Annotated in this window: 34 protein-coding genes (1 of these 34 cut by a window edge); 19 read left to right on the top strand and 15 right to left on the bottom strand. The window is 71.2% G+C overall.

The features are described from left to right. Window positions 1-85: 85 nt before the first annotated feature. The 8 genes from KHC27_RS07095 (at window position 86) to KHC27_RS07060 (ending at window position 11,575) form a co-directional block, all read left to right on the top strand. Window positions 86-2,248, top strand: a complete 2,163-nt coding sequence (locus KHC27_RS07095) for a peptidase domain-containing ABC transporter (RefSeq protein ID WP_213336822.1) — start codon at window positions 86-88, stop codon at window positions 2,246-2,248. After that, on the top strand, window positions 2,245-3,834 hold the full coding sequence (locus tag KHC27_RS07090) for an HlyD family type I secretion periplasmic adaptor subunit (RefSeq protein WP_213336819.1): 1,590 nt from the start codon (window positions 2,245-2,247) through the stop codon (window positions 3,832-3,834). The genes KHC27_RS07095 and KHC27_RS07090 overlap by 4 nt, the downstream gene beginning before the upstream one ends. Before the next feature lie 318 nt (window positions 3,835-4,152). Continuing rightward, window positions 4,153-5,385, top strand: coding sequence for a calcium-binding protein (locus tag KHC27_RS07085; protein WP_213336817.1), 1,233 nt, complete (start codon window positions 4,153-4,155; stop codon window positions 5,383-5,385). 281 nt (window positions 5,386-5,666) lie between these two features. Continuing rightward, window positions 5,667-7,091: a calcium-binding protein gene (locus KHC27_RS07080; protein ID WP_213336815.1), complete on the top strand. Its 1,425-nt coding sequence runs from the start codon at window positions 5,667-5,669 to the stop codon at window positions 7,089-7,091. A 201-nt stretch (window positions 7,092-7,292) separates the two neighbouring features. Then, a complete protein-coding gene (locus tag KHC27_RS07075) occupies window positions 7,293-8,795 on the top strand; it encodes a calcium-binding protein (RefSeq protein WP_213336813.1) in 1,503 nt (500 codons plus the stop codon). 356 nt (window positions 8,796-9,151) lie between these two features. Then, on the top strand, window positions 9,152-9,325 hold the full coding sequence (locus KHC27_RS07070) for a hypothetical protein (protein ID WP_213336811.1): 174 nt from the start codon (window positions 9,152-9,154) through the stop codon (window positions 9,323-9,325). 55 nt (window positions 9,326-9,380) lie between these two features. Further along, window positions 9,381-10,448 carry a phosphoenolpyruvate carboxykinase (ATP) gene (locus KHC27_RS07065; RefSeq protein WP_213336809.1) on the top strand — a complete coding sequence of 356 codons (1,068 nt, stop codon included), beginning with the start codon at window positions 9,381-9,383 and terminating at the stop codon, window positions 10,446-10,448. Further along, window positions 10,445-11,575 (top strand): nucleotidyltransferase family protein, encoded by a 1,131-nt coding sequence (locus KHC27_RS07060; RefSeq protein ID WP_213336806.1) that lies wholly within the window; start codon window positions 10,445-10,447, stop codon window positions 11,573-11,575. Before KHC27_RS07065 ends, KHC27_RS07060 begins: the two co-directional genes overlap by 4 nt. A gap of 111 nt (window positions 11,576-11,686) precedes the next feature. Here the strand turns inward: KHC27_RS07060 and KHC27_RS07055 are convergent, their stop codons facing one another. The 7 genes from KHC27_RS07055 to KHC27_RS07025 all read right to left on the bottom strand — a co-directional run bounded on the left by KHC27_RS07055 (window position 11,687) and on the right by KHC27_RS07025 (window position 16,840). Continuing rightward, window positions 11,687-12,259 (bottom strand): MarR family winged helix-turn-helix transcriptional regulator, encoded by a 573-nt coding sequence (locus KHC27_RS07055; protein WP_246519716.1) that lies wholly within the window; start codon window positions 12,257-12,259, stop codon window positions 11,687-11,689. Window positions 12,260-12,573: 314 nt separating this feature from the next. Next, the gene (dps, locus tag KHC27_RS07050; RefSeq protein ID WP_213336804.1) at window positions 12,574-13,062 is read right to left on the bottom strand and encodes a DNA starvation/stationary phase protection protein Dps; all 489 of its coding nucleotides are present in this window, start codon (window positions 13,060-13,062) and stop codon (window positions 12,574-12,576) included. Window positions 13,063-13,225: 163 nt separating this feature from the next. Continuing rightward, window positions 13,226-14,497 carry an RNA polymerase sigma factor gene (locus tag KHC27_RS07045; protein ID WP_213336801.1) on the bottom strand — a complete coding sequence of 424 codons (1,272 nt, stop codon included), beginning with the start codon at window positions 14,495-14,497 and terminating at the stop codon, window positions 13,226-13,228. Next, on the bottom strand, window positions 14,494-14,877 hold the full coding sequence (locus KHC27_RS07040) for a YciI family protein (RefSeq protein ID WP_213336798.1): 384 nt from the start codon (window positions 14,875-14,877) through the stop codon (window positions 14,494-14,496). The genes KHC27_RS07045 and KHC27_RS07040 overlap by 4 nt, the downstream gene beginning before the upstream one ends. 36 nt (window positions 14,878-14,913) lie before the next feature. Further along, window positions 14,914-15,168: a MoaD/ThiS family protein gene (locus tag KHC27_RS07035; RefSeq protein WP_343210853.1), complete on the bottom strand. Its 255-nt coding sequence runs from the start codon at window positions 15,166-15,168 to the stop codon at window positions 14,914-14,916. Between the two features lie 107 nt (window positions 15,169-15,275). Next, window positions 15,276-16,367, bottom strand: coding sequence for a WD40/YVTN/BNR-like repeat-containing protein (locus tag KHC27_RS07030; protein ID WP_213336796.1), 1,092 nt, complete (start codon window positions 16,365-16,367; stop codon window positions 15,276-15,278). Further along, complete coding sequence (locus KHC27_RS07025; protein WP_246519715.1) at window positions 16,367-16,840, bottom strand: VOC family protein; 474 nt, start codon at window positions 16,838-16,840, stop codon at window positions 16,367-16,369. Before KHC27_RS07025 ends, KHC27_RS07030 begins: the two co-directional genes overlap by 1 nt. Before the next feature lie 155 nt (window positions 16,841-16,995). Between KHC27_RS07025 and gltS the strand changes: the two genes are divergently transcribed. Continuing rightward, window positions 16,996-18,219, top strand: coding sequence for a sodium/glutamate symporter (gene gltS, locus KHC27_RS07020; protein WP_213336857.1), 1,224 nt, complete (start codon window positions 16,996-16,998; stop codon window positions 18,217-18,219). 42 nt (window positions 18,220-18,261) lie between these two features. On the opposite strand, the gene KHC27_RS07015 is transcribed toward gltS, so the two are convergent. Together KHC27_RS07015 and KHC27_RS07010 are read right to left on the bottom strand one after the other, a co-directional pair. After that, on the bottom strand, window positions 18,262-19,743 hold the full coding sequence (locus KHC27_RS07015) for an alpha/beta hydrolase (RefSeq protein ID WP_213336794.1): 1,482 nt from the start codon (window positions 19,741-19,743) through the stop codon (window positions 18,262-18,264). Window positions 19,744-19,754: 11 nt separating this feature from the next. Beyond that, window positions 19,755-20,774, bottom strand: a complete 1,020-nt coding sequence (locus KHC27_RS07010; RefSeq protein ID WP_213336792.1) for an AI-2E family transporter — start codon at window positions 20,772-20,774, stop codon at window positions 19,755-19,757. A 263-nt stretch (window positions 20,775-21,037) separates the two neighbouring features. Here KHC27_RS07010 and KHC27_RS07005 point away from each other — a divergent pair, with 263 nt between their 5' ends. The 5 genes from KHC27_RS07005 to KHC27_RS06985 all read left to right on the top strand — a co-directional run bounded on the left by KHC27_RS07005 (window position 21,038) and on the right by KHC27_RS06985 (window position 26,731). After that, window positions 21,038-21,808 carry an SDR family NAD(P)-dependent oxidoreductase gene (locus tag KHC27_RS07005; protein WP_213336789.1) on the top strand — a complete coding sequence of 257 codons (771 nt, stop codon included), beginning with the start codon at window positions 21,038-21,040 and terminating at the stop codon, window positions 21,806-21,808. Between the two features lie 118 nt (window positions 21,809-21,926). After that, window positions 21,927-23,255, top strand: a complete 1,329-nt coding sequence (gene hisD, locus KHC27_RS07000) for a histidinol dehydrogenase (RefSeq protein ID WP_213336785.1) — start codon at window positions 21,927-21,929, stop codon at window positions 23,253-23,255. Between the two features lie 10 nt (window positions 23,256-23,265). Then, window positions 23,266-24,288 carry a zinc-dependent alcohol dehydrogenase gene (locus KHC27_RS06995; RefSeq protein ID WP_213336855.1) on the top strand — a complete coding sequence of 341 codons (1,023 nt, stop codon included), beginning with the start codon at window positions 23,266-23,268 and terminating at the stop codon, window positions 24,286-24,288. Next, window positions 24,285-25,592: a hypothetical protein gene (locus KHC27_RS06990; RefSeq protein ID WP_246519713.1), complete on the top strand. Its 1,308-nt coding sequence runs from the start codon at window positions 24,285-24,287 to the stop codon at window positions 25,590-25,592. The genes KHC27_RS06995 and KHC27_RS06990 overlap by 4 nt, the downstream gene beginning before the upstream one ends. Further along, the gene (locus tag KHC27_RS06985; RefSeq protein WP_213336782.1) at window positions 25,586-26,731 is read left to right on the top strand and encodes an alpha-hydroxy acid oxidase; all 1,146 of its coding nucleotides are present in this window, start codon (window positions 25,586-25,588) and stop codon (window positions 26,729-26,731) included. The genes KHC27_RS06990 and KHC27_RS06985 overlap by 7 nt, the downstream gene beginning before the upstream one ends. A 59-nt stretch (window positions 26,732-26,790) precedes the next feature. On the opposite strand, the gene KHC27_RS06980 is transcribed toward KHC27_RS06985, so the two are convergent. The 4 genes from KHC27_RS06980 to KHC27_RS06965 all read right to left on the bottom strand — a co-directional run bounded on the left by KHC27_RS06980 (window position 26,791) and on the right by KHC27_RS06965 (window position 33,535). Further along, window positions 26,791-28,419 carry an alpha-D-glucose phosphate-specific phosphoglucomutase gene (locus tag KHC27_RS06980; protein ID WP_213336779.1) on the bottom strand — a complete coding sequence of 543 codons (1,629 nt, stop codon included), beginning with the start codon at window positions 28,417-28,419 and terminating at the stop codon, window positions 26,791-26,793. A gap of 71 nt (window positions 28,420-28,490) precedes the next feature. Then, window positions 28,491-30,137 carry a glucose-6-phosphate isomerase gene (gene pgi / locus KHC27_RS06975; protein WP_213336775.1) on the bottom strand — a complete coding sequence of 549 codons (1,647 nt, stop codon included), beginning with the start codon at window positions 30,135-30,137 and terminating at the stop codon, window positions 28,491-28,493. 34 nt (window positions 30,138-30,171) lie between these two features. After that, the gene (gene cckA, locus KHC27_RS06970) at window positions 30,172-32,733 is read right to left on the bottom strand and encodes a cell cycle histidine kinase CckA (protein WP_213336771.1); all 2,562 of its coding nucleotides are present in this window, start codon (window positions 32,731-32,733) and stop codon (window positions 30,172-30,174) included. A 199-nt stretch (window positions 32,734-32,932) separates the two neighbouring features. Continuing rightward, complete coding sequence (locus KHC27_RS06965) at window positions 32,933-33,535, bottom strand: cation transporter (RefSeq protein ID WP_343210852.1); 603 nt, start codon at window positions 33,533-33,535, stop codon at window positions 32,933-32,935. A gap of 272 nt (window positions 33,536-33,807) precedes the next feature. Between KHC27_RS06965 and KHC27_RS06960 the strand changes: the two genes are divergently transcribed. Then, window positions 33,808-34,872 carry a flagellar biosynthetic protein FliO gene (locus KHC27_RS06960; protein ID WP_213336768.1) on the top strand — a complete coding sequence of 355 codons (1,065 nt, stop codon included), beginning with the start codon at window positions 33,808-33,810 and terminating at the stop codon, window positions 34,870-34,872. A 193-nt stretch (window positions 34,873-35,065) separates the two neighbouring features. Here KHC27_RS06960 and dksA read toward each other — a convergent pair whose 3' ends face one another. Together dksA and KHC27_RS06950 are read right to left on the bottom strand one after the other, a co-directional pair. Further along, window positions 35,066-35,482: an RNA polymerase-binding protein DksA gene (gene dksA / locus KHC27_RS06955; RefSeq protein WP_213336764.1), complete on the bottom strand. Its 417-nt coding sequence runs from the start codon at window positions 35,480-35,482 to the stop codon at window positions 35,066-35,068. Window positions 35,483-36,168: 686 nt separating this feature from the next. Further along, window positions 36,169-37,056, bottom strand: a complete 888-nt coding sequence (locus KHC27_RS06950; RefSeq protein ID WP_213336760.1) for a MipA/OmpV family protein — start codon at window positions 37,054-37,056, stop codon at window positions 36,169-36,171. A 265-nt stretch (window positions 37,057-37,321) separates the two neighbouring features. Here KHC27_RS06950 and KHC27_RS06945 point away from each other — a divergent pair, with 265 nt between their 5' ends. The 4 genes from KHC27_RS06945 to KHC27_RS06930 all read left to right on the top strand — a co-directional run. Continuing rightward, a complete protein-coding gene (locus tag KHC27_RS06945; protein ID WP_213336756.1) occupies window positions 37,322-37,837 on the top strand; it encodes a SixA phosphatase family protein in 516 nt (171 codons plus the stop codon). Between the two features lie 20 nt (window positions 37,838-37,857). Beyond that, window positions 37,858-39,324 (top strand): YcjX family GTP-binding protein, encoded by a 1,467-nt coding sequence (locus KHC27_RS06940; protein WP_213336846.1) that lies wholly within the window; start codon window positions 37,858-37,860, stop codon window positions 39,322-39,324. A gap of 2 nt (window positions 39,325-39,326) precedes the next feature. Then, window positions 39,327-40,424, top strand: coding sequence for a YcjF family protein (locus KHC27_RS06935; protein ID WP_213336753.1), 1,098 nt, complete (start codon window positions 39,327-39,329; stop codon window positions 40,422-40,424). Between the two features lie 74 nt (window positions 40,425-40,498). Then, a protein-coding gene (locus KHC27_RS06930) for a GlpM family protein (protein ID WP_213336750.1) crosses the window boundary here: on the top strand, window positions 40,499-40,591 show its beginning. It continues 237 nt past the right edge of the window; 93 of the gene's 330 nt are visible here — the first part of the coding sequence; it begins with the start codon at window positions 40,499-40,501; its stop codon lies off the right edge, out of view.

The raw sequence follows: 40,591 nt of genomic DNA, 5'->3' as shown, positions 1-40,591 counted from the left end.
GACTTCCATATCATCGACCCGCGAAATTTCCGGGTTTTGATGTAGGCCGAGTATACATTAACAATCAGCCAGAAAGTGGACGTGCATGTTGAACGGCGCGTTGCCGGCCGATGCCCCGCTCGTCGATAGCGGGATTGCCGGACTTTGCGGCATCGCTGCCTTTTTCCGCATCCCCGCCGACGCCGGCACGCTGAGACGGGACATCGCGCTGCCGGAGGGCACGACCGCCAGCCCCGGCGATGTGGTGCGCGCCGCCCGCCGGATCGGCCTCAGGGCCGCGGTCGGCGAGCTCGCCAGCGACGCGGCGCTGCGGACCCTGCCGGCCCCTTCCCTGCTGCGCCGGCGCGACGGCCACTACATCGTCTTCGGCGGCGTGCTGCCCTCGGGCCTGTGCCGCACGGTGGACCCCATCAGCCGGATCGAAAGCGCGGTGGCGGCCGAGGACCTCTTCCCCGCGCTGGAACCGCTGGTGGTGCGGGTCACCCGCCGGTTTCTCGGCGCCGGCATGGAGCCGGCGGTGCTGGGGCTGCGCTGGTTCCTCCCCTCGATCTGGCGCTACCGCAAGCCGTTCGCCCATGTGATGATCGCGTCGCTGTTCGTGCAGATATTCGCGCTCATCACGCCGCTGTTCTTCCAGGTCGTGGTCGACAAGGTGCTGGCGCATAACGGCCTGTCGACCCTCTATGTGCTGGTGATCGGGCTCGTCGCGATCGGCGCGTTCGACGTGGCGCTGCAGTATCTGCGCAGCTATGCCCTCAACCACACCACCAGCCGGCTCGACGTGGAGCTGGGGCAGCGGCTGTTCACCCAGTTGCTGCGCCTGCCCATCAGCTATTTCGAGACCCGGCCGGCGGGACAGACCGTCGCCCGCGTGCGCGAGCTGGAGACGATCCGCACCTTCCTCACCGGTTCGGCCCTGTTCTCGCTGATCGACTTCCTCTTCGTCTTCATCTTCTTCGCCGTGCTGTTCGCCTACAGCGTGCCGCTGGCGCTGATCGTGGCGGCCACCATCCCGATCTATCTCACCATCAGCATGCTGATCCGCCCCCTGCTGCGCGAGCGGGTGGAGGAGCGCTTCGAGAAGGGCGCCCAGTCGCAGCAGTTCCTGGTGGAAACCGTCATCGGCATCCAGACCCTGAAGGCCGCGGCCGTCGAGCACATCGCGCTGCGGGAGTGGGAGGAGCGGCTGGCGGCCTATGTCCGCACCTCCTTCGACGCCACCATGCTCGGCACGCTGGGCCAGAACATCGTGCAGTACGTCTCCAAGCTCTGCACCGCGGCGATCCTGTTCATCGGCGCCCGCGCGGTGATGAACGGGGAGATGTCGGTCGGCCAGCTCGTCGCCTTCAACATGATCGCCGGCCAGGTGGCGCAGCCGATCCTGCGGCTGTCGCAGATCTTCCAGGACCTCCAGCAGGTGCAGGTGTCGATCGAGCGGCTCGGCGACATCCTCAAGGCGCCGGCCGAGCGCTCGCCCCGGCTGCGCCAGCAGCTGCCGCCGCCGCGCGGCCATATCGAGCTGCGCAACGTCACCTTCCGCTACCAGCCCGGCAAGCCGGACGTGCTGAAGCAGGTAAGCCTGCGGGTGCGGCCCGGCGAGGTGATCGGCATCGTCGGCCCCTCGGGGTCGGGCAAGTCGACCCTCACCAAGCTGATCCAGCGCTTCCACCTCGCCAGCGAAGGGCAGGTGCTGCTGGACGGCAACGACCTCGCCAATGTCGATCCCGGCTGGCTGCGGCGGCATATCGGCGTGGTGCTGCAGGAAAACCTGCTCTTCAACCGCTCGATCCACGAGAACATCGCGCTCGCCAACCCCGCCATGACACGCCTGCAGGTGATGGCGGCGGCCCGGCTGGCGGGCGCCGACGAGTTCATCTCCTCCATGCCGGAGGGCTACGACACCATGATCGAGGAGCGCGGCGCCAATCTCTCCGGCGGGCAGCGCCAGCGCATCGCCATAGCGCGCGCTTTGGCGACAAGCCCGCCGCTGCTCATCCTCGACGAGGCGACCAGCGCGCTCGACTATGAGAGCGAGCGCATCGTGCAGGCCAACATGCGGGAGATCGTGCGCGGCCGCACCGTCATCATCATCGCGCACCGGCTGGCCGCGGTGCGGCACTGCTCGCGCATCATCGGCATGCGGGACGGCCGTATCGTCGAAGCCGGCACCCACGAGGAACTGCTCGCCCGACCCGGCGGGCTCTACGCCCATCTCTGGGCGCTGCAGACGGACAGGGCGTCGGCATGAACCAGCTCACCCACCTCCCCCAGCCCAGCCCGTCCGATCCGGTCGCCAATGCGCCGACGGCGCCCTCCGCCCCGGTCCGCGCCGAGGCCGCCCCGACCCCGATCGAAGGCGGCGCCAGTCCCGGTGGCGACACCGCCGGGGGCGGACGCCCCGGCGGGCCCTCCCGCACGGCACGGCGGCGCACGCCGACGCCGAGCGCGGCCGACCGCGCCTTCCTGCCCGCCGCGCTGGAGCTGCTGGAAACACCGCCCTCGCCCATCCGCATCCAGCTGCTGGTGACGATCTGCGTCCTCGTGGTCGCCTCGCTCATGTGGGGCTGGTTCGGCAAGATCGAGATCGTGGCGACCGGCACCGGCCGCATCCAGCCCACCGCGCGGGTCAAGGTGGTGCAGCCGGTGGAGGCGGGCCGGGTCGATGCCGTGCTGGTCGCCAATGGCGACGAGGTGAAGGCCGGCGATGCGCTGATCCGGCTCGACCCGCGCGACGCGCAGGCCGATGTGAGCTCGCTGTCGGCGACGCTCGGCTCGCTGGTGGCGGAGGCGCAGCGCCGCCGCGCCGTGCTGGCCCAGCTCCGGGCCGACCGGCTCGACGTGCCCACGGTCGACTGGGCGGCCGAGGTGCCGGCGCCCATCCGCGAGCGCGAGGGCCTGGTGATGCAGGCCGACCTCGCCTCGCTGTCGGCGGACCTCGCCGGGCTGGACGCCTCCCGCATCCAGAAGCAGGCCGACGTGATGCGGCTCGAAGCGATGATCGTGGCGCAGCAGGACCTGCTCTCCACCCAGGATCAGCGCGTGGTGATGCGGCAGAAGCTGGTCGAGATGGCGGTGGGCTCCAAGGCCCAGCTCATCGACGCCCAGGAAACCCGGCAGGTGCAGCGGGTGACGCTGGCCCGGCTGGTGGGCGAGCAGACCCAGGCCCGGGCCGAGCTTCAGGTGGCCGCCACCGAGCGCAAGAGCACGCTGGACCGCTTCGTCGCCGATTACGGCCAGAAGCTGGCCGACGCCGAGCGGCAGATCGACGACTACCGCGAGCGGCTGAACAAGGCGCGCACCCAGCTTGAGCGCACGACCCTCACCGCGCCGATCGACGGCACCGTGACCTCGCTTTCCGTGCACGGCGTGGGGCAGGTGCTGGCCGCCGGCGAGGACCTGATGCGCATCGTGCCGGCGGGCTCCCGCTTCGAGCTGGAAGTGTACATGCCCAACAGCGACATCGGCTTCGTCCGTGTGGGACAGCCGGTCACCGTGAAGATCGACAGCTTCCCCTACACCCGCTACGGCGGCATCGAGGGCAAGGTCACGCGGATCGCCCGCGACGCCATCTCGGAGAACGACGTGCGCCAGCAGATTTCCTCGCCGGCCAGCGGCGCCTCCGCCTCCAGCGGCAAGGCCGAGCCGGTGCAGAACCTCGTCTATCCCGTCACGGTGGAGCTTGCCCGCCAGTCCATGGTGATCGACGGCGAGGAGGTGCCGCTCTCCGCCGGCATGACCGCACAGGCCGAGATCGAGACCGGCCGGCGCCGCATCCTCGAATATCTGATGTCACCGATGGTCGAGGTCGGCTCGCGGGCGTTGCGGGAGCGGTGAGGCCACGGGCTCACCGCTCCTCCACCCCGCCCGCGCTTCTCTCTACCGCCTTCGACGCCCGCCCTGCACCACGCCCGCCTCATGGCGGGCGGGGCAGCCGGCCCATGGCATCGAGGCCGCCAGGCCGCGCGGCGCGTTCACGGGCATCCCGGACACAGGATCCGGCCCCAATCGGCGGGGGAGCACGGTCCGCGGCCGATGGCACCAAACTTCGCCACCCCGAACGGGCGCTCCGGACTTGCGGTACCCCGCTGCTTGGGGAACTTGTTTAGGCAAGTCGCGGACGATTTGGATACGTGCTCCAAAGGGATAACGAAGATGGTGCAGTTCACGCGCAGCGGCAAATTCAGCAGAAACAGCACGACCACCAACACCACGACCGGTGAGGTGCTGTCGACCTACGGCTTCTACGGCAGCTCGGGCATCTACACGGCCCAGGGCGGCGACACGACCCTGACCGGCAGCGCCTACAACGAAGCCTTCATCTACGACCTCACGCTGTCGGGCACCAACGCGCTGCGCTTTTCCGGCTTCACCGCCTTCGATGCCGGTGCCGGCGACGACATCATGGACTTCACCGTGCGTGCGGCCAATGCCGGCCATGAATACGGCACCGATGCCGACGTGTCCGGCGGGCTTGGCAATGATGTGATCTGGTCGGCCGGCGCGCACCTCAACAACATCTATGGCGACGAAGCCACCATGACCGGCACATCGAGCAGCCAGGTGCAGGGCGGCGACGACAGGATCGACCTTTCCGCTGCCTCCGATTCCACCAAGGCTTATGGCGACGGTTACGATCTGAACTGTGCCAAAGGCGGCAACGACACCATCGTCGGCAGCGCGAAGAGCGACTACGTCTGCGGAGATGCCTTCCGCCTCGCCAACGATGCCAATGCCAGCGCCACGGGCGGCAATGACATTTTCGACGGCAGCGGCGGGAGCGAGAACTACTACGTCGTGGGCGACGCGGACAGGCTGGCCTTGGGTTCGGGGGCGACAGCGACGGGTGGCGACGACCAGCTTACCGGCGGCTCCGGGGATGACTCGCTCTACGGGGAGGGCTTCTACGCCGGCAGCTCGTCGGGCCCGCACGCTGGCGCGAGCTATACGGTATATTGCGGCAACGACACGCTGGTCGGCGGAGACGGCAACGACAGACTGTACGGGGACACCGCCACCGTGGCGGCGAACGGCACCCAGTACAGTGGCGACGACATACTGATCGGCGGCGCCGGCGACGACCAGCTCTACGGCGATTTCGACGCCCTCAACGGCAACGCGGTCGGCGGAAACGACACCTTCATTTTCGACCCGGGCAGCGGGAATGACACGATCATGGGGTTCGGAAACGGCACCGACACCAGGTACGGCAAGGATGTGATCGACATCTCGGGCTACGGCTATACCGATTTCGACCAGCTCTCGATCAGCCAGGACCCCTACGGCGGCTGGCAGGTCGATCTCGGCGACGGCAATTCCATTACCGTCTACGGCTTCATGAACGGCTTCACCCTGTCCGCCTCCGATTTCAAGTTCGCCTCGACCTGAGCGGGCGGGTGGTGTGAGGCGAGAGCCGCGCCGCTCTCGCCTCCAGCCGATCCAGACGGCTCTCGGAAGGGCCGACGGCCGTGTGCCATGAGGCTGAGCATATCCGCACGCATTGGGATACCGGCACGACCTGTCGCTGCGAACGGGATGCGGGTCGGGCCGAAAATCCCACCAATCTTCGACAGGCCCAGCCGGCTGATGCCGCTTGCCGCCGGCAAAGCACTGCTGCAAGAGTGCCTCCAAATCGACGGCAATTCCGTTGATGTTGCAGAAATGGCGGCATGGCAATGGTACAGTTCACGCGCAGCGGCAAGTTCAACCGGACCAGCAGCACCACCAACACCACCACCAACGAAACCCTGTCGACTTACGGCTTCTACGGAAGCTCGCTGATCTATACCGCCTCCGGTGGCGACACGACGCTGACCGGCAGCGACGAGAACGAAGCCTTCATCTACGACCTCACGCTGAACGGCACCAACGCGCTGCGCTTCTCTGGCTTCACCGCTTTCGATGCCGGTGCCGGCGACGACATCATGGACTTCACCGTCCGCGCCGCGAATGCCAGCAGCCCCTATGCAACGGCGGCCACGCTCTCTGGCGGGCTCGGCGATGACGTGATCTGGACCGCCGGCAGCAATCTCGGCACGGTGTATGGCGACAGCGCGACCATGACCGGGACCTCCGGCAACGAAACCATCGGCGGGGCCGACACCATCAACGTCGCCGCCGCCACCGTCGGCACCACGGTCTATGCCGACGGCTCCGATCTCTCCTGGGCGAAGGGCGGAGCCGACACCGTCACCGGCAGCAACGCCAATGACGTCATCTATGGAGATGCCTACCGGCTTGGCCTCAGCGCCAGCTCGACCGCCTGGGGTGGCAACGACACCATCTATGGCGGCGCGGGCCGCGACACCATCTATGGCGACGCCTACACGATGGCGGCCGGAGCCGGTTCCAGCGCCTATGGCGGTAACGACATTCTCTACGGCGGAACGGCGAGCACGCCCGGCACCGATGCCGACTCCATCCAGGGCGACGCCTACCAGATGGCCACGATCTCGAACGCCAAGGCCTGGGGCGGCGACGACACCATCTATGGCAGCAATGGCAGCGATACCTACCTGGTCGGCGACGCACGGTTCATGGGCACCGGGGCGAACTCAAGCGTCACCTGCGGCAATGACACCATCTACGGCCAGGGCGGCAGTGACGGCCTCTATGGCGACGGCCTGACCCTCGGCAGCTCCACGACGAACGCCTCGACCATCGTCTGCGGCAACGACAAGCTGTATGGCGGCATCGGCATCGACACGCTGGTGGGCGACGCCGACACGACGACCGCGTCCTCCACCGTCACCTGCGGCAACGACATCCTCGACGGTGGCGCCGGCAACGACAAGCTCTATGGCGACATTTCCACCAAGGCCAACGGAGCCCTCATCGGCGGCAACGACACCTTCGTGTTCGAGCCCGGCAGCGGCGCCGACACCATCTATGATTTCAGCAGTGGCGGCTCACGGGGCGTCGACCGGATCGACGTCTCCGCCTATGGCTACACCTCGTTCTCCAGCCTCACCATCACCAACAACAACACCGCCACGGTGACGGTCAACTTCGGCGACGGCAACACCGTCGCGGTGAAGAACTGGAACAACACGTCCCTCACCCTCACCGCCTCGGATTTCATCTTCGCGACGTGACAATGCGTCGGTTGTGGCGGGGCGGCCACCGCCCCGCCTTTCCCAAGCGGTAGTGACGCGGCGGTCAAAGGCCTGGTCTTTTTCTGGTGTTTGGAACCTAAAAGCCGGCAATCTTCGCGCCCGGGCTTGACCCCGTCACGCCCGGAGCAACAATGCCCCGATCGCTGGACTTCGAAGCGAATGGCCAGTGAGGGGCGAACCATGCAGTTCACGCGTTCCGGCAAATTCAGCCGTACGAGCATCACCACCAACACCACCACCAACGAGACGCTGTCGACCTACGGCTTCTACGGCAGCTCGGTCATCTACACCGCGACCTCTTCGGACAAGACGCTGACCGGCAGCAACGCCAACGAGGCCTTCATCTACGACCTCACCCTCTCCGGCACCAACGCGCTGCGCTTCTCCGGCTTCACCAGCTTCGACGCCGGGGCCGGCGACGACATCATGGACTTCACCGTCCGCCCTGCCAATGCCGGCAACGAATACGCCACCGACGCCACGCTCTCTGGCGGGCTCGGCAATGACGTGATCTGGACCGCTGGATCGCATCTCAAGACCGTGTATGGCGACACCAACACCGTCGTGGGCACCTCGGCCAGCGACCTGGTCCAGGGCGGCAACGACATCATCGACCTCTCAGCCGCAACAGTAGCTACGACCGCGTATGGCGATGGTTATTTCATGGCCTGGGCCAGGGGCGGCAACGACACCATCACCGGCAGCGCCAGCAACGACGCGATCTACGGCGATGGCCGATCAATGGCCACTGACAACGGCTCCAGCGCGTTCGGGGGCGACGACATTCTACGGGGCGGGGCGGGCAAGGACACGCTCTATGGCGACGCCAATGTGCTCGGCAATGGCGAATCCACCACGACTGTCGGCGGCAACGACACGCTCTATGCCGGCACCGGCACAGAATCCGACGTGCTTTACGGCGACGCCGGCTCTCTCGGCTATGGCGTATCCAGTACAGCCACCGGCGGCAATGACACGCTCTATGGCAATGATGGTAACAACCTATTTGTCGGCGATGGGAGCCAACTCGGCTATGGTCTGAATGCGACCGCTACGGGCGGCAACGACACGGTGTATGCCGGTGGCGGCATCGACACCCTGTATGGCGACGGCTATTACTTCGCCGTGCGCAGCGGCTCGACCGCGAAAGGCGGGGCCGATACGCTCTATGGAGAGGACGGCGACGACACGATCTATGGCGACGGCGTGCAGTTCGGCAATGGCTCCACCTGCGTCTCCGTCGGCGGCGGCGACACGCTCTATGGCGGCGCCGGCGCCGACACTCTGGTCGGTGACGGCGGCACCGTATTCTTGAATGCTTCCCTGACCTGCGGCAACGACCGGCTCGACGGCGGCACCGGCGATGACAAGCTCTATGGCGATGTCTCCGGCACCATCGATGCCGACACCACGGTGATCGGCGGTAACGACACCTTCGTGTTCCAGCCCGGCAGCGGCGCCGACACCATCTATGACTTCGGCCAGGTCGCCGGCTCCGGCACCGGCGACGACCTGATCGACGTCTCCGCCTATGGCTATTCCTCCTTCGGCGAGCTCAACGTCACCGGCAACGGCACGTCGACGGTGACGATCGACTTCGGCAGCGGCAACAGCGTGACGGTGCAGAACAGGGCCAACACCGCCCTCACCCTCGACGCCTCGGACTTCGTCTTCGGGGCGTGAGGCAGGAGGGTGTGCTGCCGATGCGCAACACCCCGGAACTTTGTTCATATTTGCCGTCAAACAGCGCGCAAAGCAGGCCGAAGGCGGTTGCCTCCGGCTTGCGTCGCCCGAGGCCAGAGGTAAAATCCTGACCTAAGGATCGAGTATCCCTCCCCGAGGGTCGCATGGCCTTGGCCACGCACAGGAATGAGGCGAACAGATACGACCGGCATCACCACCCGGGCGATGCCAGACTGGACGTTCTCGGTCCTCGCTCTGCCTGCAGCGACACGACGGTTTCATGCCTGAACCAGCGGGTGCGCCCGCGCCGACGTTTGCCCCGATAAGACGCCTGCCCCCACAGAAGGAACACCCGTATGGCCGACCACGACAACCGCTCCACCGAAACCACCACCGAGGCCGCCAGCCACGACGCCGGCCGCCGCGACGCGATGAAGGGCATGGGCAAGCTGCTGGCCGCCGCTCCGATCGCCGCCCTGCTGTTCGACGCCAAGGTGGCCGAGGCCGCGGGCGACGGCAGCTTCGAGTGACGCCGACGGCGGCCGGGCGCGGGAAACCGACCGGCCGCCTTCAGCTTATCGTGTCATGACGATCGCGTCGCCGTCCCGCGCCACCAGCCGTGCCGACATCGTGCTGCTGCCCTTCGCGGGTGGCAGCGTCGTTCAGCATATAGCCTCCGGCCGCCTCTGGCTCTTCGACACGGAGGACGACGGCGCCCGCGCCGCCGACGCCCTGCGCGAGGAGAACCTTCCCCCGGTCGTCCCGCCGGAGCGGGCCGAGCCGCCGGACCATCCCCCCGCCTTTCACGGCACCATCCGCCTCGGCCCGGGCAGCGCCCGCGTGCGCTGCTGGCCCGATCCGCTTGCCCGCACCTTTTCCGGCGCCCTTGCCCCGATGCTGGCGGATGCCCCGGCCGGCGACGTGCCGGCGGGGCCGCGCGTCGATCTCTTTGTGACACCCGAAGGCCAGGCGCTGGTCACGGTGGACGGCGTCATCGCCCACCGCCCCGGCTCGGCGCCCATGGGCCGCTGGCTCGCCATCCGCCAGCTTGCCGCGCGCATCCATGCCGGTCGCCGCTGGTTGGCGCTGTTCCATGCCGCCGCGGTGGCATTGCCGGGCGGCGGCGCGGTGCTGCTGCCGGCGGCCTCGGGCAGCGGCAAGACCACGCTGGCCGGCGCCCTTCTGGCCCATGGCGGCACCCTGCTCTCCGACGATCTCGCCCCGGTGGACGCCGACACCGGTGAAGTCTGGCCGTTCCCCATGGCGATGAGCGTGAAGCCGGGGAGCTGGCCGGTCTTCACCGAGCTGCATCCCGGCTTCGCCGAAACCCCGCCTTCGGTCATCGGCGCGACGACGGTGCGCTATTTCCGGCCGGCGGGCGCTCTGGCCGCCGCGGCCGGCCATCCCGTCGCCGCCATCGTGCTGCCGCGCTATGAGGCCGGCAGCGCCCTGCGGGCGGAACCGGTGCCGCCGCGCGATCTGTTGCGCGCCATCATCGCCGGGGGCACATGGCCGCCGGAAGGCGAGGCGGAGCTGCGCTCCCTGCTCGCGCTGCTGGAGCGTGTGCCGGCCTGCCGCCTCGTCTATGGCGATGTGCGCGCGGCGGCGCGGGCGCTGACGGAGCGGCGGCTTCCCGCCGGCCTGCTGCCGTGACCCGACCGAGCTTCGACCTGCTGGTCGATGTGCTCGGGCTGCTGCCCGGCTCCACCGGCCGTGACGGCCTCGCCGCGGAACTCGGCAGCGTCGGTGACTGGGCGCCGGTGATCGCCGAGGCGGACCGCCATTTCGTCCTCGTCGCCCTCGGCCCCATCCTCGGCCGGGCCGGGCTCACCGCCCGGCTGCCGGCGGAGGTGGCCGACGTGCTGGCGCTGTTCAACCGGGCGAATGTGGCGCGCAACGCCCGGATGACGCAGGCGCTGGAAGAGGTCGCCGCCGCGCTCAACGCCGCCGGCGTGGTGCCGGTGCTGCTGAAGGGCGCCAACCGGCTGATCGACGGCCTTTACCCCGATGCCGGCCTGCGGGTGCTGTCCGACCTCGATCTGCTGGTGCCCCCGGAACAGGCCATGGCCGCCGCCGGGGTTCTGGAGGCGCTCGGCTTCGACTGGGTGGCGGAAGACTATGCCGGCGACCAGGCCGGGCGCCACCAGCTGCCGCCCATGCGCCGGCCGGCGGACGGCACGCGAATCGAGCTGCACCGCCACGCCGTCCACCGGCCGTTCGCCGCCATCCTGCCGGCGGACGAACTCATGGCCGCGGCCACGCCCGCGCGGCTGGGCCGGGCAGAGGTGGCGATCCCGGCGCTGCGGCACCAGTTCCTTCACCTCGTCATCCACGACCAGCTCGCCAACCGGGGCTTCCGGCGCTGCACGCTGCGCCTGCGCACCCTGCTCGAGGGCCGGCTCCTGCTGGAGCGGCTGGCCCCGGGGGAGCTGGAGTGGGTGATCCGCCGGCTGGAACGCCATGGCAGGGGCCGGATCGGCCGGCACTTCCGCACCATGCTCGATCTGTGGCCGGTCGCGCCGGGCCGGGCGGAGGTTCTGGCCGCCACCGGTGCGTGGCAGCGCCTCGAAGGCCGGGCGCGGATCGCGGTGTGCCTCGCGGCCGCCCGTGGTCACAAGGGCGTGCGCCGCCTGCTCATCGCCCGCGACGTGGTCGGCCGGCTGTCGGTCTATGGGTGGGGTCGAGCGCTGGCGAGCTGCACCTCGCCCGCCTTCTGGCGCAATCGCGGCAAGGACGTGCGGGAGCTGATCACCGCGCTGGGAAAGGCCGGCGGCTACTGAACGCCGGCTCCCGGACCGCGAAACCGATACTCCGCGAACCCAAACCCCTCACGGCGCGCTCCCCGGACGGCGTCAGCGGTGATGACCTGCCTCGCCGGTCGCCCGAGAAGGTCAGGCGCCGTCGCCGCCATAGCGCAGGGAGGAGGTCCAGAACAGTTCCAGCCGCCGCAGCACGTTGAAGGCCGTGGTGAGGTCGCGCAGCTCGCTTTCGTCGCGAACGGTCTGCCGGTGGAAATTGTCGTGCACGTTGCGGATCGCCTCGCACAGGCTCACCGCCTTGGCGGTCAGCCGCAGCCGTGCCGAACGCCGGTCGCGCGGCGAGGCGGAACGGTCGACATAGCCGCCGTCGACAAGCTGCTTCAGGTTGTAGGAGGCGTTGGAGCCGAGATAGTGGCCGCGCTCCAGCAGGTCGCGCACCGAGAGCTCGTCATTGCCGATGGTGAACAGCAGCATCACCTGCGAGGGACTGATGTCGTCCATCCCGAGGCGGATGAGGTCCATGCGGAGCAGGTCGAGGAAGCGGCGGTGCGCCCGCTCGATCACCCGGGCCACCTCGAGATGGGTGACGCCGGAAAGTTCGCCCTCACCTTCCATTGCACGTGCGGGAAAGGCCGCCGCCGACGACCAGTCGCTCTCGCCCGGATGCGGCGCTCCGGCGTCCTGTTCGGCGAGTTTGCGTGCCATGCGCGATAGTCCTTCGTCCCCAAATGTTCGGATTGGCTAAGTTTCTCGCGCTGAGCGAGAGGAGTGCCGACCGTCCTCTTTGTTCTGCCGAGACTGCGATTCTGCAAGTTGCATCGCCTATGAACTGCATCAAGCCAAGGCGGGGAGCAAATTGCAAGCCATCTTGCAGAGGGGCACAAATTTCCGGTTACTTTTCAAACGTTATCACACGGCCTTCGGATCACACCCGGACGAAAGATTTTCGCGCTCCGGCGCGCTGGCCGCCGCGCACGGGACCGCCGCGTCCCGCTCGCGTCGGGACGCGGCGGTCGGCGTCAGTTCGGCTCCTGGAGATGGGCCTCGATGAACCAGAGCGACTTGTCCAGCGTGCGCGAGGCGGCGGTGAAGATGTCGGCGGTGTCGGGATCGCCGGCCTCGTCGGCGTCGCCGATGGAGCGGCGCAGCCGGTTGGCGACGGCGCCATAGCGCACCGCCAGCGCCTTCAGGTGGTCGTGCACCCTGTAGATGTCGAGCGGGTAAGGCGGCAGCTCGCTCGCCGCCGCCACCACCTGAACCGTGCCGAGCGCGGTGCCGCCGAGCTGCGCCACCCGCTCGGCCATGGTGTCGACATGCTCGTCGAGACCGGAGCGGAAGCCGTCCAGCATCTCGTGGACCGCGATGAACTGCGGCCCCTTGAGGTTCCAGTGGGCCTGCTTGGTGACGAGCGCCAGATCGATGGTGGCCGCCAGATTGGCGTTGAGCAGCTCGATCGCCACCTTGCTGGCGTTCGAGGTGGTGTCGTTCTCGGTGCGGTGCTGGCGCATGTCTCTCTCCCATCCAGCGTGAGGAAGCGGCGGCATGGGAGGAACGGGATGCCGCGGCGGGTCCGGGGGGAGAATGCGGCAGCGCCGCCGTGGTTCCCTGCGCAGCCCCGGCCGCCGGGCGGCGGAGAGCCGGCCCGGCCGGATCGCGCCCCTGTCCTGCCGCCTATCCCGCCCGCTCGCCGGCGGCGTCGGCATCGGCGGCGAGCGCGTCCAGATGCTGGCGGATATGGGCGGCCTCCGCCGCCGTGCCGGCCAGCGCGATGGCGCGGGTGAACGCGTCGCGGGCCTCGAGGCGGCGTCCGAGCTGGGTCAGCAGCGCCCCGCGCAGGCCGTGGAAATGGAAATAGCCGGAGAGCCGACCGCCGAGCGGCTCGACGAGCGCCAGCGCGGTCAGCGGCCCCTCGACCCGCGCCACCGCCACCGCGCGGTTGAGCGTCACCACCGGCGAAGGCTGCATGTGCTCCAGCGCGGCGTAGATGCGTTCGATCTGCCGCCAGTCGGTGTCCTCCGGCCGGGCGGCACGGGCATGCAGCGCGGCGATGGCGGCCTGAAGCTGGTAGGGGCCGGGCGCGCCGTGGCGCATCGCCTTGTCGAGCAAGGCGAGCCCCTCGCCGATCGCGGCGCGGTTCCAGCGGCGGCGGTCCTGCGCCTCCAGCAGCACGAGCTGCCCCTCATTGTCGAAGCGGGCGGCGGCGCGGGAATGCTGCAGCAGCATCAGCGCCGCCAGCCCCATCATCTCCGGCTCGGCGGGAAACAGCCGCAGCAGCAGCCGGGCCAGCCGGATCGCCTCCTCGCAGAGCCCGGCGCGCTCGGAAGGCGGCGGACCGGCGGAGGAATAGCCCTCGTTGAACAGCAGGTAGATCATCGCGGCGACCGCCGCGAAGCGCTCGGCCCGCTCGGCCGGGCCGGGCGTCTCGAACGGCACTCCGGCCTGCGCGATGCGCGCCTTGGCGCGGGTGATGCGCTGCTCCATCGCCGCCTCGCCGACCAGGAAGGCACGCGCGATCTGGCGGACCGAAAGGCCGGAGACGATGCGCAGCGCCAGCGCGATCTGCTGGGTCGCCGGCAGCTCGGGATGGCAGCACACGAAGAGCAGCCGCAGCACGTCGTCGCGGTAGTCCGCGCCGTCGAGCCGCTCGGCGAGGTCGGTCTCGGCATCGCCGAGGTCGGAGAGCGCCTCCTCCGGCGGCAGCGGCGCCAGCCGGGCGCGCCGGCGGACCGCGTCGATGGCGACGTTGCGGCCGACGAAGGCGAGCCATGCCGCGGCATCGCGCGGCGGGCCATTGGCCGGCCAGCTTCGCAGTGCCCGCAGGCAGGCTTCCTGAAAGGCTTCCTCGGCGAGGTCGAGGTCGCGGAAATAGCGCAGCAGCGCCGCCATCGCCTGCGGCCGGGCCGAGGCCAGCGCGACATCCAGCCAGCGCGGGTCCTCGCTCATCCCGGCCCTCCCCCGCCCGCGCCGACATCGTAGCTGAAGCCCACCGGGCGGATCTCATAGGCCCCGCCGGGATTGGCGCCGCCCAGTTCGCGGGCGATGTCGAGCGCCTCGTTCAGGCCGTCGACGTCGAGGATGTAGAAGCCGAGAAGCTGCTCCTTGGTCTCGGCGAAAGGCCCGTCCAGCACCAGCGGCGGGTCCTGGTCCTTGCGCAGCGTGGTGGCCGCGGTGGTGGGCAGCAGCCGCACGGCGGAGGAGAGCTTGCCCTCCCTCACCAGCCGGCGCTGGATCACGTCGAGGCGCGCCATCACGGCGGCGTCCTCCTCCTGGGTCCAGGAACACACAACATCCTCGGAATGGTAGCACAGCAGCGCGTAATACATGGTTCCCCCTCCCCCGGCGGCGCCTGCCGCGCCGGCTCAGCCCCCGCTGATCGCGGTGATGATGAAGACGTCGCTCCCCGGCGGCAAAGCGGTGTCGAGCCGCGCCCGCCTGCCGGCGACGAAGACGTTGATGTGCCGGCGCACGGCCGGGGTGGTGTCGCACAGCCGGTCGCGCATGCCGGGCCACCGCGCGTCCAGCCGGTCCATCAGCTCGGCGACGGTCGCCACCTCCAGCTCGAGGCAGCGCGGCGCGCCGGGGAACAGCGCCGTCAGCGGCGCCGGCAGCCGCACCAGCGCCGGCGCCCGGGTTGCCGCCGGGGCCGGGCGCGGCGGCCACCCCGGCGGATAATGCCTCCCGCCCGCTTTCCGCCACCGGCCCCTCGCCCGCGCCCATGGCCTCAGCCCCCGATCACCGCGGTCTCGACCGAGGTGATGGTCGGCAGGTGGCTGGCGAGGCACTGCCAGCTCTCGCCCTCGTCGCGGCTGGCATAGAGCGCGCCGGAATTGGTGCCGAAATAGACCCCCGCCGGCTCCAGCGTGTCGGTGGCCATGGCCTGCCGCAGCACGTTGAAGAAGGCGCCCTGCTGCGGCAGCCCCTCGCGCAGCGCCTGCCAGCTCGCCCCGCCGTCGCGGCTGCGCCACACCGCCGTCTTCGCCTCCGGCATGTAGCGGCCGGCGGTGTCGCCGTTGAGCGGGATCAGGAACAGCGTGTCGGGATCGCGCGGGTGCGCCGCCGCCGGAAAGCCGAAGGAGGAGGGCAGCCCCGCCTCGATGCTGGCCCAGCCGGTGCCGCCATCGTCGGAACGGTACATGCCGCAGTGGTTCTGCTGGTAGAGCCGGCGCCGCCCGTCCGGGCCCCGCCCCGGCGCCATCACCACGCAGTGCACGCACTGGCCGAATTCGGGATAGCGCTGGTCGTCGGGATTGTAGTCGGCGCGGGTGCCGCGGTTGCGGGCCTGCCAGTTCTCCCCGCCATCGGCGGAGTGGAACACGCCCGCCGCCGAGATGCCGACCCACAGCGCCGCCGGGTCCTCCGGGTCGAGCACCAGCGAATGCAGGATGAGCCCGGCGCCGCCGGGATTCCATTCCGGCCGCGAGGGGTGGCGCCGCAGCCCCTCGACCTGGCGCCAGCTCTCGCCGCCATCGGCGCTGTGGAACAGGCCGGCCGGCTCGACCCCGCCATAGAGCCCGCCCCCGCCGGCGGCGAGGCTCCACACCGCCTTCACCGGCGCCTCCCCCGCGGCATAGGCGAGGCCGGCGCTGGAATGGGTCCAGCTCCGGCCGAGATCGCGGGATTTCCACACGGCCGGTCCGAACCATTCATTGCCGCCGCCGGCATAGATCACCCCCTCGGCGTCGGCGACGACATGGTTCACCGGCCACGTCTCGCAGAACGGCCCCTCGATCGACCAGCTTCGCCGGGCCGCATCGGTGCGGGCGATGAAGGCACCCTTCCGGGTGCCGATCAGCAGGACGAGTTCGGCCGCCATCACGCCGCCTCCCCCACCGCGGCGGCCGCGGCGGTCCAGAGCGACCAGCCCACGCCGAAACGGTCCGTCACCATGGCGAAGCGGCGGGAGAAGAAGGTCTCGTGCGGCGGCAGCACCCCGGCGCCGCCCTCCGCCAGCGCCGCGAAGGCGGCATCGACCGCCGCGGCGTCCGGCAGCAGCAGGGCGAGGGAGAAGCCGGCGAAGCGCGGTTCGCCCCGGCCGAAGCCATCGGAACAGAGCAGCACCGCCTCCCCGATCCTCAGCTCGGCATGCATCACCCCGGCGGGGTCGGGGCGGGGCATGTCGCTGGCCCCTGCTTCCCCCGCCTCACCGCCGCAGGCGGCGGCCGGCGCATCGGAAAAGCGCATCAGCGCCTCGACCCGCGCGCCGAGCGCGGTGCCGTAGAACGCGATCGCCTCCTCGCAGCGTCCTTCGAAATAGAGGTAAGGCTGAATGGTCGCACGCATGCTCATGGGCCCCTCCCGGTGAAGTCTCGCACCAAGGACGCCGCACCCGCCCGCGCCCCGACACCGCCGGGCGAAATTTTCTCGCCTCCCGCACGGGGCGCACGGCGCGGCCTCCTGTGCTAGGGAACCATCGGGGCAGAGAGGGATACCAGATGACGGACATAAGCACGGTCGAGGTGTCGGGGCTGACGACCTTCACCATCGCCATCCTGGTGTTCTTCACCGGATCGGGGCTGAACGGGGCGATCCCGCTGCTGCGCCGCTTCAACATACCGGAGGCGGTCACCGGCGGGCTGGTCGCCGCCACCGCCACGCTGATCGCCTATGAGGCGTTCGACATCGAGGTGCGCTTCGCGCTCGAGGCGCGGGACATGCTGCTGCTCTATTTCTTCACCGGCATCGGCCTCAACGCCAAGCTGTCCGACCTCGTCGCGGGCGGCAAGCCGCTCGCCATCCTGCTGGTGCTGGCGGCGGCCTACCTGCTGATCCAGAACGCCATCGCCGCGGGCGGGGTGGCGCTGCTCGGCCTGCCGCAGGGCCTCACCGTGTTCCTCGGCTCGGCCGCGCTGATCGGCGGCCACGGCACCACCATCGCCTGGGCGCCGCTGGTCGCCGACCGCACCGGCGTCACCAACGGGCTGGAAGTCGGCATCGCGGTGGCGACCCTCGGCCTGGTGGCGGCGAGCCTCGCCGGCGGCCCGATCGCGAGCTTTCTCATCCGCCGCAACGCGCTGGCGGGTCCGGCGGAGACCGAGGCGCCGGTGATCGGGCTCTCCACCCCCTCCAAGGCGACGCTGGCGGCGGAGGGCGTGAAGGACGACATCAGCCATGTCAGCCTGCTGCGCACGCTGGTGGTGCTGAACGCGGCGATCCTGATCGGCCTCGGCATCGAGGAAAGCGTTCAGGCGCTCGGCCTCAAGCTGCCGACCTTCGTGGTCTGCCTGCTGGTCGCCATCCTCATCACCAACACCGTGCCGCGGCTGTTTCCCCGCCTCGCCTGGCCGACCCGCACCCGGGCGCTGGCGCTGATCTCCGATCTCTCGCTCAACGTCTTCCTCGCCATGTCGCTGATGAGCATGCAGCTCTGGGCGATCGGCGGGCTCGGCCTCGCGCTCGCGCTGGTGCTGGCGGCGCAGACCCTGGCGGCGGTCCTCTACATCCTGCTGGTGGTGTTTCCCGCCATGGGCCGGAACTACGACGCCGCGGTGATCTCCGCCGGCTTCACCGGCATCAGCCTCGGCGCGACGCCCACCGCCATCGCCAACATGACCGCCGTGACCAAGCTGCACGGCCCCGCGCCCCGGGCCTTCATCATCCTGCCGCTGGTGTCGGCCTTCTTCATCGACCTCATCAACGCCGCGGTCATCGGCGCCATCGCCGGGTGAAGCCGTCCGCCCGCATCCGCCCGCGCGCCCGGCGGGCGGGCGTCACGGCGCCGGGGTCGGCGCCGGAGCCGGGGCGGGGAGCCCGTCGCCGATCCGCCCGATCATGTAGGAAAAGAACGGGTTGGACGACATCCGCACCAGCGCGTCGAGATTGACGATCAGCGCCCCCCGCTCGCCCCGCACCGCCATGGCGCCGAGCTGCACGCCGAAATCCTCCGCCGGATCGGGGTCCGAGCCATAGAGCGAATCCGTCGGGGGAAACGGCAGCGCGACGTGGGAGAGCGAATAGACGTCGGAGGGATAGGTCAGCCCCAGCGGCCGCACGCTTTCCTCGGACGAGCCGGCCGGCGTGCTGCGCTCCACCACCTCGGCGGCATCCGGCCGGGCATTGGCGATGACGGTGGTGCGGAAGCGGCGCGGCGTCGGCGGCAGCATCTGCCCGAGCGCCGCCTGCGAGGAGGCCCGCAGCAGCGGCCCGAGCTTGGTGTTGCGGTTGATGTCGAACAGCACCAGCTCGCTGCCATTGGCGGGAAGCTGGTTGTAGAAGGCGGTGATGATGGCGCGGGTGGACACGGTGAAGTCCATCACCGACTGGAAGGTCAGAGTGGGCGGCAGCCGGGCGAGCCGGCCGTCGCGGGCGCTGGCCGCGATGCTCTCCTGCAGCGCCTGCGTCAGCCGGTAGGACTGCCGCGCCCCGTTCACCGGGAAAGAGTTGTATTTGAACGGATTGAACTCGGGGATCACCGACAGCCACGCCGCCTTGGCGAAGGCGGGCAGGAAGGCCGGCAGCCCCGCCAGCCCGGCAAAGCGGGCGAAGCGGGTGATGCCGATCATCGGCGAGATCAGCACCAGCCGGTCAGGCTGCGCCAGCCTGGGGTCCTCCAGCGCGTCGAGGGCGTATTTCAGCGCCAGCGCCCCGCCATTGGAGAAGCCGACGATGTGCAAGGGCTTGTCACGGCCGATCCGGGCCCGGGCCTCGCGCACCGCAAGCCGGGTGGCGGCCAGCCATTCCTCCCACTCCACCCCGGTGAGGCCGGCCGGCACCGTGCCGTGGCCGGGCAGCCGGATCGCCACCGCGACGAAGCCGGCCTCGACATAGCGCTGGGCGACGTGGCGCAGGCTGTAGGGCGAGTCGGTCAGGCCGTGCAGCAGCACCACCGCGCCCACCGGCGTGCCGGCCGGCTCCAGCTCGTAGGAGCGGTTCCAGTCATGGGTCAGGCTGGGGGGATAGACGATGCTGCCGGAGAAGTAGCGGTTGAACGGTACCCGCTCCTCGGGCGTGTCCAGCTTCTGCACGACCTCGCGCTGCACGTCGGCGAAGATGCGCTGCTCGGTGGAGAGATAGCCGGCCCAGTCGGCGGCGTTCAGCTCCGCCACGCTCATCTCCTCCGGCACGAAGGTGTGCCAGGGCTGCAGCGGGTCGCCGCTCTGGGCGAAATGCACCCGCATGCCGATGAAGGCCCCGAGGCCCAGCAGCGCCAGCGCGACCAGCGCGACGAGGATCTTCCACGCGAAGGCGCGCATGCCGTGTCTCCTCAGGCCTCGCTGCGGCCGGACAGCAGCTCCGCCACCCAGCGCGCCGCCTCGGTGTGGGCACAGATGGTGATCGCCGCCAGCGTCAGCGGCACGCCGATGAAGGCGCCGGCGATGCCCCACATGAAGGCCCAGAAGAACACCGCCAGCAGCACGATGAAGGGCGAGACCGCCAGCGCCGCCCCCGCCACGCGCGGCTCGATGTAGCTGCCGGTGAAGAACTGGATGACGTTCATGCCGAGGAACACCGCCACCGCCACCTCCCACGCCCCGAACTGGGCGAAGGCGAACAGGGTGGGCAGCAGCGTCGCCACCAGCGGGCCGATGAACGGCACATAGTTCAGCGCGAAGGCGATGACGCCCCATTCCACCGCGAGGTCCAGCCCCAGCAGCGCGGCGAAGCCCCAGAAGGTCAGGCCGGTGACGAGGCTCATCACCGTGCGCACCCGCATGTAGAGCCGGAACTTGCGGGCGATGTCGCCGCCCGCCGCCAGCAGCCGGGCGCTCCACGGCGCGTCGAACGCGGCGAGCTTGCGGGTCATGATGCCGACCTCCAGCAGGCCGAGCATGATAAAGATGAAGGTCACGACCGCGAAGCCCGCCATGCCGTTCAGCCGGGCCGCCAGCGACTGGAACAGCCGGATCAGCCAGCCGACATTGAAGGTGTCGGCGAACATGCCGGCGGAATAGATGCCGAGCTCCTCGAGCTGGCCGGCGAGATCGGTATAGAGCGCCTGGAACCGGGCGGCGTTGACGATGAGCCACTGCCCGGCATGGCTGAAGCCCCACACCACCATGTAGCCCAGCACGCCGACCACCAGCACGGTGAGGCCGAGCGTGAGCAGCATCGCCACCAGCTTCGGCAGGCCGGCCTCCAGCCGCTTCTGCAGCGGCCACACCAGCGCGATCACGAACAGCGCGAAGGCCACCGGCGCGAACACCCCGCTCGCGATCTTGAGCGCCGCCGCAACCAGGATCGCCGTCGAGATGCCCAGCATGACCCGGACGCTGCGCCCACCCATTCCCTCGCCCCCTCGCCTTCGTCTTGTCCACCCGCGATAGACTGTCCCCCCCTCCCCGGCAAGCCATGGCACGGCGCGGCCGGTGGAAACGGCCGGGGTGCGGCCCCGCCGCATCGGGCCGGCGGAGAACGCCGCCGCCAGGGGGTGGCCCCGAAGTTGCTCACGCTGCCGCGACGACCGCGGTGCCGGCATCGGCCGGCGTCACCGCTCCCGCACCCGACATCCGCCGGCGCCGCCGCGCCGGCCGCCCGAAGGAGAGCCCCATGTCCCCCGCCCTGTTCGACCTCCGCGGCCGCAAGGCCCTCGTCACCGGCGCCAGCCGCGGCATCGGCCGGGCGCTGGCGGAGGCGCTGGCGGCGGCGGGGGCCGATGTCGCGGTGGCGGCCCGGGCCACCGGCGCGCTGGTCGAGCTGTGCGACGCCATCGAGGCGAAAGGCCGGCGCGCGGTGCCCGTCGCGCTCGACGTCACCGACGTCGCCCGCTGCCGCGCCGCCACCGCGGAGGCGGCCCGCGCGCTCGGCGGGCTCGACATCCTCATCAACAATGCCGGGGTCGAGGAGGTGTGCCCCTCGCTGGAGGTGGAGGAGGCGCTGTGGGACCGCATTCTCGACACCAACCTCAAGGGCGCCTTCTTCTGCGCCCAGGCGGCGGCGCGGGTGATGAAAGCCGACGGCCATGGCGGCGCCATCGTCAATCTGTGCTCGCTCACCTCCGAGGTCGGCATTCCCACCGCCGTTCCCTACGGCTCCTCCAAGACCGGCCTGCTCGGCATGACGCGGGCGCTGGCTGCGGAATGGGCACCGCTCGGCATTCGCGTCAACGCCATCGCGCCCGGCTATTTCCGCACCGCCATGACCGAGGTCTTCTACGGCAGCGAGGGCTGGCAGAGGGCGATGCTGGGCAAGATTCCGTTGGGGCGCTTCGGCGAGCTGGGCGATCTCGCCGGCACCGCGGTGTTCCTCGCCTCCGATGCGTCGGCCTATGTCACCGGCCAGTGCCTCGCGGTGGATGGCGGGTTCCTCGCCGCCGCCTAGGCGCCGGCACGGCCGCATGCCTTATCCCGATGCAGCCGGCGGCGCTTTTTTAGCCTCCCCTCCCCGGTAATATGGCTATACATATTCGCCCGCTTTCCCCTCCTCCGAGGCGTCGTCCATGACCGGCATCTGTTCCTTCCACGAGATCGCGACCCTGACCGGCGAGCAGCGCGCCGCGCTGCTGCGCCGCTCCGAAACCGACCTCTCCGGCTTCCTCGCGCGGGTTCAGCCGATCATCGAGGCGGTGCGCAGCGAGGGCGACGAGGCCCTCGCCCGCTTCGGCCGGGAGTTCGACAAGGCCGACATCACCGCCGACCGGCTGAAGGTGACGGAAGCCGAGTTCGACGCCGCCTTCGCCCTGGTCGAGCCCGAGGTGGTGGAGGCGATCCGCTACGGCATCGGCAATATCCGCTCCTTCCACGAGGAGCAGCGCCCCGAAACCATGACGCTGAAGGAAATCCGCCCCGGCGCCTATGCCGGCGACCGCTTCCTGCCGATCGATTCCGTCGCGCTCTATGTGCCGCGCGGCAAGGGCGCCTTTCCCTCCGTCACCATGATGACGGCGGTGCCGGCCGCCGTGGCCGGGGTGCCGAACATCGCCATCGTCACCCCGCCCACCGCCGATGGCAGCGTCGATGCCGCCACGCTGGTCGCCGCCCGCCTCGCCGGGGTGGAGACGGTCTACAAGTGCGGCGGCGCGCAGGCGGTGGCGGCGGTCACCTTCGGCACGCAGACCGTGAAGAAGGCGGTGAAGATCGTCGGCCCCGGCAGCCCCTTCGTGGTGGCGGCCAAGCGCTCGCTCTCCCACCTCATCGACACCGGCACCCCCGCCGGCCCCTCCGAGGCGATCATCTTCGCCGATGACAGCATCCATGGCGGGCTGGCCGCGCTCGATGTGCTGATCGAGGCCGAGCACGGCCCGGATTCCTCGGCCTACATCGTCACCCATTCCCGCCGCGTCGCCGAGGAGGCGATGGCCGCCCTGCCCGCCCACTGGGCGGCGATGACCGAGCAACGCGTCGCCTTCTCGAAGGCGGTGCTGGGCGGGCCGTTCGGCGGCATCGTGCTCACCCCCTCGCTGGAGGAGAGCTACCGCTTCGTCAACGACTACGCCCCCGAGCATCTCGAAGTGCTCTCCACCGAGCCCTTCATCCATCTCGGCCGGCTCACCAACGCCGCGGAAATCCTGCTGGGGCCGCACACGCCGGTGACCATCGCCAATTTCGTGCTCGGCCCCAATGCCGTGCTGCCGACCAGCCGCTGGGCCCGCACCTGCGGCCCGCTCTCGGTGACGGATTTCGTCAAGCGTTCCTCCATCGGCTACGTCACCTCCGCCGCCTACCCCGAGCTGGCCGGCAATGCCCGCCGGCTGGCGCGCTACGAGGGCTTCTCCAGCCACGAGAACGCGGTGTCGGAGATGCGCGCGCCCTACCTCGGCGCACGCTGAGGCCATGACGATGAAGGCGGTGCGGCTTCACGCGGCGGGCGACCTCAGGGTCGAAGACATCCCGGCCCCCGGCACGCCGGAAGCGGGCTGGGTGCGGCTGAAGGTGACGGCGGCCGGCATCTGCGGCTCCGACCTTCACAATTTCCGCACCGGCCAGTGGATCACCCGCGCGCCCTCCACCGGCGGGCATGAGCTGGCCGGCATCGTCGAGGCGGTCGGCCCCGGCGTCGAAGGCTTCGCGCCCGGCGACGCGGTGGTCGCGGATTCGCGGTTCTGGTGCGGGCAATGCCCGGCCTGCGCGCGCGGCGACCGGCACCTGTGCGCCCGGCTCGGCTTCGTCGGCGAGGCCTGCGACGGCGGCTTCGCCGAACAGGTCGTGCTTCCCGCCCGCCTGCTGCTGCCGATCGGCGGCGACATCGACCCCGCCGTCTCCGCCATGGCCGAGCCGCTGGCGGTGGCATTGCACGCGGTCTCTCGCCTCGCGCCCCGGCCGGGCCAGCCGGTGCTGGTGGCCGGCTGCGGGCCGATCGGCGGGCTCGCCGCGCTGGTGCTCGCCCGCCGCCACGACGGCGAGGTGCTGATCGCCGACCGCAACGCCGAGCGCGCCGGCCTCGTCGCCGCGGTCACCGGCGCGCGGACGGTGGAGCTTCAGCCGGAGGCGGTGCGGGCGGCGCTCGGCGGCGGCGCCCCCGCCGCGATCGAGGCGACCGGCAGCGTGGCCGCGCTGCGCGCGCTGCTCGGCGTGCTGGAGCCCGGCGCCCGGCTGGCGCTGGTCGGCATCTATCACGGCGGCCTCGACATCGACCCCAACGTGCTGGTGGAGCGGGAGATCGCGCTCATCGGCTGCCACGCCTTCACCGACGAGCTGCCCGCCGCCGTGGCGCTGCTCGGGCCGCTGGCGGGCGACCTCGCCCGGCTGATAGACTGGCAGATCGGGCTCGATGCGGTGCCCGCCGCCTATGAGCGGCTGCTGGCCGGCGCGGCGGGCGGCCTCAAGACCATCATCCGCCCGAACGGACCGCTGCCCGCATGAACGCCCACGCCCGCAGCCGCACCGCGGAAATCCGCGCCCTCGCCGCCCACGACCTGCCGGCGGCGGAGGCGGCGCTGGCCGGGCTGCTGGCCGACCTGTTCGGACTCGCGCCCGAGGCGCTGGCGATCAACCGCGACCAGTACAGCCTCAATTCGCTCAACGGCTTCTTCGAGGCCGGGGGCGAGGCCTTCTTCTTCAAGTTCCACCAGGAAGAGGGCGAGGAGGCGATGAGCGGGGAATATTACCGCGCCGAAATCCTCGCCCGCGCCGGCCTGCCGGTGGACCAGCCGGTGCATGTCTCGCGCCTGCCGGGCGAGCAGATCCTGGTCTACCGCCGCCGCGACGACCCGCGCTTCTCCGACGTGCTGCGCGCCCTCGACCTCGCGGACGACGACGACGCCCGCGCGGAGGCGGTGGCCGCCGAGCGCGGCCTTGCCGACCGGCTCGCCGCGGTCTACCGCGCCACGCTGCACCCGATCACCCCCGAGCAATCGGCCGCCGAGCCGGTGCACCGGCTGTTCCACGAGCGCATCGTCGCCCGCGGCACCGGGGCCTTTCCCGGCGGCCGGCTGAAGGATTTCTATGTCGGGCAGGAGGTCGTCTTCCCCGGCCTCACCCTGCCCTGGGAGGAACTGGCGGCGCTGCAGGTCGAGGTGAACGGGCGGCGCTATGCCCGCACGCTCGGCGCGCTGTTCGCCGCCGCCCATGCCCGGCTCGACCCGCGCCGCCTCGCCGATGCCGGCGGCGTGGTGGCCCATGGCGACGCCCACAACGCCAATGTCTGGTTCGCCCGCACCCCGGCCGGGCCGGCGCTGTCGATGTTCGACCCGGCCTTTGCCGGCGCCGATGTGCCGGCGCTGCTGGCGGAGGTGAAGTCCACCTTCCACAATGTCTTCGCCCACCCCTTCTGGCTCTACGACCCGGCGGAGGCGACCGCGCGCTTCTGCGCCACCGCCCGCCGCGCCGGCGGGGTGCTGGTGGTCGAGACCGACTGGGCGCTCTCCCCGGTGCGGCGCGAGCTGCTGGCGGTGAAGGCGGAGCGGGTGTGGCGCCCGCTGCTGGCCGACCTCGCCGGCCGCGGCCTGCTGCCGGCGGACTGGCGGGAGGTGGTGCGGCTCGCGCTGTTCCTGTGCCCGACGCTGGTGATGAACCTGCGCGCCGGCGCGCGGAACCATACCCCCACCTCCTCGCTCATCGGCCTGTCGGTGGCGACGATGGTCGGCTCCGAGCCGGTCGGGGGCGCGGATATGGTGACGGCGTTCTTCGACGCCATCACCCCGGCGGCCGGGCGCGTGCCATGCTGATCAATGTCGAGGATGCCCGCCGCGCCGCGCGGCGGCGGCTGCCGAAGATCTTCTTCGACTATATCGACGGCGGCGCCTTCGCCGAGGAGACGCTGGCGGCGAACCGCGCCGATTTCGGCCGGTGGAACCTGCGCCAGCGCGTGCTGGTGGACACGTCCCGCCGCACCCTGGCGACCCGCTTCCTCGGCGCCGAGCGGCCGCTGCCCTTCATGCTGGGGCCGGTGGGCTATCTCGGGCTTTATGCCGGCCATGGCGAAATCCTGGCCGCCCGCGCGGCGGCGGCGGCCGGCATCCCGCTGGCGCTCTCCACCTTCTCCATCGCCTCGCTCGCCACGCTGCGCGCCCGCACCGCCGGGGAGCTGCATTTCCAGCTCTATGTGCTCAACGACCCGGCGGTGCGCGACGAGCTGATCGAGGCGGCGCTGGCGGCGGGGGTGACGACGCTGTTCCTCACCGTCGACACCGCGGTGACCTCGGTGCGCGAGCGCGACATGCGCAACGGCTTCCGCGCGGTGACGCACATCACCCCGCGGCTCGGCGCCAGCATGCTGGCGCGCCCGTTCTGGTGCCTCGACATGCTGCGGGCGGGGATGCCGCAGTGCGGGGCTGTGGCGCACCGGCCGGAATTCGGCCACGGCGCGCTCGAACAGGCCGGCCATCTCGCCCGCCGCATCGACACCCGGCTGAACTGGGCCGATGTCGCGTGGCTGCGCCAGCGCTGGCCGCACCGGCTGGTGCTGAAGGGCATCCTCTCGGTGGAGGACGCGCTGGCCGCGCGCGAGGCCGGGGCGGACGCCATCGTCGTCTCCAACCATGGCGGGCGCCAGCTCGACGGCGCCCCCTCCACCATCGCCATGCTGCCGGAGATCGCCGAGGCGCTGGCGGGCACGCTCGACATACTGGTCGACAGCGGGTTCCGCCGCGGCGCCGACATCGTCAAGGCGCTGGCGCTCGGCGCCTCGGGGGTGATGCTGGGGCGGGCCTATGTCTATGGCCTTGCCGCCGCCGGGGAAGCCGGCGTCGCCCGCATCATCGCCCACCTCGCCGAGGAGGTGGACCTGACGCTGGCGCTGATGGGCCTCACCTCGGTCGCCGAGCTGAAGGCGCTGGGGCCGGCGGCGCTGCGCCCGCGCGGCTGAGCCGGCGGGAGCGGCGGGCGGGAGCGGCAGGCCGCGCCGGAAGGCGGCGCGCGGCCGGCTCAGGTGATGACGTCGGGCGCGCCGCGGCCGGTGCGGCCCTCGATGTCCGGCAGGCTGCGCGAGAGGGTGATGAGGTCGCCGAGCGCGGCCTGCGTCTCGAAATCGTGTTTCGCCGGGTCCGGCTCGAACCGCTCGATATAGACCCGCAGCGTCGCCCCGGCCGTGCCGGTGCCGGAGAGGCGGTAGACGATGCGCGAGCCGTCGGTGAAGAACACCCGCACGCCCTGCTTCGTCGTCACCGAGCCGTCCACCGGGTCGTGATAGGCGAAGTCGTCCGCCTTCTCGACGGTGAGCCCGCCGAGGACCTGGCCCGGCAGTTCGTCGAGCCGGGCGCGCAGCGCGTTCATCAGCCCGTCGGCGGCGGCGGCGTCCACCTCCTCGTAATCGTGGCGGGTGTAGTAGTTGCGGCCATAGGTGGCCCAGTGGCCGCGCACGATGTCGGCGACGCTCTCGCCGCGCACGGCGAGGATGTTCAGCCACATCAGCACCGCCCACAGCCCGTCCTTCTCGCGGACATGGTTGGAGCCGGTGCCGGCGCTCTCCTCGCCGCAGACGGTGGCGAGGTCGGCATCCAGCAGATTGCCGAAGAACTTCCAGCCGGTCGGGGTCTCGTAGCTCTTGATGCCCAGCTTCTCGGCCACCCGGTCGGCGGCGCCGCTGGTGGGCATGGAGCGGGCGATGCCCTTCAGCCCGGCCTTGTAGCCCGGCGCCAGATGCGCGTTCGCCGCGATCATGGCGAGCGAGTCGGACGGGGTGACGAACTGGCCGCGGCCGATGATGAGGTTGCGGTCGCCGTCGCCGTCCGAGGCGGCGCCGAGGTCGGGCGCGGCGTCCGACATCAGCAGGTCGTAGAGATCCCTGGCATAGACGAGGTTGGGGTCGGGGTGGTGGCCGGCGAAGTCCGGCAGCGGGGTGCCGTTCACCACCGTGCCGGGCGCGGCGCCCAGCATCCCCTCCAGAATGGCGTGGGCATAGGGGCCGGTGACGGCGTGCATGGCGTCGAAGCGCATGGTGAAGCCGCCGGCGAACAGGGCGCGGATCGCCTCGAAATCGACGAGCTGCTGCATCAGCTCGGCATAGTCGGCCACGGGGTCGAACACCTCGACCACCATGTCGCCGAGCGCGGTCTCGCCCAGCGTGTCGATGTCGACATCCGGCGCGTCGACGATGCGGTATTCGGTGATCGTCTTGGTCCGGGCGAAGATGGCGTCGGTGATCGGCTCGGGGGCCGGCCCGCCGGCGCCGATATTGTACTTGATGCCGAAATCGCCGTTCGGCCCGCCGAGATTGTGGCTGGCGGACAGGATGATGCCGCCGAACGCCTTGCGCTTGCGGATGACGCAGGAGGTGGCGGGGGTGGAGAGGATGCCGCCCTTGCCCACCGCCACCCGGCCGAAGCCGGCGGCGGCGGCGATCTTCAGCACCTTCTGGATCGCCTCGCGGTTATAGAACCGGCCGTCGCCGCCCAGGATCAGGGTCTTGCCCGCGAAGCCTTCCAGCGAGTCGAAGATCGACTGCACGAAGTTCTCGACATAGTTGGGCTGCTCGAACACCGGAACCTTCTTGCGCAGGCCGGAGGTGCCGGGCTTCTGGCCTTCATAGGGCGTGGTGGCGACGACGCGGATCATGGGGGCTCCGGAGAGGTGTCGGGCGAAGGGCGCGGCGGAGGCGGCGGGGCGGGGTCAGGCGGGTGGCGCGATCAGGCGGAGGCGGTCAGATGGGCCAGCAGCCCGGCCGAGGAGCCGCTGAGCGAGGCCGGCGCCTGCCCGCTCTCCACCGCCGGCAGCAGGGTATTGGCCAGCTCCTTGCCAAGCTCGACGCCCCACTGGTCGAAGCTGTTGATGTCCCAGATGGCGCCCTCCACGAAGACGCGGTGCTCGTAGAGCGCGATGACGCGCCCGAGCGTGTAGGGGTCGAGCCGGTCATAGGCGAGCGTCACCGAGGGGCGGTCGCCGGGGAAAACCCGGTGCGGGGCGATGCGTTCCGCGCTCTCCGCGTCGTGGCCGCCGGCGAGAAGCTGGGCGCGGGCCTCCTCCAGCGTGCGCCCGCGCATCAGCGCCTCGGACTGGGCGAGGCAGTTGGCGATCAGCATGGCGTGCTGGCGCCGCAGGTTGGGGAAGCTGTCCTCCTCATGGCCGCGGGCGGCGACGAGGAATTCCACCGGGATCGGGCTGGTGCCCTGGTGGATGAGCTGGAAGAAGGCGTGCTGGCCATTGGTGCCGGGCTCGCCCCACACCACCGGGCCGGTGTCGCGGGCCACCGGCAGGCCCTCGCGGGTCACGCGCTTGCCGTTCGATTCCATGTCGAGCTGCTGGAGATAGGCCGGCAGCCGGGCGAGGTGCTGGTCATAGGGAATGACGGCGCGGGTGGCGTAGTGGCAGACGTCGCGGTGCCAGATGCCGACCAGCCCGAGCAGCACCGGCAGGTTCTGCGCCAGCGGCGCGGTGCGGAAATGCTCGTCCATGGCGTGGCCGCCGGCGAGGAACTGCTCGAACCGGTCCGGCCCCACCGCGATCATCACCGGCAGGCCGATGGCCGACCACACCGAATAGCGCCCGCCGACCCAGTCCCAGAAGCCGAACACCCGGTCGGGCGCGATGCCGAAGGCGGCGACCTTGTCCAGCGCGGTGGAGACGGCGGCGAAATGATGCCCCACCGCCGCCTCGCCGAGCGCGGAGACCAGCCAGTGCCGTGCGCTCTGCGCATTGGCCATGGTCTCCTGGGTGGTGAAGGTCTTGGAGGCGACGATCACCAGGGTCGAGGCGGGATCGAGCGGCTTCAGCGTGTCGTAGAGATGCGAGCCGTCGACATTGGAGACGTAATGGGCACGCGGGCCGTCATGGTAGGGCGCCAGCGCCAGCGTCGCCATCACCGGGCCGAGGTCGGAGCCGCCGATGCCGATGTTCACCACGTCGGTGATCGGCTTGCCGGTGGCCCCCGCCAGCGCGCCGGAGCGGATGCCCTCGGCGAAGCCGCCCATCGCGGCGAGCACGGCGTGGACGTCGGCGACGGCGTCCTGGCCGTCCACCTCCAGCCGGCGGGTGGACGGCGCGCGCAGCGCGGTGTGCAGCACCGCGCGGTCCTCGGTGATGTTGATGTGCGCGCCGGAGAACATCGCGTCGCGCTTGGCCTCCAGCCCGGCGGCGCGGGCGAGGTCGAGCAGAAGGTCGCGGGTCTGCGCCGTCAGCGAGCATTTCGAGACGTCGAGCAGCATGTCCTCGAACCGGGCGGAAAAGGCGGCGAAGCGCCCGGGATCGCCGGCGAAGAGATCGGCCACGCGCTGGCCCTCCCGGGCCGCACGATCCGCCGCCAGTGCCGCGAAGGCCGCTTCAATGTCCATGCTCATGCCTGTCTCCACACCCTTGCCATCACGTCCGACGCTACATGTCCCTGCCGAGGGCCTGCTTCACCGCCTCGATGAGCTGCTTCAGCGAGAACGGCTTGGGCAGGAAGCCGAAGGCCGCCCCCTCCGGCAGGTTCCGGGCGAACGCCTCCTCAGCATAGCCCGACATGAATATCACCTTGATGTCGGGATAGCTGGTGCGCAGCGCCTTCAGCAGCGACGGCCCGTCCATTTCCGGCATCACCACGTCCGAGAGGACGAGATCGACGGTACCACCATGCTCGGCCAGAACGTCGAGCGCCTCAAGGCCCGATCCGGCCTCCAGCACCTGATAGCCGCGCGAGGCCAGCGCCCGGGCGGCGAAGGCGCGCACCGACTCCTCGTCCTCCACCAGCAGCAGCGTGCCGCGCCCGGTGAGATCGGTCGGCCGGGCCGGCGTCTCGGCGGCGGGCTCGGCGGCCTTGCCGGCCTTTTCCGGCTTCGGCACGTGGCGGGGCAGGAACACGCGGAAGGTGGTGCCGGTGGGCCCGGCGGCGCTGGCCGCCCGGCTTTCCACCTGCAGCGTGCCGCCGGTCTGCTGGACGATGCCGTAGACGGTGGAGAGCCCGAGCCCGGTGCCCTTGCCCACCTCCTTGGTGGAGAAGAACGGCTCGAAGATCTTGTCGAGGATGTCGGGGGGAATGCCGGTGCCGGTGTCGGCGACCTCGATCAGCACATGGTCGGCCGCGGCCAGCCCGGCCTCGGCATAGGCGGCGGCGTCCGCGGCGGTGACGTTGGCGGTGCGGATGGTCAGGGTGCCGCCGTCCGGCATGGCGTCGCGCGCATTCACCGCGAGATTGACGATGACCTGTTCGAGCTGGCTGAGGTCGGCCTCCACCGGCCACAGGTCGCGGCCCTCCTTCACCTCCAGCTTCACCCGCTCGCCAAGCAGGCGGCGCAGCAGCATGGACAGCTCGCTCATCACGTCGCCGAGGTTCAGCACCTGCGGGCGCAGGGTCTGGCGGCGGGAGAACGCGAGCAGCTGGCCCACCAGCGCCGCGGCGCGGTTAGCGTTCTGCTTGATCTGCATGATGTCGTGGAAGGAGGGGTCGGTCTGCCGGCCATTGGCCAGCAGCAGGTCGGAATAGCCGATGATGGCGGTGAGCACGTTGTTGAAGTCGTGCGCCACCCCGCCGGCGAGCTGGCCGATGGCCTGCATCTTCTGCGACTGGGCGAACTGGGCCTCCAGCGCCCGCTGCTCCGAGGTGTCGATGGCGTAGACGATGGCGGCCTCGTTGCCGCTCTCCCCGGCGCCGTCCTGCGCCCCGGCGGCGTAGATCCGCACCGAGCGGCCACCCTCCTTCGCCCCGGCCGGGGCCGGCAGGGCGATATCCACCGGGCCGGAAGGCGCCCGCCCCTCCAGCACCGGGGCCAGCGCTGCCTGCAGCGGGGCGCGGCCGGCCTCGCCGACCAGATCGGCGAAGGCGCGCGGCGCCCCGGCCTCGCCGCCGAACAGCCGGGCGAACATCGCGTTGGCCTGCACCAGCCGGCCGGTGCGGTCGAGCGTGGCGATGGCGATGGGCGAGTTGTGGAAGAACCGGGCGAAGCGCACCTCGGCGGCGCGCAGCGGGTCGGCGGCGCTGTTCCCCTGCTCGCCGGAGCGGTTCACCACCAGCGTGCGGGAGGCGCCGGGCACGCCGTCCGCCGAGAAGGAGACCCGGTGCCAGATCCGCACCGGCAGGGTCTGGCCGTTCTTGCGGCGCAGGTCGAGGTCGATCCGCTCGGTGCGCTCCTGCCCCGGCACCGCCACCAGCCGGGTGAGCAGTGACGCCCCGGCGCCCGGCACGATGTCGGCCAGCGAGAGCCCGCCGGGGCCGAACTCGGCGAGGTCGTAGCCCAGCCAGTCCACCAGCGTGGCGTTGATGTAGTGGATCGCCCCGTCGGCATCGGCGGAGAAGAAGCCGGCGGGGGCGTGGTCGAGATAGTCGATGGCGTGCTGGAGTTCGAGGAAGGCGGTTTCCTGCCGCTCGCGCTCGCGGGTGAGGTCGGCGATGGTCCAGATCGCGGCGCGGGCGCCGCCCACCGTGCCGGCCGGGCGGGCGGCGAGCTTCAGCCAGCGGGTGGGCTCGTCGGCGGTGCCGGGCAGGCGGATCTCCTCCGCCAGCGAGCGGCCCTCGCGCACGCCCTGCGCCAGCCGGTAGACCGCCTCCGACACATCGGGATCGGCGGTGAAGAGCCGCTCCACCGGGCGCGGCTCGCCGTCCGGCGCGGTGGCGGTGAGGGCGCGGTAGCGGGCATTGGCGTAGAGCACCCGGCCCAGCGGGTCGACGATGGCCAGCCCGTCGCCGGCAGTGTCGACGATGCGGCGGGCCAGCTCGTCGCCGGCATCCGGCACGCCGAAGCGCAGCAGCCCGGCGGCGAAGGCGAACAGCGCGAACACCCCCGCCACGGCCAGCGCGGTCAGCAGCCCGATGATCCACGGGTCGGCCTTGTCGCGCCCCAGCAGCAGCAGCGAGAGCACCGCGCCGACCAGCGCGAGCGCGACCATCAGCACGAGGCGGATGCTTCCCCCGCCTGCCGCCCGATCCAGCGCCACGTCGTCCGGTGTGCGTTCCGCCATGCCGCTTCCGTCGTCCCCCTGCCGGCGTTGCCGGCCCTCTCTGTTTCCCGCCCCGGTGCGGCGGCGCGAAGCACCTCGCACCTTGGTGCCCGACACCGGCAGCGGGGGCAAGAGGGCTTGGCGGGAGACAGGGATTCGCACAGGGCAGGTCTTCCCCTCCGGCAGAGCGGGCGAGGCCGGCCGTGCCCGGAAAACGCCCTCACGCGGCGGCGCGATGCTCGCGGCGGGCCGCCGTCCACACCTCGCGCGCCGCATCGGCGTTCAGCGCGGCGATGCCGAGCCCGACCAGCAGGTCCGGCCAGGCCGAGCGCCACAGCAGCGCCGTCACCAGCCCGGCGGCGATGATCGCGACATTGGCCAGCGCGTCGTTGCGGGCGGAGAGGAAGGCGGCGCGGGTCAGGCTGCCGGCGTGGTGGCGGAAGCGCGCCAGCAGCAGGGCGCAGCCCAGATTGACCGCCAGCGCGGCGAGCCCCGTCACGGACAACGCCAGCGGCGCGGGCGCGACCGGCACCGCGACTTTCTGCCAGGCGGTCCACAGCGTCGCCGCCGCCGGCACCAGCAGGATCGCCGCCAGCACCATGCCGAGGCGGGCGCGGGCTCGCTCGCCCCAGCCCAGCCCCGCCAGGATCAGCCCGTTCACCGCCGCATCCTCCAGGAAGTCGACGGAGTCGGCGAACAGCGCGACCGAGCCGATGGCGAGGGCGACGGCGAATTCCACGCCGAAAAAGCCGAGATTCGCCAGCGCCACCACGGCCACCGCCCGCCGCAGCCCGGCCTCGCCCCTGCCCGCGCCTGTCGCCACCACGCCACCTCCCGGAACGCCGGCAAAACGGATGGCGGAAAGAATGCCATCCGCCCGCGGCGCCGTCTGCCCCGCTTTCCCGCCGCCCCTCAGGCCGGGCGGCCGGCGGGAGAAGGTCGCGTCGCCCGGGCGCGGCGCCCGCCACCCCGGCGGGCGGGGCACGCAGGCCACACCGCCGGGCCCGCACGCGGCCGGCCGCATCGTCGCGCTTGCGGCGCGGGCGCGGGCGCGGGAAAAGGACACGCGGACAAATCCCCGCTCCGGAGGGCGTGATGCTTCAGAACCTCGTCTCGAACCTCGATACCGACCTGATCATCCGGCTTGCCGTGGGTCTGGTCGGTTTCGTCGTGCTCATCATGGTCTTCAACTGGGCGATGGGGTCGATCCGCCGGGCCGGCCGGCGCAAGTCGCGGGCGCGCCGGCTGTTCGTGCTGGACGAGCTGATGGTGGACGAGCGCCGCCGGCTGCTGCTGATCCAGCGCGACGACGTCCAGCACCTCATTCTCATCGGCGGACCCAACGAGCTGGTGGTCGAGACCGGCATCGACGAGCCGGGCTCGCTGCGGGCGCTGGAGCGCGGCGCCCAGCCGGCCGCCCGCCCCCGCAGCGCCGAGCCGGTGCCGCCGGTGAAGGCGCAGCGCAGCCTGCCGCCGGAGCGGCCGCTGCCGCGCGCCGAGGACATGGCGGCGGAGAACGGCACCCCCGCCCCGGCCAAGGCCAGCCTGACGGGCCGCTTCGCCCGCAGCGGCGCGCCGCAGCGCAGCCCGGCCACCCCGGCCGCGGCGCCGGAGCCGCGCGAAGACCCCGAACCGGGCGTCGGCGACCTGCTCGACGCCGTGGCGAAGGAGGTGGGCGTGAAGAAGCCCGCCACCGAGCCGGGCCGCGGCGCGCCGCCAGCACCGCCGCGCCCGCGCGACCCCGACGAGCCGCTGATCGCGGTGAAGGTGGACCGCCGCTTCGCCGAGATGGCCGACCCGCTGGAAGCCTCGATGCGCCGGCCCCGGCCGCAGCCGGAACCGGCCCCCGCGCCGGCCCCGCCGCCCCCGCCGGCGCCTCCCGTGGTGGCCGCGCCGCAGCCGGCCGTGCCGCGCCGGGAGATTCCCCGCGCCAATTTCCAGGCCGAGGGCGCCGGCCGCGCCGCGCCCGCCTCGGCCCAGCCGCGCGATGTGCTGCGGGTCGACCCCGCCCCGGCGAAACCGAACGACCCGTTCGAGGGGATGGCGGTGCCGGCCCCCGAAGTCCAGGTGCCCCCGCCCAATGAAGACCCGTTTCTCGCCAGCGGGCGGGAGATCAGCGAAGAGATGGCGAACCTGCTGAACCGGCGGCCGGTGCGCTGATTGGGGTGCCCGCGGGCCGGCGCAGGGGCTTTGCTCCCACACGCGCGCCGGCTCCCGGGTGCACGGCCAGCTCGAACGCGCGAAACAAAAAGGGCGGCCCGCTCGCGCGGCGCCGCCCATTCTTTTTGCAGGACCGCCACCCGGGCGGGTTGTGGACGGCCCCCGGCGGGGCGGTCGTCACGGCGAGGCAGGGTCAGTCGTCGCGATAGACCCGCTCGCGGCGCTCGTGGCGCTCCTGGGCCTCGATCGACAGGGTGGCGATCGGGCGGGCTTCCAGACGCCGCAGCGAGATCGGCTCGCCGGTCTCCTCGCAATAGCCGTAGGAGCCGTCCTCGATGCGGTCGAGCGCCGCGTCGATCTTGGCGATCAACTTGCGCTGGCGGTCGCGGGCCCGCAATTCGATGGCGCGGTCGGTTTCAGAAGACGCCCGATCGGCGATATCGGGGTGGTTCTGGTTCTCGTCCTGAAGATGCTGAAGCGTCTCTTTCGCCTCGCGCAGGATGTCGTCCTTCCAGGTGAGCAGCTTCTGGCGGAAATATTCCCGCTGCCGCTCGTTCATGAAGGGTTCGTCCTCGCGGGGGCGATACTCCTCGTCGATCTCAACCGACATCGGCTTTCGTCCTCGTCCTTAGGGGATAGACCCTCTTTGGAGCCCCTCTCGGGCGCCCGCTTATAGCCTCCCCGATAGGCCGGCACAACCGTTCTGAATGTCATTCACACTTCACGAAATGCTGGATTTTTCAGCACCTTGCGCGGAAGAAGAAGGCAGGCGGGACAAGGTTTTGCACGTGCTGGCGCGGTCTTTGCGTGGCGCGGCGGCCGGCGGCGGCGGCGGCCGGCGCGGCGCGGGCACCGCCATACCAGCGCGGAATCAGGGGCGCAGCGGGATCGCCATCGAGCCGTGGACCCCGCCATCGGCGAGCTGGACCGCCACCGACCCCAGCGTCACGAGGAGCGCGACGGCGATGATGAACCTGTTCATGGCATATCCTGAAAAGCAGAGCGGGCGCCGCCGACGGGCGACGCCGGGAGGCGCGCTGCATGCGCCCCGCGGGGTTAAGGGAGAATGAACGACAGCCGGCGCGGCAGGCGCCGGACACGGGGCGGAACATAGTTCCGGCACGGGCGCCGCGCCACTGGCCTTGGCGCGATCATCATCCTGCACGCATGCAAGGAACGTCGCCCATCCGCGACGCCGACACGGAAAAGGCCGGGACGAACCCGGCCTTTGTCAGCGAAGGCGCATCGCGCGGGGGCGCGGCCGCGACGGAGAGAGCCGCGGCGCGGGGCGCCGGCTCACTTCTCCCCGGTGAAGGGATTGGTGTCGAAGCCGAGGAAGAAGGTGTAGGACAGCGAGACGCCGGCCTGCACCTGGTTGCGGTCGCCGTTCTGCACCACGATCGGGCTGTTGGCGGCCTCGTCGGCGAGATAGCGATACTCGGCATAGACGCTGCCGCGGAAGCCGTTGCCGAAATCCTTCAGCACCTGGGCGCCGAGGCCATAGGAGTAGATGCCGCCGCCGGCCTCATAGGGGGTGAGGTTGTTGCCCTGGGCGATGGCGTTGGCCGATTCCTGGTCGGAAATGCCGAAATAGGCGTCGGTGAAGCCCGAGCTCGCCAGGGTGATGCGCGGGCCGGCCGAGAACGCCATGTCCCACTGCGGCACATAATAGATGAAGTCGGCGGTCAGGTCCGCCACCACGCCCTCGAACCCGCCGAAGCCATAGCGCACCTCGCCGCGCAGGCGCAGCCAGTCGGCCGGGAAGATCTGGGCGTAGCCGCCGACCTCATAGGCGTAGTCGACATTGTCGAGGCCGCGCAGCGAGGAGTAGTCGCTCGCCTTGCGCTGCCACACCATGTCGCCGACGATGCCGGCCTCGAAGGTGCCGGTGTCGAACAGCGCGATCGACGGGTTGTCGTAGAAGCTGCGGAACGAGCTGAGCTTGTAGGCGCGGGTGATGTAGAACAGCGGCAGCACGGTGGCGCCGTAGTCGCTGGAGCCGAAATAGTCCGGCTCGCCCAGCACATAGGCGCCCACCGTCACCGTCCATTCGCGCGACTGGGTGGCCTCGGCCGCCACGGCGGGCGTGCCGAAGGCGGCGTCGGCGGCCCGGACCTCGGACGTCGCGAGGGGCGCCGCGACGACACCCGCCAAAAGCGCAAGACCGATCGCCGATGAACGCATTCTGACCACCCTGAACAGCAAGACGTGGAAACTACTACCGTACAAACGCTTACGATTGGTTGCCGAAAAGTCACGTGTGACGGTGACGTTACGGTGAATCGCCCCGCCATGTCATCCGCCCGCGCTGGCGCGGACCTGTCGCCACGGCGCGGCGTGCCCATATAGTGCCGCGACACCGGCGGCGAAGACGCGCGGCCGCCGCCTGCGAACCACACCCGCGACCCCGCCGTGCCGCCAGCCCCTCCCGCCACCATCCCGAGTCCGCATGCCCCGCCTGATGCTGTTCCGACACGCCAAGTCCGCCTGGCCCGAGGGCGTCGCCGACCGCGACCGCCCGCTCGCCCCGCGCGGGCTCCACGCCGCGCCCGCCATGGGCGCCTTCATCGCCACGCGGGACCTGCTGCCGCAGCGGGTGCTGGTGTCGCCCGCCCGCCGCACGGTGGAAACCTGGATCGAGATGAGCCGGCACTGGGCACCGATGCCCTGGCAGGGCTTCGAGGAGCGCATCTACCACGCCGCCGCCGAGGATCTGCTCGCGCTGCTGCGCGAGGAGGACGCCGCCACCGCCAGCCTCATGCTGGTCGGCCACAATCCCGGCTTCGAGGACCTGCTGGCCCTGCTGGTGACGCCGCAGGCGCGCGAACGCCTGCCCCGCAAATACCCCACCGCCAGCCTCGCCGTCATCGACCTGCCGGCCGCGGACTGGGCGAGGGTCGCGCCGGGCACCGGGGTGCTGGCGCACTTCGCCACGCCCCGCGCCCTCGGGCTGGAGGAGGACTGAGCGGCATGGCGTCCGGGTATATGGCCTCCTGGTATGAAGGCCTCGTCGAGGAGGCGCGGCTCGCCGCCCTCACCCTGCTCGACCGCGCCGAGGACCTCGCCAGCCCCACGCTGCGGCTCGGCATCACCGGCCTGTCGCGGGCGGGCAAGACGGTGTTCACCACCGCGCTGGTCCACGCCCTCACCCGCGGCGGGCGGCTGCCGGTGTTCGAGGCGATGCATGAGGGGCGGATCGCCCGCGCCGTGCTGGAGCCGCAGCCCGACGACGCGGTGCCGCGCTTCGCCTATGAAAGCCACCTCGACACGCTGATGCTGGAGCGGCGCTGGCCGGAGTCCACCCGCCGCATCAGCGAGCTGCGCCTCGCCATCGACTACGCCCCCGCGCGCGGGGGCCGGCGCACGCTGACGCTCGACATCGTCGACTATCCCGGCGAGTGGCTGCTCGACCTGCCGCTGCTCGACCAGCGCTTCGCCGACTTCGCCGCCACCAGCCTGCGGCTGGCCCGCGAGCCGGCGCGGCAGGCGCTCGCCGCCCCCTTCCTCGCCGCGCTGGCGCAGGTCGATCCGGCGGCGCCGGCCGAGGAGGGCGAGGCCCGCCGCCTCGCCGCGCTGTTCACCGACTATCTTGCCGCCTGCCGGGCGGAGGAGGTGGCGATGAGCCTGCTGCCGCCGGGCCGCTTCCTCATGCCGGGCGATCTCGAAGGCTCGCCCGCCCTCACCTTCGCCCCGCTCGACCTGCCGGAGGGCGCCGAGCCGCCCGCCGGCTCGCTGGCGGCGATGATGGCGCGGCGGTTCGAGGCCTATCGCGAGCGCATCGTGCGGCCGTTCTTCCGCGATCATTTCGCCCGGCTGGACCGCCAGATCGTGCTGATCGACGTGCTCGCCGCCCTGAACGCCGGCCCCGCCGCGCTGGCCGACCTCGAGGCGGCGCTGGACGGCATCCTCGCCGCCTTCCGCACCGGGCGGAATTCCTGGCTCGGCAGCCTGTTCCGCCACCGCATCGACCGCGTGCTGTTCGCCGCCACCAAGGCCGACCACCTCCACCACACCAGTCACGACCGGCTGGAGGCGATCCTGCGCCGGCTGGTGGAGCGGGCGCTGGCGCGCGCCTCCGACGCCGGCGCCGAGATCGACGTCGTCGCGCTGGCCGCGGTGCGCGCCACCCGCGAGGCGAGCGTGAAGCGCGGCCGCAGCGAGCTGCCGGCCATCATCGGCGTGCCGGAAGCCGGGCAGTACGACGCCGCCGACTTCGACGGGATGGCCGAGGCCGCGGTCTTTCCCGGCGACCTGCCGGAGCATCCCGGCGCGCTGTTCGATCCCGGCCGGGGCGGCTTTCGCGGCCTGACCGACGCCACCGGCGGGGATTTCCGCTTCCTGCGCTTCCGCCCGCCGCTGGTGGAGCGCAACGCCGAGGGGCGGGTGCTGCCGCTGCCCCATATCCGGCTCGACCGCGCGCTGCAGTTCCTGCTCGGCGACCGGCTGAGGTGACCATGACCCGCGACACCGACCGCCCCACCCCCGGCCCGTCCGCCGCCGGGCACGCCGAAGGCTTCCGCGCCCGCGACGGCCGCCGCCCCCAGGCGTTCCGGCTCGACGACCCCGACGTGGTGCTGGCGGAGGAGGGTCTCGCCGTGCGGCGCGGCGCGGTGGTCGTCACCCCCGCCCCGGTGCTGCCGGAGCCGGAGGAAGAACTGCCGCTGCCCCCCTCCCCGCCGGAAGGCTCGCGCTGGGCCGCCCTGTTCTGGACCGGGCTCGGCGGCCTCGTCAGCATGGGGCTCGGCCTCGCGGTGTGGAAGCTGATCGAGGACCTGTTCGCCCGCTCCGACTGGCTGGGCTGGACCGCCACCGGCTTTGCCGCCCTGCTGGTGGTGGCGGCGCTGGCCATCCTCGGGCGGGAGCTGTTCGGCCTGATGCGGCTGAAGACGCTGAACCGGCTGCGCCTCGCCGCCGCCCGCGCCCTGCTCCACGACGACCGCCGCGAGGCGGAAGGCGTGGTCGCCGAGCTGATGACGCTGTCGAAAGGGGTGCCGCGGCTGTTCCGCGCCCGCAGCGAACTTTCCGGCCATCTCGGGGAGATCATCGACGGCGCCGACCTCGTGCGCCTCGCCGAGCGCCACCTCATGGCGCCGCTCGACGCCGAGGCGACCAAGCTGGTGGCCGACGCCGCCAAGCGGGTCTCGGTGGTGACGGCGGTGAGCCCGCGCGCGGCGGTGGACCTCGTTTTCGTGCTGCTGACGGCGGTGAGCCTCGTCCGCCGCCTCGCCCTGCTCTATGGCGGCCGGCCGGGCGCGCTCGGCATGTTCCGGCTGTTCCGGCAGGTGGTGGCGCATCTCGCCGTCACCGGCGGCATGGCGGCGGGGGATTCGCTGATCCAGCAGGTGGTGGGCCATGGCCTCGCGGCGAAACTCTCCGCCCGGCTCGGCGAGGGCGTGGTGAACGGCCTGCTCACCGCCCGGCTCGGCCTCGCCGCCATCGAGGTGACGCGCCCGCTGCCCTTCGCGGCGCTGAAGCCGCCGGCGCTGGCCGATGTCGCCTCCGGCTTCATCACCCGGGCCGAAAAGAAGGACGCGCCGAATCGCCCGGACTGATAGGTAGCGCGCGGCCGGCGGCGGTGCCGCCCGGGCCTGCGGCGTGGCCTGCCGCGCGAGGGGAGACCGGCGGAATGGACGTGCTCTGGAAGGGTGCCCTGGGCGGCCTCGTCACCGCGCTCATCGTGCTCGCCTCGAAGCGCGGCAATGTGCTGCCGGGCATCCTG

The organism is Ancylobacter lacus (genome assembly GCF_018390635.1).
Classification (GTDB): Bacteria; Pseudomonadota; Alphaproteobacteria; order Rhizobiales; family Xanthobacteraceae; genus Ancylobacter; species Ancylobacter lacus.
The sequence above is the reverse complement of the archived record's forward strand: the minus strand, read 5'-3'. Positions and strand labels throughout refer to the sequence as shown.

Coding starts and splice junctions, on each gene's coding strand:
- pgi (WP_213336775.1), bottom strand. CDS start 30,137: ATGAGCATGGACATTGAAGCGGCCTTCGCGGCACTGGCGGCGGATCGT.
- KHC27_RS07085 (WP_213336817.1), top strand. CDS start 4,153: ATGGTGCAGTTCACGCGCAGCGGCAAATTCAGCAGAAACAGCACGACC.
- dksA (WP_213336764.1), bottom strand. CDS start 35,482: ATGTCGGTTGAGATCGACGAGGAGTATCGCCCCCGCGAGGACGAACCC.
- KHC27_RS06985 (WP_213336782.1), top strand. CDS start 25,586: ATGCTGATCAATGTCGAGGATGCCCGCCGCGCCGCGCGGCGGCGGCTG.
- KHC27_RS06980 (WP_213336779.1), bottom strand. CDS start 28,419: ATGATCCGCGTCGTCGCCACCACGCCCTATGAAGGCCAGAAGCCCGGC.
- KHC27_RS07005 (WP_213336789.1), top strand. CDS start 21,038: ATGTCCCCCGCCCTGTTCGACCTCCGCGGCCGCAAGGCCCTCGTCACC.
- KHC27_RS07025 (WP_246519715.1), bottom strand. CDS start 16,840: ATGAGCATGCGTGCGACCATTCAGCCTTACCTCTATTTCGAAGGACGC.
- KHC27_RS07075 (WP_213336813.1), top strand. CDS start 7,293: ATGCAGTTCACGCGTTCCGGCAAATTCAGCCGTACGAGCATCACCACC.
- KHC27_RS07055 (WP_246519716.1), bottom strand. CDS start 12,259: ATGGCACGCAAACTCGCCGAACAGGACGCCGGAGCGCCGCATCCGGGC.
- dps (WP_213336804.1), bottom strand. CDS start 13,062: ATGCGCCAGCACCGCACCGAGAACGACACCACCTCGAACGCCAGCAAG.
- KHC27_RS06950 (WP_213336760.1), bottom strand. CDS start 37,056: ATGCGTTCATCGGCGATCGGTCTTGCGCTTTTGGCGGGTGTCGTCGCG.
- KHC27_RS07040 (WP_213336798.1), bottom strand. CDS start 14,877: ATGTATTACGCGCTGCTGTGCTACCATTCCGAGGATGTTGTGTGTTCC.
- KHC27_RS07070 (WP_213336811.1), top strand. CDS start 9,152: ATGGCCGACCACGACAACCGCTCCACCGAAACCACCACCGAGGCCGCC.
- KHC27_RS06945 (WP_213336756.1), top strand. CDS start 37,322: ATGCCCCGCCTGATGCTGTTCCGACACGCCAAGTCCGCCTGGCCCGAG.
- KHC27_RS07095 (WP_213336822.1), top strand. CDS start 86: ATGTTGAACGGCGCGTTGCCGGCCGATGCCCCGCTCGTCGATAGCGGG.
- KHC27_RS07065 (WP_213336809.1), top strand. CDS start 9,381: ATGACGATCGCGTCGCCGTCCCGCGCCACCAGCCGTGCCGACATCGTG.
- KHC27_RS06995 (WP_213336855.1), top strand. CDS start 23,266: ATGAAGGCGGTGCGGCTTCACGCGGCGGGCGACCTCAGGGTCGAAGAC.
- KHC27_RS06990 (WP_246519713.1), top strand. CDS start 24,285: ATGAACGCCCACGCCCGCAGCCGCACCGCGGAAATCCGCGCCCTCGCC.
- KHC27_RS06940 (WP_213336846.1), top strand. CDS start 37,858: ATGGCCTCCTGGTATGAAGGCCTCGTCGAGGAGGCGCGGCTCGCCGCC.
- KHC27_RS07045 (WP_213336801.1), bottom strand. CDS start 14,497: ATGAGCGAGGACCCGCGCTGGCTGGATGTCGCGCTGGCCTCGGCCCGG.
- cckA (WP_213336771.1), bottom strand. CDS start 32,733: ATGGCGGAACGCACACCGGACGACGTGGCGCTGGATCGGGCGGCAGGC.
- hisD (WP_213336785.1), top strand. CDS start 21,927: ATGACCGGCATCTGTTCCTTCCACGAGATCGCGACCCTGACCGGCGAG.
- KHC27_RS07080 (WP_213336815.1), top strand. CDS start 5,667: ATGGCAATGGTACAGTTCACGCGCAGCGGCAAGTTCAACCGGACCAGC.
- KHC27_RS06935 (WP_213336753.1), top strand. CDS start 39,327: ATGACCCGCGACACCGACCGCCCCACCCCCGGCCCGTCCGCCGCCGGG.
- KHC27_RS06960 (WP_213336768.1), top strand. CDS start 33,808: ATGCTTCAGAACCTCGTCTCGAACCTCGATACCGACCTGATCATCCGG.
- KHC27_RS07090 (WP_213336819.1), top strand. CDS start 2,245: ATGAACCAGCTCACCCACCTCCCCCAGCCCAGCCCGTCCGATCCGGTC.
- KHC27_RS07030 (WP_213336796.1), bottom strand. CDS start 16,367: ATGGCGGCCGAACTCGTCCTGCTGATCGGCACCCGGAAGGGTGCCTTC.
- KHC27_RS07010 (WP_213336792.1), bottom strand. CDS start 20,774: ATGGGTGGGCGCAGCGTCCGGGTCATGCTGGGCATCTCGACGGCGATC.
- KHC27_RS07015 (WP_213336794.1), bottom strand. CDS start 19,743: ATGCGCGCCTTCGCGTGGAAGATCCTCGTCGCGCTGGTCGCGCTGGCG.